Raw genomic sequence first — 57,671 nt, forward strand, 5'->3', positions numbered from 1 at the left:
AATCTTACCAAATCTTGCTAGTAATTATCTTCTTAATTACTCTAACTATTTCCCCCTATCTCAGCCCGTTGGCGTCGTTTGGGAGTGCAAAGATGCAAGGTTTATTTTTAACCACCAAATACTTTTACAAAGTTTTTTAAACTTTTTTTGCAAAAAAAAGTTTAAAAAACATAATTGCAATGAAAATCAAGTACTTATCGACAATAATAAATACTGATTTTTTCAAAAAAAATTAAATATTTCTTGAACCATTCAAGTAACACACAAAAATCAGAGTGCCTAAAAACAAAACGAGCACTAAATTTTGAATCTAGTGCTCGTTAATTTTACTCGAAATATGTCTTAGCCTACAATAATCAGGTGGTTTTTCTTTCCTTTTCCTACTAATAAGTATTTCCCGTTGAGTAAATCAAAGGTTGCTGGGTGGTTTGGGTCAGCAATCTTCGTTTTGTTAATACTTAGTGCATTTCCTTGGATAGCTCTTCTTGCTTCTCCTTTAGAAGGATAGATTTCAGCATTGGTTACTACAGATACTAGGTCTGTCACTGTAGCACTAGCTTCAAAAGCTGCTAACGTAATCACTGTTTGTGGAACTCCATCAAAAACTGCTAATATATCGGCATCGCTCATTCCTTGTAATACTTCTAGCGTTCCTTTTCCAAAAAGAATTTCAGACGCTTTTACTGCTATATCGTAATCTTTTTCAGAATGTACTCTTATCGTTACATCTTTTGCTAATGCTTTTTGCATGATACGAAGATGAGGTGCTTCTGCATGGTCAGCCTCTAGTTTTTCAATTTCTTCTTTTGAAAGTAAAGTGAATACTCTTAACAAGCGGCTACAATCAGCATCTGTGGCATTCAACCAAAACTGATAGAACTGGTATGGCGTTGTCATTGTTGGATCCAACCAAACGTTTCCAGATTCTGATTTTCCAAATTTTGTTCCGTCTGCTTTGGTTACTAATGGCGTTGTCAGCGCATAGGCTTTGTGTTCAATTTCATCGGCGCCACCTTCTTTACGTCTGATGATTTCTGTTCCAGTGGTGATATTTCCCCATTGGTCAGAACCTCCCATTTGTAAACGAACATTTTTATTTTTGTATAACCAGTAAAAATCGTAGCCTTGTAATAATTGGTAAGAGAATTCGGTAAATGAAATGCCTGTTTCTAAGCGTTTCTTTACAGAATCTTTCGACATCATATAATTGACAGAAAGATATTTTCCTGCTTCACGTAAAAAACCTAAAAAGCTAAATTCTTTGAACCAATCATAGTTATTAACAACCTCAGCTGAATTATCAATATCAGTAAAGTCTAAAAACTTTTCTAATTGCTTCTTGATACATTCTTGATTATGGCGAAGTGTATCTTCTGAAAGGAATTCACGTTCTGCTGCTTTTCCTGATGGGTCGCCAATCATTCCTGTGGCACCACCTACTAATGCAATAGGTTTATGTCCACACAATTGAAAGTGTTTTAACAACATAATCGTTGCTAAATTTCCGATATGTAAAGATGAAGCGGTAGGGTCAAAGCCGATATAAGCGGCTGTCATTTCTTTTTGTAATTGTTCTTCTGTGCCAGGCATCATGTCCTGAAGCATTCCACGCCAACGCAGTTCCTCTATAAAATTGCTTTTCATTTCAAATTAATGATAAATATGCTCTCTGTTTAACTTTTCACAAAGTTAGAGATTGTCTATTGATATTTTACTTGCCTGAATGGTATTCTTGAAATGTGGAGCAATAATCTCTTAGCAAATTCCATTTCGTACTGCCCATGCTACTAAACCTGCTACGTTTTTTGTACCTGTTTTTTCCATAATGCGATTCCGATGTCCTTCTACGGTTCTGGCACTTAGGCATAACATTTCGGCAATGTTTTGGGTAGTTGTACCCTGACAAATATGTTCAAGTACTTCTAATTCTCTATCTGAAATTCCAATTTGAATACTTAATTGATTTTCCGTTTTTTTCTCTGGCTTATTAATCATCCGATTGTGCATGACTTTTACCAAAAATGGTCCATAATAATAGTCTTCTTTGAAAACTGTATAAATGGCATTTTCTACTTCGTCGGGATGAGCATCTTTTAGTAAGTAGCCATTTGCCCCTAAAGACATCAAATGTGTCACAAATTTGTCTTCATCGTGCATCGAAATCACGATTATCTTTACTTTGGGAAATTGCTTCTTGATTCGTTCTGTAGCTCTGATACCGTCTAATATAGGCATATTCAAATCCATCAAAACAATATTGGGATGTGTTTCAGCGATATTGTCTATCAATTCTTGTCCATTAGATGCTTCAAGCACTACTTCAAAATCATCATTGAGACTTAATAATGAAACAAGTCCACGACGAAAAAGGGCGTGATCGTCGGTAACGGCGATTCTAATCTTAGTTAGGTTACTCATTAATGGTTAGTTTTCAGAGAAAATTGTTTATAGCACAATGCTATTTTACAATACTTAGGATTCAGAAAGAGCTACCGTAATGATAAAAGTAGAGCCTCTTCCTATTTCAACATCAAATTTAAGTTGTCCTTTGATAAGACTCATACGACTTTCGATATTTTTTATTCCGATGCCTCTACTTGGTTGATTTACTCCTTCTAAATCAAAGCCTTTCCCATTGTCTGAAACTTCTAGTCTAAGTGTATTTTTGATTTCTGTTAAAGTGATTTTGATTTCCTTTGCCTCCGCATGTTTTAAGGCATTGTTGACTAATTCTTGCGTAGAGCGATAAAGTGCTAATTCTATTTTAGCATCATATCTTGCATTGGCATCACAAATAAAATGAATTGGGAGATTGGTATGGAGTGTCATTTTCTGAGAGAAATCTTTCAAAGCTTCTATCAAACCAAATTCATCTAAAGTACTTGGCATTAAATCTTTGGAAATTCTCCTGACATTATGAAGGGCTTCATTTAACAATTCCTCAGTTCTACCGAGCAGTATTGTTCTTTTAGATTCGTTTTCTGAATACTTATTTAATTGTGAGAGGCTCATTCTTGTAGCAGAAAGTAATGCCCCGATTTCATCGTGCAAATCTCCACCAATTTGTCGGCGAACTACTTCTTGAGAGCCAACACTTGCCTCGAGCATGGCTTGATGAAGTGCTTCTTCGTGAGCCGCTCTTTGTAATCTTTGACGACGATAATATACAATCACAAAAAGTATAATTGCCGAAACTGGCAAAAGCATTGCAATGGTGCCTAGAATAACGATTTTGACCTCATTCATTCAATTAAATCATTTATAGGCTCCAAATTTCTGCTTTATTAGTCTTCCGTGCAAAATATACACTAAAAGAATAATAGATGTTGCAAAAGTAATCATCATGATAGTACCTAATTCGATGATGACTTTAATTGTAGAGGCGTCTTGCTGAACCATAATCCTATTGCTAAAAAGATTCTAAAGATGAATGATAATACATAGTAAATATTCCATAACTCCAAATACAAGTCCATATTCTTATTAAAAAGAATCAATTCCCCATAAAGAAACAAAAACAAAGTTCCAGAAAAGTATAACAAACATGCTACGCTTATCCAAAACATCGGTAGTATTGACAATTTCTTTACTTGAAGAGTTTGTAGAAGCTGATAAAAATAGATAAAAACCCAAGTGATAACAAGTAAACAAGAAATTGCACTTATCACACCATTATATCTTTCAAAACTCAATCGCTCTGTAAAAACAATAACAGAAAATACTGCATAGATGCCTATAGTGGCATAGGTCAGTTTTTTTATTTTTCTCCCCCTAAAAACTTGGTTGTACATAAACCCAATCATAATACATTCAAAAACAGTAAATGTATTTATCATAAAATGATTGGGTCTGTGTAGTACTATAGACCAATAATTTCCCAAAGCTTCATAAATAATTGCACCTATTATATAAAGAAAAAGTATTCTAAACTCGATAGTTAAGTACTTATTCCTATAAATAGCAATTATCAAAGGAAGTAATACTACGGTAGAGGATATATATGAAAGTATTAGGTCTATCACTTCTGAAAGGTTTAAACGAATTTAGGCTTACATCTAGGTGGGCAAGGAGGAGGTCCAACAATACAAGAAGTTGAAACAATTTCACAATCATTATTAACTCCGCTAATAATTAATTGGTGTACCTTATCTTCGTCATAAGTATGTTCAATTTTAAAACCTACGATTTCTGGATTTTCTTCTAGCATTGCTACTAATAAAGATGCACTTACATAATGAGAATGTACTTCATGCTTTTTCTTGTAATCTTCTAATCCTTTAGATTCTTTTTCTGATTCTCTCTTAATAAGCTTACCTGCCATATTTGTTGAATGATTGGGGTGGTTAATAATATTCAAAACTACTAAAATGTATATAATTACAAAGTATTCAATTAAAAATAGCGTAGAAATACAGATAAAACAGGTATTTATACGCTATCGCACTTTACAACGTAATCATCTTTTTGATGTATTTTCCTACAATGTCAAATTCTAGGTTTACAATGTCACCGATTTTTAAGGTATGAAAAACGGTGTGTTCGTAAGTATAAGGAATAATGGCTACTCTGAAAGTATTTATGCCTGAATTAAATACAGTAAGACTTGTGCCATTGATACAGATTGAGCCTTTTTCAACGGTAACGTTTTGTCCGTCGTTACTATATTCAAAATCATAAAGCCAAGAGCCATCTTGTTCGATAACATTGGTAACTACTCCTGTTTGGTCAACGTGTCCTTGTACAATGTGTCCGTCGAAACGTCCATTTGCTGGCATACATCTTTCAAGATTCACTTTCGAACCTACCGTTAAAGCTCCTAAATTGGTTTTTTTAAGGGTTTCGTCGATGGCTGTTACCGAATATTCTTCTCCTTTAATATCAATTACTGTTAAACACACGCCATTGTGGGCAAGACTTTGGTCTATTTTTAATTCGTTGGTAAAAGGACAAGTAAGTGTAAATGTAATGTTTGTTCCTTCTTTGCTAAGATTGCTTACTTTGCCTAATGCTTCGATGATTCCTGTGAACATTTTGTTATCTGTTATCTGTTATCTGTTATCTGTTATCTGTTATCTGTTATCTGTTATCTGTTATCTGTTATCTGTTATCTGTTATCTGTTATCTGTTATCTGTTATCTGTTATCTGTTATCTGTTAAAAGAGTGTTGTTTTTGAAAGGTAGTTCCAATAATCTTGATTTTATTTAATAAAACCGTGTCAGATTGTTAACGATTAACAGACTCATAACTGATAACTGATAACGATTAACTGATAACCGTTAACTATATAATTTATAACAACTATCGCTTTCGCAAGTTAATTTACTAATTTTGCTTATCTATCAAGAACAGGTATGTTCCTTTTAAAATTCCTCAGAAAATGTTCAAAAATAAATTCTTCCTTGTTTTTATCAGTGTTATTATTGTTACTATCATCATTTACTCTTTTGTGGGTTCTCAAGAAAAACCTGTTACTCAGGCTCTTTCAAATGATTATGCTAAAACGATTCTAGCTTCAAGACAAGCCAAAGATGAGGCATTGAAAACCGAAAAAGATTCGCCTATTGAGGATAAAACAAACTTCAAAGGCTTACATTATTTTGAAGTAAACCCTGTTTATAAAGTAGTTGCTACTTTAGATAAATTAACAAGTGGACAAAGTATAAAAATTGCTATGACTGGCGGTGAAACTGAGGAATATGAAGCTTTTGCAAACCTAAAATTTGAAATTGATGGGAAGAAATGTGCATTAAAAGTATTTAAAACTCCAGAAGGAAACCTATTTTTACCTTTCCGTGACTTAACAAGTAATAAAGAAACTTATGGTGCTGGTCGTTATCTTGATTTAAAAATGGAAGATATTAAAGACCAAAGCATTGAGATTGATTTTAATCTTTGTTATCAGCCTTATTGTGCCTACAATCCTAGTTTTACTTGCCCAGTGCCACCAGCAGAGAATTTTTTAAATGTTGCTTTGAAGGTTGGGGAGAAAATGTAGTTTTTAACTAAATTAATTAACCAAAGAGGAGTTATTTCCTCTTTGCATTGCCTATTCTATCCAGTCGAACAAGTATTTTTCATCAAATTCGACTTCAAATTTTTTCAAGAAATTATAATACTCCTCTTTAAAAGTCCGCTTTTGATGATGTTCTTCTTGATTCAAGATATAATTATACACATCAGCAATATGTGAATGAGAATAAGAAAATGCTCCATAACCTTCTTGCCAAGAGAATCTCCCTTTTACCAATTTTCGGTCATTAATATAATTGGAAGAATTATTTTTAATGTCACGTACTAAATCTGCGATAGCAACCGAAGGCTTTAATCCAATAAAAATATGGATGTGGTCGGGCATTCCATTAATAATAATAGGCTTTTGGTTTTTGCCTTTGATAATACCGGAAATGTATTTATACAATTCATCTTTCCAAGTTTTGTTAATCAAATTCTCCCTACCTTTTACAGCAAACACAATTTGAACATATAGTTGTGAGAACGTTCCAGCCATTTTTTCAAGCATTTATATTTGAAATTAAATTTAATCATTTTCAAATAAAATCACGAAGGGATGATGGGATTATAGAGAAACAAATTTTTCACGTTCAAAATAAATTTTCATATCATTGAAATGCGTTTGTGTCACCCTTTCAGGGTTTTGTAAGCATCGTTCTTATTATTGGCTACAATCCTGACATCCCTTCGGGATTGTTAAATGAAAATACAAATCCCGAAGGGATGATAGGATTATAGAGAAACAATTTCAGCAAAAACAAAACCCCATAGGGGTGATACAATAATGATTTATGAATTCTTTAGCCAAATTTTTTCTCGTGCAAAATCAATTTTTATAGCATCAGAAAGCATTTGTGTCACCCTTTCAGGGTTTTGTAAACATTGTTCTTATTATTGCTACAATCCTATCATCCTTTCTGGATTGTTACTTTATTTTTGCTTTAATATAATTACTTTTTGCTTTTAAACACCTATAGATTGTTTTAATGTAATTATATTATGCTTTGATAAACTTGATTGTTGCTTTAACAAAATTAATCATTGATTACCAACACCTTAACGTTGTTTTTATGTTATTATTCATTGCCTAATTACACTTATCAATTGTTTATGTATAATTATATATTGTTTTATCTGACCTTATTAATACTTAACTGTAATTAAGTATTGCTTAAATATACCTTATTATTGTTTACTTAAAATTAAGCTTTGTTTTACTGTACCATATCATAGATTTTCTATAATTAATTATTGTTAAGCTGTAGTTTGTCTTTGTTTTGATGATAAGACCAATTGCTTCATTAGAAGAAGGCATAAAAAAATCCCCACTTAAATAAGCAGGGATATGCGTTTGTTTTGATGTATGTGTAATTTAATATTATTGAAAAACAATATGCTTTTCCGAATCGACAGTTAGTAAAGTAGTATCTGTTAATCGGGTTGCTAAAGCATAATTTTTGATTAATTCATAATGGTAAAAGAATTTCATCGTGTGAATTTTAGATTCATAAAATGATGATTCACTTTCTTCAAGATTTTGGGTAATTAATGCTTGCTTAGCTACAATTGCTTGTTTAAGCCATATCCATGCTACGCTAGTAATCCCAAAAAACTCCATGTAAAGGTTCGCATCTGCTAAAAAAGCCTCATTATCTCCTTTGGCAGCAATACTTAATAAGTGCATCGTTACTTTTTGTAAACGTCCTAGCTCCTTTTCAAGCTTTTCTGCATAAGGTTTTAGTTCATCAAAAGTATTTGCCAGCTCAATACTCTTCATTATTTCATTGAAAAGTAACTGTGGTGCTTTGCCATTGTTCAATGTTACTCCCCTACCTAACAAATTCAAAGAATGGATGCCTGTTGTACCTTCGTAGATAGACATAATTCTAACATCACGTGCCATTTGTTCTAATGGGAAGTCTTCTGTGTAGCCATAACCGCCAAAAACTTGCAAACCTTCATTTACTGCTTTGATACCCATTTCGGCTGGGTAAGTTTTAGCAACGGTTGTCATCAAATCAAGCATTAATTGGTAAGGTTTAGCCTCCTCTGAAGCTTTCCCAAGCCCATGAATCATGTCTTGCCAGTGATAACATTCTAATAAAAGTCCCAAAGAGCCTTCAACAACGGCTTTTTGAAACAATAACATCCTTTTTACGTCGGGATGGTTAATGATGTACGTCTGTTCTTCTTCTAAATTTTTATTGTTAAGCTTCCTTCCTTGCGGACGTTCCTTCGCATACTCTAATGAAGCATAATATGCGGCAGAAGCAATGTAAGTTCCGCCCATGCCAACGCCTAAACGTGCTTCGTTCATCATCTGAAACATGTAGCTAAGTCCTTTGTTGGCTTCTCCAACTAAATATCCAACTGAATTATCTTTATCACCAAAGGTTAAGTGCATAGCGGGCGTAGCTTTTTGCCCCATTTTATGATAGATTCCCGTAGAAATCACGTCATTATCCACATTAAATTCAGTGCCATCAGCATTTGCTCTGAATTTAGGAACAACAAATAAAGAAATACCTTTAGTACCCAATGGCGCACCTTCAATTCTTGCCAGTACTAAGTGAATTATGTTATCGGCAATGTCATGATCGCCAGCAGAAATGAATACTTTCTGACCTTTAATCTTAAAAGTACCATCACTTTGTGGAAAAGCAGTCGTGATAACATCTGAAAGCGAGCTACCAGCTTGCGGTTCAGTTAAACACATCGAGCCAGTCCATTCCCCAGTGACTAATCTTTGGGCATATTTTTCTTTTAATTCATCCGAACCAAAAGAAAAAATCAAATTTGCAGAACCTGCTGTTAAGCCAGTAAACATTACGAAAGCATTATTGGCAGAACCTCTAATCATTTCACTTGCAGCGTTGACTACAGTTGGTAATTGTTGTCCACCATTTTCATAAGCGAAAGTTGCAGCAATCATTCCTGCATCGCCCATGGCTTTTACATAATCTTTTACAGCAGAATGTACCTTTACTTGACCATTAATTAATTGAGGTTGGTTTCTGTCAGACGAGACATAAGCATTTCTGAGGATTTTATCGGCAATTTCTTCAGTAGTATCCAAAACCATGTCGAACATATCAGGTGTATAATCCTGAAAGTATGAAAACTTAGTAAGTTCTGCCACTTGCAGTACTTCTTTCAACATAAAATCAAGATTGCGACGAGAATATTGCTTATTCATGGTTAATGGCTTTGTTTCTTGTTATGCTTGCATACAATAAAGCGTAAAAGTAATAACATTAATATTATTCTGCAAGCATACGTTTTAAAATAAAGACATAAAAAAAGTTGTCATTTAGCCTGACAACTTAAAATTTTGCAAAAAAAGCTCATTACTTAGCGTTTTTCGTATTTATAGGATTTTTTCTACCAGAAAATTATTATTTAAAATTTTACTCTTTAGGAAAATAATACTCATATATTCTGAAAGAAATAATGGTTACTACAAACAAAATACTTGTACCCCAACTAAATTGATTGAGCAATACATCTATTTCCCTATCATTGAAATAAAGACCAACAGCAATCCTTAATAAAACACAGATTGCATATCCGCTGAGTACAAAATATATTTTCTTGTTCATGTTTGCAGCAAATTTTAGCATTGCAGTAAGAGGCTAAAAGAATATTACTTTTTTACAGATTTCAAAAAGTACTTACCAATAAAGAAAAGGAAAAGACCTAATAAAATTACATTAAAGAGTTGCCATAAAATTAGGCTTAGGTTTGAAGTTAAAATATTGTTTATCATGATTTTAAGTATTTTTTTATTTATAAACTATTATTCAATAAAATTAAGATAAATCATTGACAAATAAAACTTTTAATAAATTCCACTTGTACGATTATAACCCGCAAAAATGCCAAAGCCCCCTTTTATGTTCGAATAGATTTTAATGGGTTCAGCAAAAGGATTATCTTGAGTAAAAGCATTCTCAGCTAAATCTTTATGATAACGATAATAATGAATATCGGTATTCAATACTTGTATTTCATTGAAACTGTAACCTCCATAATATTCATCTCGACGTTTTTGTAGATAAAAGCTTTTAGTAGAACTAAGTCTTTTACCATCATTGTTTAGGTCGGTAATTGAGTGTTCAGAATATTCAGAACCTACATAAACATAGAATTCTCCTCCTACACCTGGACTGTAAGTTTTATCAAGTACATAAATACTGTAGTAGTTTTCTTCATTTGGAATATCATCCCAGTTAATAATATACTTTTTACCTCCTAATTCACCAATCCCTATTTCTTGCACAGTTACCTTTTTTAGATCAACACTGTTCAATGGAATTGTACAAGTAGCTTCAGCTTGTTGCCCATCATAATTAATTACTTTTAGCGTATAAGTCTTTCCTGCTTCTATCTTAAAGAATTTTACATTGAGTGTAAAAGTGCTACTTACATTTCCTTCTGGTTTATCAAAAGTAGCGGTTTTAGTTCCATCTGTAATCGTTACAATAGCTTTACTTACATTGGCAAGCCATACCTGATAAATACTTGTTCCGACAATTGGTCTTGTATAATTCAGTTTTACTTTAATAAGAGTGTCTTGCGGACAAATAAATGCCTCAATAGTAGGTGCTGTACTTGAAGGAATATTATTTACATTTTCTTCGACAGAAAGAAAATCATCTTCGCAACTTGTGAACAAAAGTAAAGTAACAACAAAGATTAAATATGGTATTTTCATGATTTAGAATTTAAAGCTGTAGCTGACAGATGGAACAATTGGGAATAAACCTTTTCTATAAAGTTTATTTTCATAAGCCCCAGTAGTAGTGTTATATGCTTGAGCACTCTCATAATAAAAAGGGTTTATGCGATTATAAGCATTATAAAGACTTATTTCCCAGGTTCGCTCACCTCTTTTCTTCTGTTTATGAAATTGAATCCCTAAATCTAAGCGATGATATGCGGCCGCTTGAAAGGAATTTCTTTCATCGTAATAATTTACTTTTGTATCAACAGGGTTACTTATGTTTGTGTGACCTCCCAAACGAGAACTAGCAATTGGAATCGTTAGACGATTTCCAGTACCATACACCCAAGTAGCCGAAAGTGTAATTTTGGGTTTGAGTTGATAAGTACCTACAATTGATAAATCATGGCGACGGTCGTAACGTGGAGCGAATTCCTTACCATCGTTTATTTCAGCAAATTGATGTTTTATCCACGAGAGCGTATAACCAACCCAGCCTTTTAATCGACCTACTTTTCTTTGTAAGAGTATTTCCATTCCATAGGCTTTCCCTTTGCCAGAAGTAACATTTTCTTGCCAATCAACTTCGCTTGTTTTTTGGGCATCAGGACCAAATTCTAACAATAAAAAACTTGCTCCTTCTTTGTAACCGATGATATTATCCATTTTTTTATAATAAGTCTCGACAGTTAAAGACAGGTTTTTATCAGGAAAATCTTTGGCTAAACCTAAAGCAATTTGCTGAGAAGTTTGCGGGGGAATTTTATCAGTCGCAGACACCCACAAATCTGTGGGTAAACCCAAACCAGAATTTGATAGTAAGTGAATATATTGATTCATTCGGGCATAAGAAGCTTTGATAGCCAAATGATTTGGCAAGCGGTATGCTCCTGAAAAACGAGGTTCAAAATTGAAGTATTTCTTTGAATTAACATTAAAATTACTGAGGCGAAGTCCTGCATTAACTGTAATTTTTTCATTAACGTGCCAAACATCCTCTGCATATAAAGCCGTTTCTACAGCGTCAGTGGCATTTTTTTTGATACCCGATGTATCCGTTCTAGCATCTACTAATATTAACGCACTTGGTGTAAAACGATGGGCAGTAAGTAATATTCCTGTTCGGATGGCATGTTGTGAAGAAGGCAAAAAATCAATGTCAGATTTCAGCGTAAAATCTCTGATACCAGACGAGTAAGCTAAAGAATAAAAACCTTTGTCGGTGGTTTCTTCATTATAAACTTTGAAATTATAATTAGTAAAAATAAGCGAAGTATTACTGAATAGTTTTTGGTTGAAAAGATGATTCCAGCGTAAAGTAGTAGTAGCGTTTCCCCAATTAAAACCATTACTTTCTTGAGAATCACGTGTTTGGCTATTTTCCTGAAAATCAAAAACATCACGCCCAAAGTAACCACTTAAATAAAGTTTATTTTTCTGACCAAAATCATAATTTACTTTCATGTTTAAATCATAAAAGTACATCGTCGGAAAGTCGTTACCAGCAATTGGTTTTAAGATTGCATCGGCATAAGAACGACGAGCAGAGAATAAAAACGAAGAAACATTCTTTTTCAAAGGACCTTCTAAAGTTAGTCTGCTAGACAATAAACCGATACCCGCTTCACCGTGAATTTTTTCTTTATTTCCTTCCTTCATCTGCATTTCTATCACAGATGAAAGTCGCCCACCAAAACGAGCAGGAAAACCACCTTTAGTCATTTCGACACTTTTAAGTGCATCGCCATTAAACACCGAAAAAAAGCCAAACAAGTGATTGGCATTATAGACAACGGCATCGTCGAGAATCAATAAATTTTGGTCGGGACCACCACCACGCACATACAATCCCGCCGAACCTTCACGCCCTTTCTGAACGCCAGGCATGAGTTGAAGTACTTTTAATACATCTTTTTCACCCAATAAAGCAGGAATATCTTTAATCTGTTTGATAGGTACAGAAACTACACTCATTTGCTCGCTTTCACTCACAAAATTTTGGCGTTCGGCATTGACGATTACTTCTTTTAAATCAGTTGATTTAATCTTTAGTTCTATATCAATTTGCTGACTAGCATTCGTCGTAATATTTCTTTTTTCAGACTGATAACCTAGCATTGAGAATACCAATTCAAGGGTTTCAGCATTAGAAATCGTTAGAGAGTAAAAACCGTAATTATTGGTTTGCGTTCCAATTTTTAGGTTGGGAATTGCTACAGCAACGTTGGCTAAAGATTCTTTACTTCCTTGCTCACGGACATAACCACTAATCGTGATTTTCTGAGCATTAGCAGTATAGGTAAAGATGATGAAGTAAGTAAAAAGTATTAATTGTTTCATTCGCTATTTTTTAAGACGTAGTTCGATGGTATTTCCTTGATAAGTTGGACTAGAAGCTCGTGGCCCTTTTAGCGTCATTGAATTACCAGATTGGCTTATTCTGTATGAACCTAATAAACTAATTTTAGGGATTTCCTCATCCATAATAGCAATAAATGTAGTGTTTTCATCAGGAACAGCATTGTAAACTATTTTAATATTTTGAGTTCCCGTGAGGTCATAAAAACCTGAACAAGAACGAATACTTCCTGTTAGCTCACATTGATCTAACTGAAAAATACTGTTTGGATATTTTACTACAGAATCAGGAGCAGTTTGTCCAGTTTTTGAATAGATGATTTCATCGACTTTCCAAGTACCCGATAAATCGTTGATTAATTCTTGGGTTTCATCTTTGCATGAGCATAAGAACAAGGTGATTGATAAAATGAATAACTTTTTCATAATATTGGTATTTGAGGGTGATGTTAGATTTCTTGAAAAGATAATATAGGTTTGTAATAGCTATTTCTCTACGTTTGAGTTTTATGTTTTATTTCCCTAATAAAAATAATGCTAAAGTATTAATAATCGCTATTCCCATAAAATTTATTATGTGAAAGTACCTTAACATGATGTGAAACCACAGAAAATTAACGATTTACTGTTACTTTCATGTAGTCGCATTGATTAACCCCATTAGACTGCGAACAATTGTATTTACGTTTGATAATCAGTTGATTCCCACCAGACTCTAATATATCATAACCGTTACTCCATTTTTGTAATACTTGTTGATAAGCTGAAGTACTAGTAATACTAGAATTGCCTATTCCATTCAAATAAACTGTGTTTATAGCATCCTTATTTGCTTGAACTTGATAGACCAATTGAGTTCTTACTCCATTTTCTGTTATGAAAACATTACAGCCAGATGTTGTTGTGTTGTTCTTATCAGCATCACAAGCATCGAATTCTATGGAAAGATTACTTACTTTACCGTTGAATCTTTCTGAGTATAGCCACTAAACTGTAATTCAGAGACATTCCATTTACCAACCAAACTGTTGATAACTGGAGTTTCATCTTTTTGACAAGATGACATAAAAAAAAACAAAAACATAAGTGAATATGGAAAGTTTTTCATGATGTAAGCTTTTTTAAAAGTGTAAATAAAGAAATTTAAACGCAAGACACTATTAATCGGAAATTCCCCTATGATTGAATATTTTTTCGTTAAAATATCGAGGTAGAAAACTCTACCTCGAAGCTATCGATAATAAAAGGTGTAACCATTCTTAATAGAAAAAACTTCGCCAATCCATTTTTCCCTTGTTTAGTACAGCGTTTACTCCTTGATAATTATCTAACAAACTATCAGGATTCTCCTCTTTGAAGTTTTCTGAACCCAGTAATTGTGTTTTCTCAATCCAATACTCGTAAGCATTTTTATAGAAAAATTTACCCGATAATTCAAAAAGCTTCAAAAAACTCAACGCAATTCCAGATGTTCCATGTCTAATAAATGGATTTCGATTAACCTCCTCCACATTTTTCCGTTTGGCAATTACCTGCCCAACCGTATCTGCAATAAACTTATTGTGAACTTCCCCAAAAAACTCGTCAGCCTTGTAAAGAAGTAATAAAACTGGTAAATCTCCACGAGCCCAACAAAATTCATTTGTATAAATGCGTTCGCCCGTAACTAGATTCACTTGAATCGGGAAATGTGACTGATTAGATTGATATGAGAACTCTACTTCTTGAATACTACTAGTCAGTATTTTAATTTGTTCTTTGAATAAAGACTTCAGTTCATCCTTTTGTTTAATTTCATTCTCATCTTCAAGTTTTTTTAACAGGAAACCTGTTCTTCCTTCTGGCAAATAATATTGGTAAATCTGATCTGCTTGACTACATTCTTTAGTACGTATTTGATTTATTAATGACATAAAATTGCTATTTATCAGACCGATACCATTTAAAATCTTAGTTCTTGAGCTTTAACATTCAGTTAATCAGTAATTAATTGCCTTGATTTTGTAGATTTGAAAAAACATCTTCAAGCACACAAAAACATTACACCAACGAAAAGATTCTAAGGGTCAATTTTGGTTAAACACTGACGAATGAAAAATACAATCAATAAAAAAGAGATACAAGTACATGCTAAAGTTTGGCTAGTTTATTATATACTTACTGTTTTTTGGAATGCCAAAGAAGTAAGCTTTGTCGAGTTCTTCGACTTATTCTTAACTGTTATACTTTGGACAACTGTTTTTTATAGCTACCATTTAGTTTTATTCCCAAAACTTCTGGACAAACGAAAGTGGTTAACACTAATCCTAATTTCCATATTTTTCCTTCTCTTATTTTTAACGGTTTATACCTTTGAAGAAAATATAATCTTACTTCTCAGAAATAAGCCTTTTGCAATACCATCATCTCGTTTCTATAGATTTGCTTCATTTTGGTTTGCAAACTTTGTATTAATTGCTCTTGGCTATCGTTATTACGGAGAATCTATCAAACAAAAGCAGCAAAAACTTCTCATAGAAAGCAACCTCCAAAAAGTAGAAATTGAGCTAAAAAACTCTCAACTAGAAAACCTAAAAGCACAATTCAATCCACATTTTCTGTTTAATTCTTTGTGGTACATTTATACTTTGGTTCAAGGTGAAAATCAAAAAGCAACCAAAGCCGTTGAATTACTTTCGGATATGATGCGATACTCTATGCAAAATCATGAGGTCGGAGAACTCGTTCCGCTAGAAAATGAATTGAATTATGTGAATAATTATATCGAATTACAAAAACTGAGAAATCCAGCTATGAAACTAGATTTTCGGGTGGAAGGAGATGTTGAATCTATCAAAATTTTACCGCTAGTACTGATTTCTTTCGTAGAAAATGCTTTTAAACATGGTAAAATTGACGATATTGAGCATCCACTTACAATATATTTAAAAGTTGAAAAAAATCAATACATTCACTTTAAAGTAAATAACAAAATTTCCTTATTAGGAAAAGAGCGTTCTAGCGGAATTGGTCTTGAAAATGTAAAAAGACGTTTAAAAAGTACTTATGATAATCTTCATACTTTAAAGATTGAAAACGATAACCAATATTACCAAACAGAGTTATACATTCAAATGAAATAAGTTTTCCACAAAATAATACACAAACTCTATGATAACCTGCCTGATTGTTGATGATGAACCCTTTAGCGTTGAAGCCCTTAAAAGTTATGCCCTTCGCATTCCGTTTTTAGAAGTAGTTTTGGCTACCACTTCTGCCGTAGAAGCTGCAATTTTAATTCAAAAACAAAATATTGTTTTAGTATTTTCAGACATCCACATGCCTGAATTATCTGGCTTAGAACTGGTGAAGCTGATTCAAGGGAAAAGTAAAGTCATTTTTGCGACTGCCTATTCAGATTACGCCCTTGATGGTTATCAAAACGATGTGATAGATTACTTAATGAAACCAATTTCTTTCGAAAAATTCTTGAAAGCGGCACAAAAAGCAGAGAAATTAATTGAGTTAGAACGAAACCAAATCGGCAATAAAGTAACAGGAAAAAGTAGCAATACCAATAACGAAGATTTCATTTTCGTAAAAACAGAACACAAAGGGAAGTACATCAAAATAAAATTTGAAGATATTTTAATGATTGAAGGTTCGGGAAATTATGTTACGATTTATACACTTCAACAAGAAAAAATTATTGTTTTACTGACTTTCAAATACTTGGAAGACCACTTGCCCCAAACACAGTTTATCCGAACCCATAAATCATACATTGTAGCATTTAAAGCCATCTCGGGCTTAGATGGCAACACTGTAATCTTAGGCGACCTTTCTGTACCAATTGGCGTTACTTATCGAGAAAATATTCTGAATCATTTTTCTGGGAAGATGATATGAAGCATTCTTCAACCCTTAGTGTACAAATACGCCCACCAAATCAACAAAAACTGTAAAGGAATTCTCAACCATAAAATCCATTCTGAGATTTTGGTGAATTTTCCAGATGTAATCATAAAAATATTGGCTGGCAAAACTGCTACCAATAACAGCATTATTCCCCAAGCGGCATAAGTACGAGTTTGTGGAAAAAGTAAGCCTATTCCTAAAATCACTTCTGCCAGTCCGCTTAAAAAAACCATTAATCCATGTGCTGGAATATATGGAGGCATAATTGCCAAGTAAAATTTAGGTTTTATAAAATGATTTATACCTGCAATGGTATAAAGAAAAGCCATCAAGTAAAGTCCTATTTGCTGTATCATCGTTGTTTTTTGTTTAGTAATAATACTGATTATTCTGAAAAGCTTTGCTTTATGATAGAAACAATATTTTCAAACAAGATGTTATTTCGTAAGAGTATGGTAATTTTGTAAAATTATTAAGATAGAATTATTCCGACGGACAAGGTTGTCCGTACAACAACATAATGAGCGTAGTTCCTTACAAAGAGCAAAGTGCAAGCAAAAAAGAGCAAGTTGCTCAGATGTTTGATAATGTTTCACCGAAATATGATTTTCTAAATCATTTATTGAGCGGTGGTATTGATATTTTATGGCGTAAAAAGGCTGTGAAATTGTTGAAAAAAGCCCAACCAAAAACGATTTTGGATATTGCCACAGGAACGGGAGATTTTGCCATTGAAGCTTTGGCTTTGAAACCAGAAAAAATCGTTGGAGTAGATATTTCAGAAGGAATGCTGAGTGTTGGTCGTGAAAAAATCAAGAAATTGGGTCTTGATACTATCATAGAATTACAAAAAGGTGATTCTGAAAGATTGAACTTTGAAGACAATACTTTTGACGCTGTTATCGTTAGTTTTGGAGTACGAAACTTTGAGCATCTGGAAAAAGGATTAACCGATATGTGCCGTGTAATGAAAAAAGATGGCACTTGTATTGTCCTAGAATTCTCAAAGCCATCAGCATTTCCATTTAAACAGCTATATAATTTTTACTTTAAATATATCTTGCCCGTAGTTGGTAAAATCATTTCAAAAGATACTTCTGCTTATACATATTTACATGATTCTGTACAAGCATTTCCAGATGGGAACGATTTTATCCAAGTATTCGAACGTGCAGGTTTTAACAGAACCCAATGCTTACCACTCACTTTCGGAATAAGTACTATTTACATCGGCAGAAAGTAATTCTTTCTTGTTTATTTTTTGGCATTTGTTCTGTCGGAACTTCGATAGATGCCAATGCTCAAAACTATGATTACAAGCGAATTTATGATGAGTATTATGATGATAAGCCAGTTCATTTTGGCTTTTTGTTTGGTTTTGGTTCATCAAGATTCAATGTTTATCATAGCAGTAGTTTCCAAGCACCAGGCGATACTGCCATTACGATTGTTTCGCCCGGCAATTTTTCATTTCAAGTTGGAGGTTTGGTCAATCTTAAATTAAACGACCGTTTTGACTTAAAATCAGGAATAAATATTGCCTTATATGGTCGTCAGTTGAATTATCGTTTTACGAATTCACCTGATTTTCCACCTGAACTTCGTGAATCTACTTGGCTTGAAATACCCATTTTATTGAAGTATAAATCAATGAGAAGAGGGAATTCAAGAATGTATGTAGATGCTGGTGTTAAAATTGGATTAGAAACCAATGTACGTAAAAATGCCAATAATACCCGAAAATTAGATACCAGAACAAGTGATCTTTCTTTAGAATACGGAATTGGTTTTGAGCAATTCTTTAAGTATTTTAAATTCACGCCTGAACTTAGATTTTCGCATGGATTAACGAATTTGTTCATTGCCCCAAGTGTGAATAACTACGCTAGGGATATACAAAGATTGAATGCACACAGCGTTACGTTGTATTTGATGTTTGAATAATAGCATTGAGGTTTCAGCCTTGAGCTATCAGCTTTTTAATCCTGAGTTATGATTTCATTTCATCACTCAGGATTTTTCATTTTACTTCCTTCTCAACACCATCAATTTATCGTTATTTCTGGCGATAATTATTAGGGTTTCTTTGCCTACTTTAATATTTTTAATGCGTTTTACTTGCCCTTTAATATTAATTCCGTTCAATTTCGTTACTTCAAACTGACATTTACCTTTGTTTATCAGTACTGTTCCGTAATCGGCATCGTATCTCCCCATTTGAATATTGCAGTCATAGAAATTCCCCAACATCAATACATCTGGTAATTTATCTCCATTGGCATCAATGATTTGAGCAGTGTAGAATGGCGATAATTGTGCTTTTGCTGGAAGCGATTGTAATGAGAAATTACCCTTGCCGTCGTTTACTAAAATGGCATTGTCAAAGTAATTTGCTTCAAAAATATTGGCATTTGCTAACTCGTTTTCTCCCACGATGTCCACTATACGTGCATTGGCAAAATCCTTCGCCAAAAGGAATTTCTTTTTAGTAAATGGAAACTGTTTTTGGGTTTCTGCTTTATTGGCAAACATTACTTCTGTTCCTCCCAAATAATAACTCAATACTTGGTCGGTTGTGCCGTTCTTATCAAAATCACTCACATACATTTTTACAGGTTCGTTTTCAGAAGCCTTGATTCGGCTATTTTGTCCAAGATTTCCTGCCAAAATATCTAAATCACCATCGCCATCAAAATCATGAGGCATCGTAAAATTCCACCAACCTTTTTCTTTCGTTAGCATTTTTTTGACAAATTTTCCTCCTTGATTTTCCATCTCACAAATTCCATCCCATTCCAAAGCTAAGAGTAAATCTTGGTCGCCATCTTTGTCTAAATCTTGTAAAATAGCATTTTTCACCAAACCAATATTTTTCAAATCTTTGGCATACTTATCGGTTACGTCAGTAAATTTTCCCGTTCCATCATTTTGTAAAAGGTATGAATTAGGAATTTTTCCGTAAGAATAAGGTACAGAACGGCTCGTAATGAACAAATCCATTCTTCCATCTTTGTTAAAATCAATCGGTTCAACAGCCGACGCTGATATGAATATATTTTGAAAGGCATTTTCTTTGACAGACAAATTTCCTTTACCATCGTTCAAATAAATTCTTGGCGTAAGATAATTCGATTTACCAAAATACTCATTTCCACCTTCGGCTACAACCAAATCAAGATGAGTATCATTGTTTACATCAATCCATTTTGCGTCAATTTCTTCATAAATACTATCTTTTGGGAAAACCGCTTGTTTACTTTCTCTAAATTTCCCGTTTGCATTTTGTAAAAATAAATGTGGCATTGAAGTTTTGGAAGAACCTAAAAACACATCTTCTAATCCATCATGATTTATATCAGCAACTGCTAAAGCTGGACCTTCAGACGACATTTTATGAGGAATCAATGCTTCTCTTTCAAATTCGTTAAAGTCATTTTCTTGATGTAAAACCGCTAAATTAAGCGATTCTGCAACATCTGTGAATTGGTGAAATGGTTTACTTCTGTGTTTAAATTGTTCATAATCAAATAGAGGTAAATGCTGCTGGTAAGCAATAAAAAGAGAATCTTTATCCGTTTTTAGTTTTATTTTTTGAAATGTTCTATCTGACCAAATCAAATAAATGGAATCTACTTCGGCTTTATTTCCTAAACCAATTGTCAACGGAATTTCCATACTTGCTTGAAAAGCTTTTACTGGAAATTTTTCATAAGAAATCGTTTCTCCGCCTTTCTTGAAAACCAATACTTTTGCTCCGATGGCATTCAAATTTTTCTCAGAACCTTTCAAATACAAACGAATATGAGCATTTTCGGGAGCGTACACATTGGCTTTGTTTTCATAAATAAATGCCTTTTGATTGATATTATTCGTAACAATATCCAAATCACCATCGTTATCTAAATCTGCATAAACTGCTCCATTTGAATACGAATCTTGATTATTTGCAATACTTTTCTCTTTGTCTTCAAAACGCAGCTCTGATTTATTTTGAAAGAATTTATTGGGAATTTTTATTTCTGGCAATTTATCCACCAATGAAATATCACTTTCATCCATTTCCTTTCTTTCCAATTTCATCTGAATATCTTCCGAAGAAACAAAACTGATATAATCAATATCGTTCATTCGTTTCGGAATTCCATTTGAAATGAATAAATCTTTGCGACCGTCATTTTCAAAATCAAAAAACAAAGGCGACCACGACCAATCTGTTGCATGTACGCCCGCAAACATCGCCATTTCCGAGAAAGTACCGTCGCCATTATTTAACTGCAAATTGTTTCTAGCAAATTGGTAATTGTAACCGTAGCTTAATTTATATTGAAAAATATTATAAGAATCTTCGCCTTCCGAACGCTTCAAAATCTCACGGTCAAACGGCAACATATCCAACGAAATAATTTCTGGATATATATCATTATTGATATCAGCAACGTCAATTCCCATCGAGAACTGGCTGGTGTGCATCATCGAACTTTCGATACTTTCCAAGAAAGTACCGTTCTTTTGATTAATATACAAATAGTCATTTTCGTGAAAATCGTTACCAATATACATATCTGGATAACCATCAAAATTGACATCGCCGACGCCAACACCCAAACCATAGCCTAAAGCATCTCTTTTAATACCTGTTTGTTCGGCTACTTCAATGAATTTTCCATCGTCATTTCTAAAAAGTTTATCCCCTGCCAAAGGATGAAAAGTACCTTGAAAAGTACTTCTTACACCAAAAGTACCATTTTGATGCACGGAATGATTGAGTTGAAACATATCCAAATCGCCATCCAAATCATAATCAAAAAAAGTCGCTTGTGTGCCAAAACCCACTAAATCTAAGCCGTACTCTTTCGATTTTTCTTCATAAACAGGAATGCCTTCTTTGGTAATTTCTTTACAAACGAAGAGTAAATTATGTCCCTTTAAACTTTCAAACCCACCTACCTGGCTGACGTAAATATCTAATTTTCCATCTTGATTAATATCCACTACCGAAACGCCATTCGACCAGCCTTTTTCTCCTTTGAAATTTGCTTTTTCAGTGATGTCCTCAAACTTCATTCCTCCACGGTTGAGGTAGATTTTATTATCTTTCAGATTAGCAGTAAAACATAAATCAACCAGTCCATCATTGTTAAAATCACCAACACCAACACCTCCGCCATTGTAGAAGTACATATAAGTAAAGATGTTTAAATCTTTGGTTGGCGTTAGGTCGTTTGAAAATTCAATGCCAGTTTTTTCAGCATCTAATAATTCAAAAGTGTATGGTTCTTTGTTTTTGCAGGAAACAAAGAACAGGAAAATGAAAATTACATACCTCACCCCCAACCCCCTCTCCTGTTGAGAGGCTATTAGAGTATTCAAAGCTCCCCCTCTCAACAGGGGCGGGGTGAGGTTAATTCGATTATTATTTTTTTTCATCATTTCTATTTTTTTGACCAGCATAGCAACTATTTGAATTGAAACAATTTAGGCACTTCGTTATTCAACAAAGTCAGGAAGTTTACTTTACCTTGAATCTTAATTGGGCTGATTTGCTTTACTTCTCCATTCGTTACAAAACCGCTTGCTTGATTGGTCAGTACTTTGAATTTTGCTTTTCCTTTATTCACCAAAACATTTCCTCTGCTGGCATCAATCATGCCCAATTGTGGAATAAAACCTGTATAATTTCCTCCCAAAATAATATCTTTCAAACCGTCCTGATTGATGTCAAAGCATTCAATGGCATTGATGCACGAAAGTTGAATTACTTCTGGCAAATCCATCAAAGTGAAATTTCCCTTTCCATCGTTAATAGCCACTGAAGATTTACAAGTCTTCACTGTTTTTACCAAAGTGCCTTCCAAAACATTACTGGGGAATAAATCTTCAATTGTTTTATCAGCGTATTCAGCATGTCTTAGAATTTGTTTCTTTAATGCTGGAAATTGTTCTGCCATTTCTCTTTTCAAGAAAACAGGTTTGTCTTTTCCTTCAATACTTTTGGTCATGATTTTATCAATTGAACCATTGTTATCAAAATCTTTCACCCAAATTTTCAACGGAGCGTCCATTGAAGCTTTAAGCGTAAAGTTTTCGCCCATATTTCCTAAAATCAAATCATTGTCGCCATCGTTATCAATGTCGGTTACTTTCAATGCTCCCCAGAAACCTGTAAATTCTTCTAAACCAGTTTTTAGTTTTTCTATTTTTTTTCCTTTTAAAGTAAAAATCACAGGCGACATCCAATCTCCAACAACGATTAATTCTTTCTTTTTATCGCCATTTACATCTTCCCAATAAGCATCACGAATCATTCCTAATTCGGTCAGTTCTGGATTTACTTCTTTAGCAACGTCTTTAAATTCTCCTTTCCCATTATTTTCATAGAAATAACTTGGCGGATTCTTTCCGTACTCCATCGCATAACTTCTACTTCCTACAAACAAATCAAGGTCACCATCATTATCAAAATCATAAGGAGCAATCACAGCAGTATTGGTAGCATTTCTGGGAATGGCTTTCGAATTAAAGGTAAAATTGCCTTTCCCATCATTCAAGTATAATTTGTCAATCAATTCTATTTCTCCAAAATGTACTTCATTTCCGCCACTTCCAACGTACAAATCCAAGTCTCCATCTTTGTCGGCATCAAACAAGAGTACTGCTGTTTCTTCAAAATAAGTAAAATCATTAAATACTTTTTGAATTGATTTTTTAAAACCAGCAGTCGTTTGCAAGTACAATTGTCCAGCTTGGTCTTTCGCTCCTGCGATATAAACATCTTCCAAACCATCGCCATTTACATCGCCAATAGCCGCTTTTGGACCCTCTTTTGACAACAAAGCTGGAAGGTTTTTTTCTTGATAAAAATCAACATACTCATCTTCTTGATGTTTATCAAAATTGGTATTAACTGCTTCAAAATAACTTTTTGAAAAAATACTTTTTGCTTTAGTTTTTACCACTTGTGCATCTTTGATTGAACAAGTAAGCAATTGATCAGCCTTGGGATTTTTGATAGTACTTTCTCGTAAATCAGCCCAAGTGATTTTGATAGAATCAATTTTTGAAACTTTTCCTAAACCAAAAGTTAAATTATATTCTGTACTCGACTGAAAACCTCTTGACGGAATTACTGAACGAGTTTGTATTTCACCATTGGCATAAAGGTCGGCTTTTGCTCCTACGGCAAATAAGTTTTTACCTTCTCCTTTCAAACTCAATTTGATAAAATGGTTTTTCTCTTCTTTTTTGTCAGCATTATTTTTATAGACAAAACATGGCATATTTACATTATTTACAATCAAGTCTAAGTCCCCGTCATTATCCAAGTCAGCATACATTGCACCATTTGAAAACGAAGGAGTTGCCAAACCAAATTCTTCTCCTTTCTCTTCAAACTTTAAGGTTTTGATATTATGGAAAAAATTATTGGAAATTGGGACAGAAGGCATTTTCTGGATAATATTATTGATATTTTCTTTCACACCACTCGCTTGCATTCCTTGAATCAATTCATTGGCGAAGAAATCAATAAAATCTTGGTCGATTACATCATTGTAAATGCCGTTGCAAACATAAATATCGTTGTAGCCGTCATTATCGGCATCAAACATCAATGCACCCCAACTCCAATCACTTCCCGCCACGCCCGAATAATTAGCAATTTCACTAAAAGTACCATCTTGATTATTGAGTTGAAGGCTGTTTTGTTGAAACTGATTATAAAAACCACGGTCTTTTTTCAGTTTGAAAACATAATGATTATCGAAGGACGAAGTAGTTTTTAATCGGTACTCATCACGAGGAAGCATATCGGTTGTGATGATTTCTTGGAAACCGTCGTTATTCACATCAGCCATATCTGCACCCATCGAAGCCAAGCTGATGTGTTTCATTCTTTGCTCAATTTCTTCTTTGAAAGTACCGTTTTTCTGATTGATATAAAGGTAATCTTTCTCATAGAAATCGTTTGAAACATAAATATCTGGATAACTATCGTTGTTGGCATCCCCAATGGTAACACCCAAACCAAAGCCAATTAAACTACTATAAATACCAGTATCTTTGGAAACATCATGGAAATGTCCGTCGTCATTTCGCATCAATTTATCACCGCCACCTTTCAAGAAATCTTTCACTGGCCAATCTTCCGCACGCATATCACGGTTGTTGGCATAGTTCAAAGTATTGACAGGTATGAAGCTATTATTAAGAATGTAGCAATCCAAATCACCATCTAAATCATAGTCAAAAAAAGCTGCGTGCGTTGTGTAACCGCCTTCGTCCAAGCCATACTTTGCCGCCGATTCGGTAAAAGTAAGATTTCCATTATTGATAAAAAGTGCATTTTTTTGCTTTTTCGTAAATTTGCGAAGACCAGCATTACACACATAAATATCCAATAAACCATCGTTATTGATGTCCACCATCACAACCCCAGTATTCCATTTGTCAGCTTCTTGAATACCTGCTTTAACAGAAATATCTTCAAATTTGAAATTACCTTTATTCAAATAAAGTTTGTTACTTCCCATGTTTGAAGTAAAAAACACATCAGGCAAACCATCGTTGTTAATGTCGCCCACGGCAACTCCACCGCCATTATAAAAGTTTCGGTAATTGAAAATATTGAACTCTTCAGTATTTTCAATTTTATTATTGAACGAAATCCTCGTATCTTCTTCCTTCATCAATTCAAACAAAGGATTTTTTCCTTTGTCAGAACAGCCAAAACACAATGCTACGGCAGCGAAGAAAGCTATATTCTTTAATATTTTCATTGATTAAAATATTTGAAAAAGTCTTTTTTAGAAAGAACTTAAAAACTATAATTTGAACAAACTAATGGCAAAACCACCACCTTTAGCTAAATTAATCGTCAGTTTTGAATTACTGTTTATCGTTACTTTCTCAATTGTATATACTTCTGGATTTTTCTCCCAATCAGCATTGTCGGCATCACGATAAATGAGGGCTTGATATTTTACTCCTTGCTCAAGAAAATCAAAATGGATGGTTGATTTACGTGCATTTTCGTCAGAAATCGCTCCTACAAACCAATTATCTTTCCCTTTTTGTTTACGGGCAGTCGTGATATAATCGCCCGGTTCAGCTTCCAAAATCTTGGTATCATCCCAATCTACGGGAACATCTTTAATAAATTGTAAAGCATCTGGATGAGCGTTTAGGTTTTCAGGTAAATCTCCCACCATTTGTAAAGGACTGTACATTGTAACGTACAAAGCCAATTGTTTAGCCAAAGTAGTTCTTACTCTTGTTTTTCGTTCAGGCACAAATTGATTTAAGTGCATTCTGAAAAAACCTGGCGTATAATCCATCGGACCACCCATCAATCTGGTAAATGGCAAAATGGTTTCATGTTCTGGAACTAAACCTAAAGTTGGGGCATTGTTGAATTCATTACCACGAGCAGCTTCATTGGCGAGCCAGTTTGGATAAGTACGATGCAAGCCCGTCGGGCGAGAAGACTCGTGTGCTTCTAACATAATTTTATACTCCACCGCCTTATCAGCCACACGATTATAATGATTCACCATCCATTGACTATCGTGGTGTTCTCCTCTTGGAATGATTCTTCCAACATAACCCGTTTTTACCGTATTGATTCCTTTTTCGTTCAAAAACTGATACGCTTTGTCGATTCTACGTTCATAATTAATGGCAGAACCAGAGGTTTCGTGGTGCATGATAATTTTCACGCCTCTTTGCTTAGCATAAGCCAATAATTCATCAAGGTTATAATCCGAATAAGGCGTTACAAAATCAAAAACATCTTCTTTCCAATTACCAAACCAATCTTCCCAACCTTCATTCCAGCCTTCCACCAATACGCCATCAAAGCCATTATCGGCAGCGAAATCAATGTATTTTTTCACATTTTCCGTGTTTGCTCCGTGTTTTCCACTGTCTTTCTCCCAAGTAGCTTTGCCTACGTGCATTTCCCACCACATCCCGATAAATTTCTGAGGTTTTATCCAAGAAGTATTTTCAATTTTGGAAGGTTCGTTCAAATTCAAAATGGTTTTTGAAGCCAAAATATCAGTTGCTTTATCGCTAATGATAATCGTTCTCCACGGCGTTTTGGCTGGTGTTTGTAAATAGGCTTTATTACCAACGGCATCGGGAGTAAGGTGCGAAAGGAGTTTAAAATTTTGTCTATCCGCTTGCAAGTGCATCACAGGATAATTCACCAAAGCCGCTTCGTGAATGTTCATATAAACACCTTCAGGCGTTTTCATCATTAAAGGCGTTTGAACGAAATTATCGCCAATAACAGACTTCAACGCAATATCTTTTTCTTTATTTGAAGCTGGCAGAGCGTGAATTTCACTAAATTTTGTGGTATTGTACAAATACTCATTGGTATCGTAATCACCCGGAATCCAGAAAGTTTTGTTGTTTCCTGCCAAATTAAACTGCGTTAGTTCATCTGCAACAATAAAGTGTTTGAAATTAGCTTGTTCTGGAAATTCATAACGAAAACCAACGCCATCGTTAAATACCCTGAAAACTACCTGTATCAACACGTTAGAAGGAGTAGCTTTCAAGTTTAATTTTACTTCTTTGTAATGATTCGCAATGGTTTTCACTTCACCCCAAACAGGATTCCAAGTATCAAAATGTGTGGAAGTATCTGCCGAAACCAGACTGAAATGATTGAGCATTAAAGCCGGTTTACTCAATTTGAAACCGAGCGAAGAAGGCTTGATAATTGTGGTATTTTTGAGATGAATATTATAAAATACTTCTCCTTTTTGAGAAAGAGAAACATCCAATTTGAGGCGATTGTCAGGTGATTTTACCTCGATTAATGTTTGTGCAAAGCCTACAAAAGAGGCATAAAACATCATCAGAAATGTTCCTAAATACTTCATTGAATTAAATTTTTGATTGATAAAAATGGTTAATACAAATGTATTTTATAAAATAGACTTTCCATCAACAAAGTTCTGAATTAATAATTTAGGTTTTTTATAGATGATGGTACCTTTAAATTCTTTCCATTTGCTACTATCCTGCTGTTCATGGTATTTAGCAATAGTTCCTCTAAGACTTATTATACACTTTTCTTTGTTCAAATCTGTCACAGTAATTTCTCCACCAGTCATCAAATAACCTATCCCCAATCTTAATTTTTTATCTTTAATTTTGCCTATCATTACACTAGATACAATCGGATTTTCTGCGAAAACTTGTTTAACAATGGGCATATCTTTCGTCCATTTTTCTGTAATAAAAGAAACCACTAAGTTTCCTTCATATTGATCAGTAACATTCAGCCGAAACGATGTTGGATATATTTCTATATCACCAGTAAAAATACTTTCAGATTGATAAAATAAAGTATCCTGAATAGTTATAAGAGCTTTGGCATGACCATCTTCCAACTTACTTAATATCATTTCTGTATCCTCAGAAGAGTTTGAACAAGAACTTAGCAGCCAGATGCTAAAACTAAATGCTAAAAAAAGAGATGTAGTATAAAAATTCTTCAAATTCATAATTGTCAATATTTTAGTTTTGTCATAAATCAAAAATGCTCGAAAATTCGAGCATTTTTGATTTATGACAAAACTTATTGATTAATATCCTGTATTTTGTTTCAAGTTCGGATTTGATACGATTGCAGAAGAAGGAATCGGGAACAAAACAAGATTTGCATCTTTTTTATCTGCTCCATTTCCAGTTAAGAATTTACCAAAACGAACTTCATAAGTTCTTGCTCCACCTTCCCAATAAGTTTCACGACCGATTTCGTCAAACAAAGATTGATCTGTTAATGAAGCAATAGCACTTGCACCACGAGCAACTCTTAATTGATTAATAAGTAATAAAGCACCAGCAGCATTTCCACTTCTATAAAGGGCTTCTGCTTTCGCTAAAAATACCTCTGCATAACGCATCAAAATATATTTACCTGCATCAGATGGGTGGTATTTAATAACACGAATTCCTTTGTCAGTTGCTGCACCTGCTAAAGGTACATCTCTTGTAAATGAAAGTACCTTTTGTGTTCTAGTATCAATCAAAGGTTTTCCATTGTCATCAATTTGAGTACCAATCAAGAAACCACGACCAATACCTGAGAATTCTTTACCATTACCTTTTGCAGGCTCACCAATACGTTGGTCATTTTTATCAAATTTATCATAAAAATCAGCTAAAGTAGTAAAGCCATTCCAACCAGATGGATTTTGACCATAATGAAGTGTCATAAACCATCGGTTTTGTGGAGTACCCTCTAAACTCACAAAAATAACTTCAGTAGAAGCAGCAGTAGAAAAGTTTTTGAAATAACTACTCTCAAGAGAAAAACCAGAAGCTGTTACAGCATCACTGTATTTTACTACCAAATCCATATCTGCTTTATCAAAAGTATAAGGACCTTCAGGTTTTGCAGACTTATAAACCGCTTTGTTCAAGAATAATTTTGCCAAAAGAGCGTTCGCTGAAGCTTTTGATGCTACTCCATTAGTAGCCGAAGGTTTAATTTCAGCTAAGGCAGGTAGAGCTTCTTGTAAATCTTTGACAATAAAGTCAAAAGCTTCAGAACGAGTCATTACTTTTGGATTATCATCAACACCTTGGGTTACTTCACGAAAAGGTACTTGACCAAACAAGTCCATTACATGAAACATATTAAATGCACGTAAAAACTTAGCTTGAGCCATTTGTGAAGCAGATGGATTTGAAGCAATAATCTCAGTAGCTTTATAAACACGTTGATTCAAATTATTCCAAGCATCTCTCACATAAGTATGAGAAGCATCCCAAGTATGAGCATCCAATGTACGCCAAACACCATTATCACCCCAGTCAACACCACGAGTTGGAGGAATCATCTCAGCTGATGTATGCTGACCTAATGCGTAAATTCCAGCTTGATCAGTGTAAGTTCCTAAATCTTTATAAGCAGATGCCAACATTTCTGTTGGATCACCTGGCGTAAAAACACTTCCACCTGTTGAAACACGGACTATTGAATCCTTTTCTGTAACAACTAAGTCAGTACATGACGAAAGTGAGATAATACTCGCCCCTGTCATTAATATTTTGAATATATGATTTCTTTTCATCTTTGAATACTAGATTATTTTTTGAAATTAGAATGAAATATTTGCACCGATTGTCCAAGTTCTAGCTCTTGGATAAGCTGTGTAATCAATCCCGAATGATGGAATACCATTCAATGATTTATTTGTACTAACTTCTGGATCTTGTCCACTGTAATTCGTAAAAGTTAACAAGTTTTGTCCAGTTACGAAAATTCTCAAATTTGAAATAACTTTACTTTCAGTTTTAACTTTGTAGCCTAAACTAAGGTTTTGTAAACGAACAAAGTCACCTTTTTCTAAGAAACGAGTTGAAACGTCAGGAGCATTTAAAGCACCTTCGCCATTACCAATTACGTTCTTAACAACATTACGACCATTGGCAAAAGAACCCTGAGTAAAGAAAGCATTAGCAGTATTCGAATAAATATAATTTCCAAAAACACCATTGAAGAATACACTCAAATCAAAGTTTTTATATTTGAAATTGTTTGTCAAACCTCCAGTTACTTTAGGAAGTGGACTCTTTCCATCTAAGAACTTTTGAACATCACCATCAGGATAGATTGAATTTCCAGCTGCATCAAATCCACCAAACTGACGAAGGAAGAACGCAAATAAAGGTTGTCCTTCTGCAATACGTTGAGCAAATGCTCCAGATAAACCTTGTCCGTTGATTTCACCTGTATCGTAAGTACCTTTTAAGTTTTTCACTAGGTTGTTATTGTAAGCAACATTGAATAAAACTTCCCAACTGAAATCTTTTGCATCAACTGCAGTTCCGTTTAAGGCTAACTCAATACCTTGATTTTGAATATCAGTATCTAAATTTTTCCAAACAAATGGAGTTGGTGCTGGCTGAGCAGATACCACATTAAATAACAAATCCTTTGTGTTTTTTTGATATACATCTATACTACCAGATAGTCTGCTTTTCAAAATAGCGAAGTCTAAACCAATATTTACAGAAGTAGTTGTTTCCCATTTCAAGTTAGGGTTGTTAAATGCTACAGCATTTAGACCACCACCTTCTATATTAGTAGCACTCTGGTTAATAGACCATCCGTCGTATCTATCTCTACGATCATAAAGATTATGAGGAATTTCTTGGTTACCAGTTACACCATAGCCTACTCTGAGAGCTAAATCAGAAAACACTTCTCTTGGAACAAACGATTCTTCAAACAACTTCCACTTGAAAGCAAATGAAGGGAAATATCCATACTTATTGTTCCCTCCAAATTTAGAAGAACCATCAACACGAAGTGTTCCAGTAAATAAATACTTGTTAGCAAATGCTAAGTTTACACGTCCAAAATATGATTGTAACTCATCTTTAGCAGAATTTGAGTTTTGAATTAAAGACCCTTTTCCAGCAGAGTTATCTGCAGAACCTAGGTTATTAATCATCAAATCTAAATCAGATGTACGGAAATTACTTGCTGTAATTTGCTTGCTATATCTATCAAAACTCTGATAAGAATAACCTAGTAAACCTGTAAATGAAAGATTTTTAAATTCTTTCTCATACGTGAAGTAGTTTTCCCATAGTTTATTATCTGTTTCAATATCTCTTACATAAGCACGACCTAAACCACCTACACCTTCAATTATTAAGTCTTTAGAATAAGCAGATTTTCTACTAGAAAATGACTTATCAAAACCTAAAACCGTTTTAAATTTCAACCCTTTAAATAGTTGTAATTCAGCATTGATGTTACCTAAAGCACGTAAAGTATTAGTATTATCTTTTGATAAATTCAAAAAAGCTACAGGGTTGGGTTCAGTGATACCTGGTTGATTATATTTGCCATCTGCACCATATACTGCTAAAGTAGGGTTTGATTTCAAAACACCTGCTAACAAATCTCCTGTAAAACCTGAGTTTTCAGAAACTGGTACACCAACATCTTGAGTGCTTGCAAAGTTTAAGTTTGAACCAATTGTCAATTTATCGTTGATAAACTTCTTTGCTCCATTAAAACCTACACTGTATCTATCCATTTTAGATTTCTGAATGATACCTTCTTGGCTCATATATCCTAAAGAAAAACGATAACTTCCAGATTGATCACCACCTCCATAAGAAAAATTGTGTTGGTCAGTCTTAGCCGTTCTAAAAATTTCATTTTGCCAATCAGTAGTTCCTTTTTGATTTTGTCCACCAGCAGCAATATATTCAGAAGCACTTAAAAGGTCGTATCTTTTAGTGATTTTACTGATACCATGAGAGTAACTATAATCTAAAGTTCCTTTTCCTTTTCCTTTTTTGGTAGTAATCAACACAACACCATTAGCTCCACGAGATCCATAAATTGCTGTAGCAGAAGCATCTTTAAGAATGTCTATGCTGGCAATATCATCTGGATTCATAAAATTAAGAGGGTTTTTGGCTGGTTGACGACCAACACCACTTGATTCTCCATCACCTGAAGTATTATCTCCACTAAGAGGTACACCATCAATTACAAATAAAGGATTGTTTCCACCACGAACGGAAGATGTACCTCTGATACGTACATTTATACCACCGCCAGGTTCACCACTAGCTTGAGTAATTTGAACACCTGCCACACGACCTTGCATTAACTGCTCTGGAGAAGACACAACACCTTTGTTGAAATCTTTAGCACCAATTGCACTTACTGAACCAGTAACATCTTTCTTTTTGACAGTACCATAACCTACAACAACTACCTCATCAAGTGCTTTTGTTTCAGAAATCAACGCAACGTTGATAACTGAGCGACTACCTACTGAAACCTCTTGTTTGGCAAAGCCAATAAAAGTAAAGATTAATGTAGAGTTTTCTGGCACACTAATTTTATAAGTACCGTTAACATCAGTTTGAGTACCTCTGTTAGTACCCTTTACTGCAACTGATACACCTGGTAATCCTGAAGCATCGCCTGATTCAGTTACTTTACCCGTAACAGTTCTATCTTGAGCATTCATGCTCATAGATACAAACATTGTAACAGCCATCATAACTACTTTAACTAGCGAGTTCGATGCTGCACCTTGTCGCATAGAGCGACAGAACCATCTGTAAAAATGATTATTCATAAGGTTTTGTTAAGATTTGAAAATGGTTAATGAAATCAAGAGAAACTTTGCAAAATTTTATGCGAAAGAAAGGAAATCACCGACTTTAAAGTTTCAAAGGGAAAGGATGTAAAGTATGAAACTTTGGTATTTTCGCAATAAAAAATGTAAAATTGCTCTAATAAATCAATGCAAAGTAGAGGAAAAAGTTTCTATAATTCAATTTTTTTAGGGAAAAATTTAATTCTGCTTTCCAATACTTGTTACTAAAAAATTGTACTTCTACTTATTTTAAAAACTTAAAATAAAGCATTGCTTAACGCAGAACCATTCAAATAATGTCCTCAAAGCATTTTTTGTTAAAAAATGTTAAATTTGCCAGCAACATTATGCCTATGTATTTTTGTACTTTTTCAATACAAATCCCTTAATAAAATATTTTTATAAGCTTCAAATTGATTTTATTGGTAAATTTGAAGTCTGAAATAAGAACTTAGAAAAACTATATTATTCTTTGTAGAATCCAAAAATGACCAATCCAACGATACTTTCTCAGCTTGCCAGTCAATTAGAGGGTGAACTCCATTATGATACCGTTATGCGAACGCTATACGCCACTGATGCCTCTGCATACAGAGAAATGCCTCAGGCTGTAGCCCTTCCGAAGACCATAGAGGATATTAGAAAATTAATAAATTTTGCTCGTGAAAATAAGACTTCTATCATCCCTCGAACTGCTGGTACTTCTCTTGCGGGTCAGGTAGTTGGCAATGGTATTGTAGTGGATGTTTCTAAAAACTTCACGAAAATTCTTGAAGTAAATAAAGAAGAGCATTGGGTAAGAGTACAACCGGGCGTAGTGCGTGATGTATTAAATATTGAACTCAAAAAACATGGGTTATTTTTTGGACCAGAAACTTCTACTGCCAACCGTGCGATGATTGGAGGAATGGTTGGTAATAATTCTTGTGGTTCAAACTCGGTGGTTTATGGTTCTACTCGTGACCACTTGATGGAAGTAAAAGCCATTTTAGCAGACGGAACAGATGTAGTTTTCAAAAATGATGATTTGAATACTTTTAAAAATCTTGTTCAGTCAGCACAACGTAAAAATGGTTCAGCTACTTTGTTGGATAAAATTTATTTAAAAACCAATGAAGTATTATCAAATGAAACAAATCAGGTTGAAATCAAAAATGAATTTCCGAAACCAAGTATTGAAAGAAGAAATACAGGTTATGCTTTGGATATGCTTTTGAATTGTGAGCCTTATACCGAAGGAGGAAAACCTTTCAATTTTTGTGAATTAATTGCAGGTTCAGAAGGAACACTTTGTTTCTTGACAGAAATTAAATTGCACGTAAATGATTTACCTCCCAAAGAGATTGGTTTGGTTTGCATCCACTTCAATGATGTTCAAGAATCACTCAAGGCAAACTTAATTGCTTTAAAATATAAACCTTCGGCTTCTGAATTAATTGATCATTACATCTTAGAATGTACTAAAGCCAGTGTTGAACATAGCCAAAACAGATTCTTTGTAGAAGGTGACCCAGGTGCTTTATTGGTTGTTGAGTTACGTTCGGATAATAAAGAAGACATTGAAAAACAAGCCAAAGCGATGGAAGCCGAAATGCGTGCGGCTGATTTGGGTTATCATTTTCCTGTGGTATTTGGGGAAGACACCAAAAAAGTTTGGAATCTGAGAAAAGCAGGTTTAGGTTTACTTTCAAACCTTCCAGGCGATGAAAAAGCAGTAGCGGTAATTGAAGATACTGCCGTTGATGTAAACGATTTACCAGATTTTATTCGTGAATTCAATGAGATTCTTTCGGCAAATAATATGTACTCAGTACATTATGCTCATGCTGGTTCTGGAGAAATTCACTTGCGTCCAATTATCAACTTAAAGACAGTTGAAGGAAATAAACAATTCCGTTTGATTGCCGAACAGATTGCTACTTTGGTAAAAAAATACAAAGGTTCGCTTTCGGGAGAACATGGCGACGGACGTTTGCGTGGTGAATTCATCAAACAAATGGTAGGCGACCACAACTACGAATTGATGAAAGAAGTAAAACGTACTTGGGACCCTTACAATCTATTCAATCCGAACAAAATTGTAGATACTCCGCCAATGGATACGTTTTTGCGTTATACTCCAGGACAACAAACGCCTGAATTTAAAACGACTTTCCGTTTCCACGATCAAGATATTTTACAGCACGCAGAACAATGTAATGGCTCAGGCGATTGTAGAAAAACGCCTGCTTCGGGCGGAACGATGTGTCCGTCTTATATGGCAACTCGCAACGAAAAAGAAACGACACGTGCAAGAGCCAATATTCTTCGTGAATTTTTAACGCATTCTGATAAAGCAAATCGTTTCAACCATGAGGAAATCAAAGAAGTATTTGATTTATGTTTGGCTTGTAAAGGCTGTAAAGGAGAATGTCCGTCAAACGTAGATGTGGCGAAATTGAAAATGGAGTTTTTACACCAATACTACAAAGAAAATGGTGTCCCATTGCGTAGCAGAATGGTTGGGAATTTTTCTTCACTTTCAAAAGTAGCTTCTTATGTGCCATGGGCTTATAACTTTATTTTTGAAACGCCTGCTTTACGTAAAATTGCTAATACTGTTGTAGGTTTTCACCCAGACAGAACAATGCCTTTGTTGAGTAATACTACTTTTAAAAAGTGGTTTGACAAGAATCAAGTAACATTAAAACCTGCTGAAACTAAAAAACAAGTATTCTTATTCATCGACGAATTTACGAATTATAACGATGTAGAAATTGGTATCACAACCGTGAAATTATTGAATCGTTTGGGTTATGAAGTACTTATTCCAAATCATGCAGAATCTGGTCGTCCGCAATTATCAAAAGGACTTTTGGATGATGCTAAGAAATTGGCGAATCAAAATGTTACTCTTTTAAAGGATGTTATTAACTCAGAAACGCCATTAATTGGAATTGAACCTTCGGCAATTCTTACTTTCCGTGACGAATATCCAGATTTAGTAAATGATGATTTGGTAGATGCAGCGAAAGCTTTAGCCAAAAATACTTTCATGGTAGAAGAATTTTTAGCCAAAGAAATTGATGCAAAACGCATTTCTAAAAAAGTATTCACTACCGAAAAACGCTTAGTAAAATTACATGGACATTGCCAGCAAAAAGCTTTATCAAGTTTAGTGCCTGCCAAAAAAACACTTTCATTGCCCGAAAACTACGAAGTACAAATTATTCCTTCTGGATGTTGTGGCATGGCAGGTTCTTTTGGTTATGAAAAAGAACATTTTGAATTATCGAATCAAGTTGGTGAATTGGTACTTTTCCCAACCATTCGTAAACAAGGCGAAGATGTAATCATTGCAGCTTCAGGAACAAGTTGCCGTCACCAAATTCATGACGGAACAGGTCGCACAGCTAAACACGCTGTTGAGATTTTGTATGAAGCGTTAGTTTAGATATGAGATATGAATTATGAATTGGTTGAAATAGCAATTCATATCAATAAAAAAGATGTAGCGGTAACCTTCACGGTTACCGTTTTCATTTTATAGCATTCGATTTTTCGGCAACCGCAAGGGATTGCCGCTACATCTATTGTTATTTTGTTAGTTATCACATTTCCTTAACAAAGCAATAATATACCAGTACAGTTTAATCCTCCTCACTACTTTATCTTTGCGTCCATATCAACTTACTAATTATTTGAATCGGTTTTGTGAATTTGTTCCGATTAGCGACGACCGAATTCTGATAACTAATTACAAAATCAACACATGGAATCAAGGAGAGAGTTTATCAAAAAAGCGCCTGTATTAGCCTCTGGGGCTGGTTTTCTGGGAATGTTACCTGCTTCAATTCAAAAAGCAATGGCAATTAATCCTGCCAAAGGAAGTACTTTCTGGGATGCCGAACACATTGTCATTTTGATGCAAGAAAACCGCTCTTTCGACCATTGTTTTGGTACTTTGCAAGGGGTGCGTGGCTTCAACGACCCTCGTGCAATTACACTTCCGAGTAGAAATAAAGTGTGGTTGCAACAAAATGAAAAAGGACAAACCTTTGCTCCTTTTCGCCTAAATCTACGTGACTCAAACGCTACTTGGATGAGTTCTTTGCCACATTCTTGGGAAAACCAAGTGGATGCTTTGAACGGCGGAAAAAATGATAAATGGCTTCATGTAAAACAATCTGGACATAAAGAGTACAAAGATATGCCCTTAACTTTGGGCTATTATAACCGTGAAGATATTCCTTTTTACTACGCCTTAGCAGATGCTTTTACCGTTTGTGACCAAAATTTTTGTTCGTCTTTAACGGGAACAACTCCCAACCGTTTATACTTATGGACGGGGACAATTCGTGAAAAGCAAGGTTTTGATTCAAAGGCGAATGTGAAAAACGAAGACGTTGACTATGGCAAATGGGCAAAATGGAAAACCTTTCCAGAACGTTTAGAAGAAAACGGTATTTCTTGGAAAATCTACCAAAATGAAATCAGTTTGCCTACTGGTTTAGAAGGCGAAGGCGATGCTTGGTTGGCGAATTTCACCGACAACCCGATTGAATGGTTTGAGCAATATCAAGTAAAATTCTCGCCAGAGTATTATCGCTATATTCAAGAAGTTGTAAAATTTTTACCGAAAGAAATTGAGAAGCTTTCGGCAGAAATCCCAACAATGGAAGCAGGAAGTGAAGCCTTGAAAAAAGCAGAAAGAGCTTTGGCACAAAAGAAAAGCTATTTAAAAATCGCTCAGGAAGACCTTGTGAATTACACGCCTAAAAACTTTGAAAAGCTTTCTACTTTCCAGAAAAATATTCATCAAAAAGCCTTTACCAACAACCGCAACGACCCACATTTCCATGAACTTACTTCATTGGAATACACTGATAACGGAACCGCCCGAAAATTAGAAGTACCCAAAGGTGACGTTTTGCATCAATTCCGCCAAGATGTTGCTAATAATCAGTTACCTGCGGTTACTTGGTTGGTTGCCCCCGAAAACTTTTCAGACCACCCCGGCGCACCGTGGTATGGGGCTTGGTATTTATCAGAAACGATGGATATTCTTACGCAAAATCCAGAGATTTGGAAGAAGACCATTTTTATTTTGGCTTATGATGAAAACGACGGTTACTTCGACCACATCCCTCCTTTCCTTCCGCCACATCACCAAAAACCTGATACTGGAAAAGTTTCTGCGGGCATTGATGTGTCGGTAGAACAAGTAAATTTGGCTCACGAAAAGAAAAGAGATTATTACAAAAACCCAGAAAAAGATACTCGTGACGGAGCGATTGGTTTGGGTTTTAGAGTACCTCTTTTGATTGCTTCGCCGTGGAGCAGAGGTGGAAATGTTTGTTCTGAGATTTTTGACCATACTTCTATTTTGCAGTTTTTAGAGAAATTCCTCAGCCACAAAACGAAGAAAAATATTAAAGAAGAAAACATTTCGGAGTGGAGAAGAACCGTTTGTGGTGATTTGACTTCGGTGTTTAAACCTTATAATGGTGAAAAAATCGTTCTTCCGACTTTTGTAGCAAAAGAGCCATTTTTAGAAAGTGTCCATAAAGCAAAATTCAAAAATGTACCTTCTAATTTCAAGGCTCTGACTGCCGAAGAAATCAAAGAAGCCAATACTTTGGGTAATGCCTCAGCTTTGATGCCTAAGCAAGAAAAAGGCATTCGCAAAGCCTGTGCTTTGCCTTATGAATTGTACGCAGAAGCTGATTTTAGTAACGATAAAAAAACGTTTGAACTTACACTTTCGGCTGGAAATAAGGTATTTGGCACAAAATCAGCAGGAGCGGCATTTGTGGTTTATACTCGTTATACACAAAATGGTTTAGACGAAATCAGCACCAGAAACTATGCCGTAAAGGCAGGTGATACCTTGAAAGATACTTGGTCATTAGCAGAATTGGCAGACAAAAATGCCCAAATAGAAGTGTATGGGCCGAATGGTTTCTTTAGGTCTTTCAAACTGAACAATGCACAAATAAATGTTGAAACGGCTTTGACTTACCAAAATAATCAGCTTACTAAAAATACTTTCACAGGTAATGGTCTGTTGATTTTGAAAAATAATGAAGCCCAAAACCTACGTTTTATTATTGAAGATTTGAGTTATAAAACAGGCAAAAAAATAGTAGCATTAGCCAAAGGTAAAAGCCTAACAGTAGCTTTAGATTTCAGTAAAAGTCACGCTTGGTACGATTTTGCCGTAAAAATAGAAGGTAATAATACTTTTGAACAACGCTACGCAGGACACATCGAAACAGGCAAAGAAAGCTTCACCGACCCTGCAATGGGACAAATAATATAAGTAACACAGGTTTCCAACCTGTCCAAGACTCATAATAAAACGGTAACCCATGCGGTTACCGTTTGCTGTTTAAAACAAAACCTTTTCATTCGGCAACCGCAAGGGATTGCCGACAATTCCAAATAAACCCTATTATACTTTGCGGTTTTCTTCGGTTTTCAATCCTCAAACCTATCAAAAAGATAGAAAAAGCTATCTCCGAGATAGGACAACCTATCTTTTTCACGCAATTTCCCGCAAAAAAGACAAATTACCCCATCTAATTCACGCAAAATACCGCAAAAGAGATAGAACGACGATTCTTTTTGATAGCTTGTCCTGTCTTTTTGATGGGTTGGGTCGTGATTTTGATGGGATTGAGACAATCTAGTTAAGGTAGCTAATTTGGAATATCAAACCACTTTTTGTAGATTTATTAAATACGTGTGACACTTATCTATTACTCAATTAAATGAAAAAGAAATTAGTTGCAATTTGGGTTGAAAACTACATGCAAATTCAAAAGCAAGGCTTTAATTTTGGCAGTAACAACACATTTAATTTTTCTTTTAATGAAGAAAAACGCTCTCTTACTATCACTACAGAAAAAGTAGAAAACTACTTTGATTTATTCAAAAATGATTCCTTTATTACTAATATAACTGGAATTGTTGGAATTAATGGCTCTGGAAAAACTTCGCTTTTGAAGTTACTAAATAACCTATCAGCAGGTAAATATTCTAGTCATCAACCAAGTGTTGTATTAATCTTTGAAGAAAATACATCCTATAACTTCTATATTCCTTCAAAAAAAGTCACTTTATCTTTAGATTTTATAAACGTAATTTGGGGAGGTATTAAATATGAGAATCCATTTAAGTATTTTGATTTAATATTTTACAGTTCTACGCTCTCAAGCCAAAATGATAAATACTTAGATAATGAAGATAAGCCAAATATGCTTAATCGTTCAGCATCATATCAATTCATGCAGTCACTGAATATACATAAACTTGAAAACTATATAAGAAGTCACAAGAAACAATATAATGAAAACCGTATAATTTCTTACAAGGTTTTTAACCCTTTAAAACTATATGAAAAAGACAAGCTTGAAAGACAAATTAAATTTTTAAATTGGGCAAATATATTAACAAAAAACAATTTATACTCTATTATCGGGGATATTACCATACCTTCTCAAATTACAATTTGGTTTGAAGAAGACGAGCAGTCATTAGATATGATTTTGAATTCTATCACAGATAACAAGAATGACTTAATCAAATCATATTCTGATTGTATTCAAAAAAATCATAAAATACTCGATTTAAAAAAAAGGCTTTTAGATAGAATTTTTTTCTATTTAGATATGGTAAGTTATAACCATCCGAAAGCTAAAGAAAGAAAAAGTTTATTAGATTTCTTTAATGCTTATCTGAACAACACTGATAGAGGTGATTTCTCAACTTTTGACGGAAAAAAGGAAAGGCTAAAGAGTTTAATTACACCTATACAAATAACGCAAAATAAGACTTCTGACCAGCAAACAATTAACATAACTATCAATTATAATGCTTGGGCTTTTTTATCTTTCCTCTTTGATATTTTTCGATACATACCTCTTGAACTAAACTATTCACTTAATCCCAAAAGTACAGGAGAAGAAGCCTTTATTACTCAGTTTTCTGAATTTTATACAGCAATTACCCATCTTATTAAAAGCCCAAATAAATCAAATGTAATTATATCAATTGATGAAGGAGAATCCTATTTCCATCCTGAATGGCAAAGAAAATATATTCATCATCTTTATACTTTCTTTGATTTAATTAGTAAAGAACTACGTTTAAATAAATCTTTCCAATTAATAATTACTTCTCATTCTCCATTTATTGTTTCAGATATACCTCATTATAATATTATTAAATTAAATAAAGATGAAAAAGGAAACTGTGAGGTAGTCCAATCTAAGAAAGCAACATTAGGAGGAAATATTTTTGAGCTATTCGAAGATGATTTCTACGTAAATGAGTTTATAAGTGCTTTTGCATTTGAAAAGATAAAACAAGCTATCCTTTTCCTACAAGGAAAAGAATCAAGCTTTACAATTGAAGATGTCAAAGCATTTATACCAAATATTGGAGAGTCTCTTATTCGTAATCAATTAGAAAAAATGTTGGAAAGGTATGAAAATAATAGTCGTGATTTTGAAACAGTTGAATTAGGTTAAAATTTATTAGACATGGTATCAATAGCATATTCTGATTATAGAGGAAAAACACAACTTTGTGATACACATACTGCTACGATTGTAAATTATTGTAAAGCAAGAGGGAAAAAGTACAATATTTTAGAGCTTGAAAAAGAGATTAAAAAATACTTTTCAAGTGTTGGTATATATACCCTTGAAAGTCTTGTCAAAGCCTCCCCTCAAAAACTACGAGAACTTAAAAACCATTATGATAACTTAACTGCTCAAGAAAAAGAAACAATAGTTGGAAAATCTACGAATATTAAAAAGAAGAAAGTACGTGTACGTGGGAAACTTAACTTAATAACCCTGTACAATTATTTCATAAAAAAAGATGACACCCTAAATAGCAACTATAACTCTGATGTTTTAGCGAAAGAGAGTGACATTTTTACTTGCCCTTACTGTAATGAAAATTATACTTATCATTATCAAAATAGTAAAGGAAAGCTTTCAAGAACTTTTGATTGGGATCATGTTTATCCTAAAGAAAAATATCCTTTCCTTGCTATCTCTTTCTTTAATTTAGTACCATCTTGCAAAGTGTGCAATTCCTTAAAGTCTAATAATAATAGTCATTTTTTTAATCCTCACATTGATATTAATGTAGATGATGTTTATGAATACCATATCAACATTGATAGTCCTGATTTCATTACAAATATAAGGTCTATTCAATTTTTGTTATTGTTTAGTAGAAATAATAACAAAAGACAAGAGTTTCAAGATACATTTAAAGCAATACATCTAAGAGAAAGAATTACTCAACACAAAAATATCATAAGGGATATTTTAAGGAAAAAACGAATATATAATGACCTTTTTTTGACATCATTAGATAAACAGTTCAATGGCTTAGATTTTCATGAATTTAATAATGAAGAAATCAAGTCATTATTATGGGGTGTTGAATTTAATCACGAGCAATATTATAAAAAACCTTTTTCAAAACTAACAAGTGACATACTAAAAGACATTTAGAATAAAGTATAAATAACCCTACTCAAAGTTTTTGTAGAATTAAAATATCTTTTAAAGTAAAGAGGCTTCTATTTACCATTTGCGGTTTTCTTCGGTTTTCAATCCTCAAATCTATCAAAAAGATAGAAAAAGCTATCTCGAAGATAGGAAAACCTACCTTTTTCACGCAATTTCCCGCAAAAAAGATACATCATCCCATCTAATTCACGCAAAATACCGCAAAAGAGATAGAACGACTACTCTTTTAGATAGCTTGTCCTGTCTTTTTGATGGGTTGGGTCGTGATTTTGATGGGATTTGGTTTCTACTTGAGACCAATTTTACATTTCCAATTTAGTTACAGTCCTAAATCTTTAATGAGCTTTAGCTCTTTAGATAATCTATTTTTTTGCTAATTTAGCTAAAGTAAATCCAGATGCTTTTGAAAGTAATAACTGATAAAATTAAGCCTGTAATTACACTTATCAATGATTCCAAAACTACATTTAAAGGAAATTGCTCTTAAAAAATTAGATGCTTCTAAATTACTTTGCGAATCAGCAAAGTATGATGCGTCCTTGTATTTGATAGGTTATTCAATAGAGTTGGCACTCAAATACAAAATCTGTAAAATTTTTCAATTTGAAGAAGGATTTCCAGAAACTAAAAATGAATTTGAAATGTATATTTCAGTGAGTGATAGCACCTTAGGCAAGGAAATTGTCAATATTAAAGAAATCAGAAATCATAACCTTCAAAAATTACTTTTTTATTCTGGACAAGATTACATCGTTAAGTTAGAACTCTTAGAAGAGTGGACAAATATATCTTATTGGAGCCCTGAACTAAGATATAAACTAAATCTTGGAGATAAAGAATTCAATGAAACAATTATCATATCAGTTGAAAAAATTCTAAATTTAATTTTTAAATAGATACTGCAATGGCAAAAAGAAATCAACATGTTGTACCATTAGGAAATGGATGGGCTGTTAAAGGTGAAGGAAATAATAGATTTACCGCAATCACTGAAACTAAAAGAGATGCTACGACTATTGCTCGTGATATTGCGAAAAATAATAAGTCGGAACTGATTATTCATGGAAAGGATGGCAAAATTCAAGCTAAAGATAGTTATGGGAATGACCCATTTCCTCCGAGAGATAGTGTAAATTAACAGTATAAGATAATAATTATCCTTGCTATTTTACACATCTCCACAGGCAGCCTCAGTGAAATCTCATTCCACCAATTCATAAAAAAAGTACTCGAAATGCTGAAAAGACATTCTTGACGATTAATTTTAAGGTATAATCCTTGTTTCCTATCGTCATGAAAATTATCAAAATCCTAAAAATTAGTTCGCTGGTCTATTTATTGATTCCAAACTACCTGTTTTTACTTACTTGGTTGAGGGCTGAAATTGGAATAAGTGCCTGCATGATTATTAGTATTTTTGTATTTAACTATCTGAAAAATAGTCAGGCTGACGATGTTCTTCGCTTAAAAACTCCTCTCTCTTGGCTTACGGTTTTCTTAGTTTTTTTCTTGGCTTTAGTACTAAATCTACTAGTTGGTATCGGTGAATTCCGAGAGCAAACTGTTGATTTTATGGCGAATAACCTAAAGTATCGTGACCTTGTCCAAAATAAATGGCCACTGTATTATCCTGATTTCAAGGTCTATATGTGCTATTATTTGGGTTATTATCTTCCCACTGCTGCACTCGGCAAAGTCATTGGTATTGAATATTGTCGCTATATTTCTTTGGCTTGGAGTACCACAGGTGCATTCTTGGTTTTCCTTTGGGCTATTACTTTTCTTGATAAACATCGCCTATCTGTCATTGGCGTAATCATCTTATTTTCAAATGCTTGGCTTGTGTACAAAGTGATGCTTTGGCTAGACTTCCAAACTTATATTTATCCACCTTATCATGTAAAATTGAATGATTTTTGGTTGATGAGACCACCTTTTTGGGAAGGCTTCGCCCTTGCTCCGCAACATGTTTTGCCTGCTTGCTTTGGTGCTTGTTTTATGTTAGAAGCAAACTTTCTGAAAAAAATAAATTTGGATGAAATGTTACTGATGTTATTGGCAACGATGTATTGGAGTCCATTGGCAAGTATCGGGATTTTCCCTTTTGTACTGTATTATTATCTCAACAATTGGTCGAATTTATTTACTTTGAAAAGTATTGTTGAAAAAATAGCCTTGGTCATTGGTTTTACTCCACTGATTATTTATTTCCTAAGTACACAAGGCGTCAACAGCGATAATACTCAGTTTATGTGGCAAGCTGGCGTAGAAAAATGGTATTGGACTTATCTGTTTTACATTGTTTTCAACTTCCTGATTTGGTATTTTTTCCTCAAACAGTTCAAACATCCCTTCACGAAAATGGTAAACGTTGCTTTACTTTTTCTGACGATTGTACCTTTATATCAAATCGGCATTGCTAATGATTTAAACATTAGGGCTTCTGTTCCTGCTATGTTTATTTTGACTGTTGCCATTGCTTATGTTTTTGTAGAGGCTCCCCAAAAAAAGCTTTACTATTGGATTGGATTAGCATTTTTCTTGATAAATACTCTACCAACTTTACATCAAGTTTATAAAAGTATTTTACCTTCAAAACCCCAAACTACCATCGTGAAAGCGGACTATAAGCAATTTCATAATATGCTTTCTTTCCAACAAGTAATGTATGGCGACAGCTCTGCCGTCTTAGAATACTCTTTGAAAAATGATTCTTTCTTTGAGAAACATTTGTTGAAGAAATGAAATAAAGAAACAAAAAACACATAGCGGAACTCTTGCAGTTACCGTTCTCATTTCCAATAAATCACCCCGTCGGCAACCATAAAGGATTGCCGCTACTCTTCTAATTTTAACTTTACACAATAAAAAACTCCCGCCCATTGAGCGAGAGTTTTAGAAACCTAACCACTAAATATTTAATCTTTGATTTCTTTTAGAATTTGAAAGCCGTAATCTCATTATCTTTTGAACGATAATACATCAATCCACCAATTTCATCTAAATCATAAACTGGTTTTTTATCTCCTAAAATCACGACTGCTTCTACTTTCCCATTGTCTTTATTTACTTTCACTAAGCCGACTCCTTTTTGTGAACCATCATTAGCATCATCCGTTAAAATAGCTTGATAATTTTCTGTTTGTGCCGAAGCTTTGAAACGTTTGTTCATCATGGCAAAACCCGCAGAAGCTACTGCAGACCACATTTGCTGTGCTTGCTCTTGTTGACGAATATAGCTATCAACCTCATAAGTTCTACCTCCACCAGCCGTTGCTCCTTTGGCATAACCTGCATTTGCAGCAGCAGCAACCGCTAACATAGTTCCACCAACGGCCATGATACCACCGAAAATCTTTCCAGCAGTGCTGGCCGTTGGGGAGTGAAAATATTGGCTGTACATCACATTTCCTGCAAAACCAAACTTCACTAAATTCTGACTAGAGGTCAATAAAATACCATCGTTACGTACTTGGAATCCTGAAGGAGCTTCTTTTTCATTCAGTTTTACTTTATCAGCAACAAATTCTTTCATACTTGCACTTTGAAGATTTACTTCAAAAAGTTTCTTGTCAGAATAAATCCATTGTAAATAATCTTTCTGGCAAGCCACATTTCCTTCTTTCAACTTCAGCGATTTATCCCATAAATCTTTGCCTGTTTCCAAACTTTGGAAGTTTACTTCTTCTGTAGTGCGATAAAAAATACCTTTGGGTGTTAGTTGTAAATCAACAATTTGTCCATCCACTTTATTGGGTTTATCAAATACGTGTTGACCCGTTTTTAAATCTAAAATACTGAGCGAGTTTTTCCCTCTTGAACTTTCCATCGAAATTAAAAGCCCCTTATCACAGTAATTATAAAATGACATTGTACCTTTTAAATTCGGTCCTTTTCCCCATAAACGAGTACCATTCTGATAATCTAACATAATGATTTCAGGGTCGTCGGTGGCAACAATAAATCCGCCATTGTCATAAATCGTTTCAACAATTTCTCCCCCAACTTTTACAGGATCAGCCCAAAGGGCTTTTCCTGTAGCAAAGTCAAAACTGTTAACATACTTTTTACTGGTATAGAAAAAGCTATTTTTGTCTCTACCGGGGCGAATTTGTGTAAAGTAACGATACTTAGGATTTAAAGAATTTGACATACTTGCACCCAAGCCAGCATTTTTATCTACGATGACTTCAGCATTTGGACTTTTTTGTTCAATCTCCCAAACCTTTTCACCAGTTTGTCCATTGAAACGAAAGATTGCTTTATTACTTACCACTAAAATATCTCCTTCCATCACAAAAGGGCGACCTGCAAACATCTCTGTTCCGCCAAAATCTTTCAATTCTTGTGTAAATTTTGCATGACCGTCACCAGCATCTACTAAAGTCATGATTTTCTTTCCGTATTTATTCAACCCTAGAAAAAGCACTCCTCCCAATGGCGGTAATTCTGTACGCATTTCTACAGTTCTAAAACCCATTTCTCCTGTATTGCACAACACTTTTCCAGAAACTACATCCAAAAGAACATGATCCATCGACATCAAGCCTCTCTTGTCAATCAAAGCAACTAAAGGCGTATTTTCAATTGGGTCATAACGCTCTTCTTTCAGTTTTTTCAGGAATTCATGTTGCCATAATTTTTGTCCATTTTCAGGATTCAAACCATACAAAGCATCATCGGTTGACACCACCAAAATACCAACGTCAGTCATTCGTTGCCAGTTAATACCACGTGGGAAACTGGTCTTCCAGAAAGACGGCGTTTCGGCTTTTGTCAGAAGAGTAGCATTAGTCTGATGAATACCAAAGCTTAAAATCATTAAGCATAGACCAATGAAAAGTACTAGTTTTTTCATAAGAAGATAAATTTAGGAAAAGCAATTTTCTGATTTGGGCTTTCAGTAAAATCGCTATTTAGATTTTGATTTAACTGTGGCAAATGTAGAAATAGGGTACAGAAACTAAAAAATAAAGGAGTCCAGACTTATAAATCTGCACTTATTCGAGTGAATGAGTGAATGAGTGAATGAGTGAATGAGTGAATGAGTGAATGAGTGAATGAGTGAATGAGTGAATGAGTGAATGAGTGAATGAGTGAATGAGTGAATGAGTGAATGAGTGAATGGAAGTGCGGTTTTGCGATGGTTAGTTCCCTAAAATCAATATTTCTTACTTTTTATTTTTTTGAGTGAGTTTGTTTATCAAACTGCTAAAAGTACTTCTTTGCGATATTCGGCTGGGGTTTGATTTACGTATTTTTTAAAGACTGCGTAAAAAGAGGATTTTGAATTAAAGCCACATTCGTAGCCGATTCCTTCTAAAGTAAGGTGTTCGTATTCGCTGGCAACTAATTTTAGCTTTGCTTCTTCTACTCGATAAGTATTCACAAAATCAAAAAAGTTCTTCTGAAAATGTTGATTCAGGATTTTTGACAATTGATAACTCGGAATTCCTAAATCATCAGAAAGCATTTTAATCGTAAGTTCAGCATTCAGATAAGGCTTATTTTCTTGCATAAAATGAAGTAAAGTATTGGCAAAATTATCATCCAAAGCAGGTAATGATACAAGCACTTTTTGCTCGTCTAACTTACGGTTTTCTTTATCCGTCATTTCTTCCGAAAATGTTTCCAAAGTATTAAACAATTCAGGCTGACTGTAGGCTTTCCAAGCTACGAAGCTCAAAATAGGCAATTGCATCAAAGGCACATAAGGAAAGAATTTTATCGTTAATAATCCATAACCAAGCGGTAAAACAAAATGGAAAATCACCAAGAAAAGTAAAATATTAAAGAGCCAAACTAATCTTAGTTTTTCGATATTCGAGAAATAAGTCGTTAAAGCCAAGCGGTATTTTAGCAATTCGACCAAACTAGCAATCAAGTAAGCAACATTTGAAAGATATAAAAGGATATGGTATGGTCTGTTAATAGGATGTTTATCCGCTTTAATTAAATCAACATAATTTTGAATTTCGGACATAGGAATAAAAAACAATTTTCCGTAAAAGAAAATTGTAGCAACAATGGCAGGAATAAAATGTAAGAGCGTTTTACCTTGATATTTTATTGTTTTGCCTGTAAAGGTTTGGACAAAAAAATACAATAAAACACCCCAAAGAAACCGAAAACCAGCGCTTAAATGGATGAGATATGGAAAATGATTGATAAAATCTGAAAGACGAAAAATAAAGAAATGAAAATTGCTGAGTGCTTGAAGTAAAAAAAGTAAGCCTAAATATAGATTACTTCCTGCATTATTATGCCGATTTTTGAGAAAGAAAATAGCTAAACCAAGCAAAAAGAAAACACTCCCAAAGCCAATCCAATTAAAAATCATCTCCAAATATCAGTTAAATCACAAATTCTAATGAAGCCCAAAATCAAATTTACAAAAATTCTTTATTTAATTATTCTTTTCAAGAAAATGAGATTTATCACAAAAACTGAAAGAAGAAAATGAATACTTAATGCTGAAAAACACGATAAATTACCCAATTTTTAATCCGAAAAAAGCTAAATTGAATTAAGCAGGCGTTATTTATTGAATGTTTGAAAAAACAAAAAGAGTTTCTTGGGCAATCTGACGAGAGCGTTCTTCATACTTTGCATCTTGCAAAGGTGTATTATCGAAAGCTTTAGGGTCGTCGTACGTAGTACCAATTCTCAATTCTACTCCAGGAATAAAAGGACAGTTTTCTTCTGCATCCGAGCAAGTCATGATAGCAGCAAAATGTTCTTTAGGATTCGCTTCGCTATTATACACTTTAGAAAAACACTTAGTACTTTCGTTTACACCAAACAGAACAGTGTAAACTGGATTAGTTTCTTTATCATCACTTTCGATAACAAAACCCATTCTTTTTAAAGCATTAATTGCATTGATATTAAAAGCCGTTGCCTCTGTACCACCAGAGTACGTTTTTACATTATCAATTCCATAATAAGATGCTGCAACTGCTGCCCAAACTTGTCCTAAATGACTTCTTCTTGAATTATGCGTACAAACATATACCAACGAAATCGGTAAATTTGCCTCTTTTTTTGATTGAATGTATTTACTAATTTTTAAAAGTAAAGATTTTCTTTGTTCTGGAATAGCATCAAATGAATTGATTAATTCATCGCATATTTGCTTGATTGAAGAATACATTTTAATAAGAATTAAGGTTAAAATTTTAGCAACAAGATTTAGTTTTTGGCGTATATCCATCGAAAAAAGCATTTAAAACATCTTGAAACTGCTTCCAAGTATTTTCGTCGATACAGTAGCAAATGGCGTTTCCTTCAATATCTCCTTTTATCAATCCAGCATTTTTCAACTCTTTTAAATGCTGAGAAACAGTTGGTTGTGCAAGTGGCAATTCATTTACAATATCACCACAAATACAAGAATCAACTTTAATTAAATAATCCAAAATAGCGATTCTAGCAGGATGTGCAATCGCTTTGGCAAGTATTGCCAACTGATTTTGGCGTTCGGTAAAATGGTCTGTTTTAGTTGCTCCCATTATGAATCATTTGTTTTAATCGCAATATTACGATTAAGATATTAAAAGAAAAAAAGAAATTATGAAAATTGCTTCAAGCAAGAATAATAAATACCTTGCTTACAAAAGGTAAATAGTAATAAAAGCAAATCAGTATATAACCCATTTATAAATTAAATAATGATTGTTAATAATAGTAAGGATTCAAGTATAATTACAAAAAACACTAATAATAGATTTCTTGAACTTGATGCATTGAGAGGCATCGCAGCACTCTCTGTTGTTCTATTTCACTTTACAATGGGACGAGAAGAGTCTAAATGGGGGTTCAAATTAGGTACAACTGGTGTTGATTTGTTTTTTATCATCAGCGGCTTTGTAATTTTCATGAGCTTGAACAGAGTTTCAAAAAGTAAAGATTTTATCATTAACAGAGTAAGTCGATTATATCCAACTTATTGGTGTGCTGTTACTTTTACTTTCTTGCTGATTCTCTGCAAAACCTTATTACTCAAACATGATTTCAGTCTCATCAAAGAATTTCTGAATTATGCAGGAAATCTTACAATGTTTCAATATTATTTAGGTATTCCAGACCTTGACGGGCCTTATTGGACAATGATTATTGAAATGATTTTTTATATTTCGATACTTATTTTATATCAATTCAACTTGCTGAAATTGCTTAATATTTTAGGGTTAATCACTTCAATATCAATCGTAATCCTCACTTCTTTCTGGGAAAATCATAGCATTGTAAAAGCAATCTTGTATTCGATTCCATTATTACCTTACATTCCTCTCTTTTTAGCTGGAACTGTATTTTATAAAATTTATACTAACAATCAACAGATGATTAGCAATTATGGCATCATAATATTATGCTTGATTGCTCAATTTCTACTTTTTGAGCATTCTGGCAGATCTCATCATTTCATCAATCATCAAGAATATGCTATAATGATTTGTCTTTACTTTACACTATTTATACTTTTCGTCAATCATAAATTAAATTTTATCGTTTCTAAATTGACTTTATTTTTGGGAAAAATATCCTTTGCTTTATACCTTACACATCAATACATTTCGTTACAATTTTTGTTACCAATATTAGTAAATAAACTTCATCTCAATTTTTGGCTTGCAGCCCTATTGATAACTTTACCAATTACGATACTCATAGCGACGCTCATTACAAACTATGTTGATATTCCATTAAGTAAGAAAATGAAAGAAAAGCTAAATTCTTTCAGCTGATTTTCAAATTATATTTAAGCTATAAACTATTCAATAAATTTCCCACAATTCATCAAAAATGAAAAAAACACTCCTTGCAGTTTGCTTACTCTTGAGTTCAGGCAATCTGTTTTCACAACAAAAATCAAATTACAGTCAATACGATTTATTCAATCCATTGTTCAATTATACGCTTTCTACTCCAACCAGAAGTGGAACAGGTTCTCCAGGAAGTACTTACTGGCAAAACTCAGCTGATTATAAAATCAACATCGCATTAGATGATGAAAAAAATACGGTAGAAGGCGATGTAGAAATTACTTATAAAAATGCTTCTCCTGACAAGCTGAATTTCTTGTGGTTACAATTAGACCAAAATCAATTCAATACAAAATCTCGTGGTGGACTCACTACTCCTATCAACGGCGGACGTTTCGGAAACACAAGTTTTGAAGGTGGTTATCAAATAAAATCAGTAACAATTGACGGAAAACCTGCTGATTTTTATGTGAATGATACTCGTATGCAAATCAAATTGGCTTCACCAATTATTGAACGTACAGGAATTACGAAAATAAAAATCTCATATTCTTTCAAAATTCCAAAATATGGTTCAGATAGAATGGGAACGCAAGAAGTAAATCAAGGTACGATTTATGAAATGGCACAGTGGTATCCAAGAATGTCAGTTTATGATGATATCGAAGGCTGGAATGTACTTCCATACTTGGGTGCTGGCGAGTTTTATTTAGAATATGGAAATTTTGAATATGCCATCACAGTTCCTGCTTCTCATATTGTTGTAGGTTCTGGTGAACTAACAAATCCGAATGAATGCTGGACATCAGAGCAAATTAAGCGTTTTGCAGAAGCCTCGAATAGTGATAAAACAGTTATTATTTTAGGGAAAGATGAAGTAGGAAACCCTAATTCTCGCCCTAAAAAAGAAGGAAAAATTACTTGGAAATTCCGTTGTAATAATGCTCGTGATGTAGCCTTTGCTAGTTCAAAGTCATTTATTATAGATGCCGCAAAAATTAATTTACCAAGTGGCAAAAAGTGTTTGGCGATGTCGGCATATCCCGCAGAATCAGCTGGAGATAAAGCTTGGTCTCGTTCAACTGAATATGTAAAAGGCTCTATTGAATATTACTCTAAATGGCTTTACGAATATACTTATCCAGTAGCAACAAATGTGGCAGGTTCAATTAGTGGAATGGAGTATCCTGGGATTATTTTCTGTGGAATGCGTGACCAAACCGAAAGTCTTTGGGGTGTAACAGATCATGAATTTGGACATAACTGGTTCCCAATGATAGTTGGCACTAACGAACGTAAATTTGCTTGGATGGATGAAGGTTTCAATACTTTTATCAACTTTTATTCTACCGATAATTTTAACAGCGGAGAATACAAAGGCAATAAAATGGACATGCACCAAATGTCGAAGCAACTTTTCAGAGAATCTGCCGAGCCAATCATGAATATCCCTGATGTAATCCAACCAAATGGCTTGGGTTATGAAGCTTATTATAAACCAGCTATTGGCTTAAAACTTTTACGTGAACAAGTACTTGGTCAAGACCGTTTTGATTACGCCTTCCGTGAATACATCAAACGCTGGGCTTTCAAACATCCAACACCTTACGATTTCTTTAAAACAATTGAAGATGCTGCTGGCGAAGATTTATCTTGGTTCTGGAGAGGTTGGTTTTATGAAACTTGGAAACTTGACCAATCTGTAAAAGATGTGCAGTACATAGAACAAGATCCTAAGAATGGTGCAATCATCATCATTGAAAATTTAGAAAAATTAGCCATGCCAGCCGTTGTAGAAATGGAAATGGTAGGCGGGACAAAAGAAAGAGTAACATTACCTGTAGAAATTTGGCAAAGAGGTGGCACTTGGACTTTCAAAACGTCAACTAACTTACCGTTAAAATCTGTAACGATAGATCCAGACCACGTTTTCCCAGACTTCAATTCAAAAAATAATACTTGGAAGCCTTTAAACTATAAAGCTCCTAAGCCGAATTAAAGATTAAAATCAATAAGGATTAGTCGATTGGCTAATCCTTATTGATTTTACACCTTCTTAAAATGTGTTATCATTTAAAATCTTGTAAATTGTAGCTTTCAACAAATCATCTTTACACCATGAAAAATGTAGGAGAAATCATACTTTACGAAACTGAGGATGGACAAACATCTTTGGACGTTCAATTAGAAAATGAAAACGTTTGGCTTACTCAAGCTCAAATGTCAGAACTCTTCAATAAAGAACGTTCTGTCGTTGCCAAACATATTAAGAATATTTTTTCAGAGAATGAACTTGATGAAAAAAGCAATGTGCAAAAAATGCACATTGCTTTTTCTGATAAACCAGTATCATTTTACAGCCTTGATGTAATAATATCAGTAGGTTATAGAGTAAAATCAAAACAAGGTACAGACTTTAGAATTTGGGCTAATAAAGTTTTAAAACAATACTTAGTTAAAGGCTATGCCATTAAGGATAAAATCAAAATTGAACAGTATGAGAATCTTCGGCATACGGTTAGTTTATTAGCAAATGTTTTACAAAACAAAGAATTATCTGCTGATGAAGCTACTGGCTTACTTAAAGTTATCACAGATTTTGCTTATGCTTTAGATATTCTTGATAAATACGACCATCAAATACTTACTGTTGAAAATATATCCACAGAACAACATTTTACAATTACCTATGAAGAAGCAATAATTGCCATCAGAAGTTTAGGAAGTAAGTTCGGAAGTAGTTCCTTGTTTGGCAATGAAAAAGACAATTCATTTAAAGGTTCAGTTGCTACCATTTATCAATCATTTGGTGGAATTGAGTTATACCCAAGCGTAGAAGAAAAAGCCGCAAATCTATTGTATTTTGTTGTAAAGAATCATTCATTTAGTGATGGAAATAAACGAATAGCAGCCTTTCTATTTGTTTGGTTTCTAGATAGGAATAAACTATTATATCATTCAAATGGTACTAAGCGTATTGCAGATAATGCTTTAGTAGCACTTACTTTGATGATTGCTGAAAGTAAACCAGAAGAAAAAGAAATGATGGTAAAAGTTGTAGTATGTTTAATTAATAGCAATAATTAAACAACGGCTTATTATCAAAAACAAATATTTATTTAAATAGCCTAAAACAAACCCTTACTCCCACATGCAAAACACAGAATGGCTAGCAATGGCAAAAAGAATTCAGGCAATTGCTCAGGCTGGATTATTTTATACCGAAAGTCCTTATGATAAAGACCGTTATCAGGAATTATCTGACCTTAGTGTTCAAATTCTAAGTAAACTCTCTGACGAACCTATTGAAAAAATTGGTGCTTTGTTCACTCAAGAAAGAGATGGCTACCAAACTCCCAAAGTGGATGTTCGTGTCGTTGTATTTAACGATCAGAATGAAATTCTAATGGTCAAGGAAAGAGTAGATGACCGTTGGTCCTTACCAGGTGGCTGGGCTGATGTTGGTTACACTCCTTCAGAAGTTGCTGTGAAAGAAGTAAAAGAAGAAACAGGAATTGATGTAAAAACGATTCGACTATTAGCAGTGATGGATAAGAAAAATCATCCACATCCAGCAGAAGCTTGGTATGTTTATAAACTCTTTATTCTTTGCGAGAAAATTGGCGGAGAGATTTCGCAAAACACCATGGAAACTTCTGACATCCAATACTTCCCATCAGACAAACTTCCTCCCTTGTCAGAACCAAGAAACCTTGAATCTCAAATTAAATTGATGTTTGAATACAAAGATAATCCTAACAAAGAAGTTTATTTTGATTAGCTGTAAGCTGTTAGCCTTGAGCTGTGAGCTTTTTTTGAAACTCAAGGCTCACAGTAAATCGCTAAAAACAAGGCTCGTAGCTCATTGCTTGAAACTCAAAGCTAATATTTCAACGTAATTGTTGTATCGTTTTTAAAATACCTTTTAACAGTTACATCAAAACTACCTTCTTTTTTGATTAAAGTATTTTTAGGCATGACAAAATCACCTAGATTCGCCTTGTCATTTCCCAAATCTATTGTTTGTACTTCTCCTTTGGCATCAATTAATTGAACAACATAGTGAATTTCATTATTGGGTGGAATAATATTCACCCATTTTTTGGCAACTTTCCCTTCCCAAGCCATCTCTTGGATATCAGAAACACCTTGATACACTCTTTTGGTATCATTTTTTGTTCTGACGTAATCAATTCCATATATAATCACGACAGCCGCAATGATTAATGGTGTTAACTTACCCGATAAAATATTCGAATCTTTACTTGAAGAATTTCCTGAACCACCGAGCATATTACCAATTAAAGGCATTTTTAATTTCGGGCGAGGTGGGCGACGACGTGGAGTTAATTGTTCCATTACTTGTTGTTGTTTTATATCAAAGGTTAAATATAGATAAAATCCTTTTTAAAACTATACTTTTAGTTAATATTTGCTACTCTTAAAAAAATTGAATAAAGCTCATTTTAGCATAATGAATTAGAAACAAAAGAGAAATCATCTAAACTCCTGATTATAAAGACATTATTTTTATTACAAATGTTTTTCCAACTTTATAAAGTAGCAATCTGCAATATTATTACAAGGAAATTGTTTTTAAAAGCATTGAATGAACTAAATTTGTAAGTATTCTATTTTTAGTTTGTAATACAAATGATTGATGAAATTAATTCAATCATTACTTCTAAATGATTAAAACCCAACACAATGATAAATTCAATCACTAAAGCAGTTACAAAGCTGTTTGGTACAAAATCAGAAAGAGACATCAAAGAACTGATGCCTTATGTGATTAAAACCAATGCTGAGTTTGCTTCACTTCGAAATCTTTCTGACGAACAACTTCGCCAGCAAACCGCTGACCTAAAGGCTATTATACAGAAAAACCTTGCTAAAATTGATGCTGACATTTCTGATTTAAAATTAGAAGTAGAAGCAAATCAAGAAATGTCTGTAGATGCGAAAGAAACGATTTTCAATCAAATTGACAAATTACAGCTCGATCGTGACAAACAATTGGAAGTAGTACTTCTTGAAATACTTCCTAGGGCTTTTGCCGTTGTGAAGGAAACTGCCCGAAGATTTACCGAAAATAAAAAATTAGAAGTACCGGCAACAGTTCATGATAAATTTATCGCTGCTAAAAAGAAAAACGTTGAAATCGTCGGTGAAACTGCCATCTGGCATAATAAATGGCTTGCAGCAGGTAATGAAATCGAGTGGAATATGATTCACTACGATGTTCAACTAATTGGTGGTGTTGTACTTCATCAAGGTAAAATTGCCGAAATGGCAACGGGTGAAGGTAAAACGTTGGTTTCGACTTTGCCATCTTATTTGAATGCTTTAGCAGGACAAGGCGTACACTTAGTAACCGTAAACGATTACTTAGCAAAACGTGACTCTGAATGGAATGCTCCTCTTTTTGAATTCCACGGTTTAATTGTTGACTGTATCGACAAGCACGAACCAAATACAGAAGAACGCCGTCAGGCTTACTTGGCAGATATTACTTACGGAACAAATAACGAATTTGGTTTCGATTATTTACGTGATAATATGTCACGTACACCAGAAGAACAAGTACAGCGTAAGCACCATTTTGCAATGGTCGATGAGGTCGATTCTGTGTTAATTGATGATGCTCGTACTCCGTTAATCATCAGTGGACCAATGGCTCGTGGCGACGAACAAGAATACGACGCTTTCAATCCTTTGGTTGCTAGAATGGTAGAACAACAAAAGAAATTGGTACAAGATTTTCTGGTAGAAGCTAAGAAATTAATTGCTGCAGGTAATAAAAAAGACGGTGGTTTAGCGCTTTTCCGTGCTTTTAGAGGTTTGCCAAAAGCAAGACCAGTAATTAAATACTTATCTGAAACGGGTATCAAACAGATTTTACAAGAAACGGAAAATATCTATTTGGCTGATAATCAAAAATTAATGCCAGAAGCAGATGCACCGTTGATGTTTACGATTGAAGAGAAAAACAACCAAGTAGAGATGACGGAAAAAGGTTTAACCTTTATGACTCGCATGGTTGAAAATCCTGATTTCTTCGTTATTCCTGACCTTTCTGTTGATTTAAATCAAATTGAAAATGCAGTTGGCATCACCGAACAAGAGCGTTTGATTAAGAAAGAAGCCTTAATCCGTGATTATTCTGCCAAAACCCAACGTATTCATACGGTTAGTCAGTTATTGAAAGCTTTTACTTTATTCGAGAAA

At 34.0% G+C, this 57,671-nt stretch carries 43 protein-coding genes (1 of these 43 running past the window's edge); 17 read left to right on the plus strand and 26 right to left on the minus strand.

Annotation, left to right across the window (positions count from 1 at the left end; all coding sequences use genetic code 11):
• Positions 1–342: 342 nt before the first annotated feature.
• The 5 genes from tyrS to VB776_RS21545 form a co-directional block, all read right to left on the minus strand.
• Positions 343–1,644, minus strand: a complete 1,302-nt coding sequence (gene tyrS / locus VB776_RS21525; protein ID WP_323698937.1) for a tyrosine--tRNA ligase — start codon at positions 1,642–1,644, stop codon at positions 343–345.
• A 111-nt stretch (positions 1,645–1,755) separates the two neighbouring features.
• Positions 1,756–2,418 carry a response regulator transcription factor gene (locus VB776_RS21530; protein ID WP_323698938.1) on the minus strand — a complete coding sequence of 221 codons (663 nt, stop codon included), beginning with the start codon at positions 2,416–2,418 and terminating at the stop codon, positions 1,756–1,758.
• A 54-nt stretch (positions 2,419–2,472) separates the two neighbouring features.
• Positions 2,473–3,246, minus strand: coding sequence for a sensor histidine kinase (locus tag VB776_RS21535; protein WP_323698939.1), 774 nt, complete (start codon positions 3,244–3,246; stop codon positions 2,473–2,475).
• Positions 3,247–4,033: 787 nt separating this feature from the next.
• Positions 4,034–4,321, minus strand: coding sequence for a hypothetical protein (locus tag VB776_RS21540; RefSeq protein ID WP_323698940.1), 288 nt, complete (start codon positions 4,319–4,321; stop codon positions 4,034–4,036).
• A gap of 124 nt (positions 4,322–4,445) precedes the next feature.
• Entirely contained in the window at positions 4,446–5,030 is a 585-nt protein-coding gene (locus VB776_RS21545; protein ID WP_323698941.1) for a riboflavin synthase, read from the minus strand.
• Between the two features lie 348 nt (positions 5,031–5,378).
• Here VB776_RS21545 and VB776_RS21550 point away from each other — a divergent pair, with 348 nt between their 5' ends.
• Positions 5,379–5,996, plus strand: coding sequence for a DUF1684 domain-containing protein (locus VB776_RS21550; RefSeq protein WP_323698942.1), 618 nt, complete (start codon positions 5,379–5,381; stop codon positions 5,994–5,996).
• Between the two features lie 51 nt (positions 5,997–6,047).
• Here VB776_RS21550 and tnpA read toward each other — a convergent pair whose 3' ends face one another.
• The 9 genes from tnpA to VB776_RS21595 form a co-directional block, all read right to left on the minus strand.
• Positions 6,048–6,509, minus strand: coding sequence for an IS200/IS605 family transposase (tnpA, locus tag VB776_RS21555; protein ID WP_323698977.1), 462 nt, complete (start codon positions 6,507–6,509; stop codon positions 6,048–6,050).
• 882 nt (positions 6,510–7,391) lie between these two features.
• Complete coding sequence (locus VB776_RS21560) at positions 7,392–9,209, minus strand: acyl-CoA dehydrogenase (RefSeq protein WP_323698943.1); 1,818 nt, start codon at positions 9,207–9,209, stop codon at positions 7,392–7,394.
• 211 nt (positions 9,210–9,420) lie between these two features.
• Entirely contained in the window at positions 9,421–9,612 is a 192-nt protein-coding gene (locus VB776_RS21565) for a hypothetical protein (protein ID WP_323698944.1), read from the minus strand.
• Positions 9,613–9,851: 239 nt separating this feature from the next.
• Positions 9,852–10,727 carry a DUF4249 domain-containing protein gene (locus tag VB776_RS21570; RefSeq protein WP_323698945.1) on the minus strand — a complete coding sequence of 292 codons (876 nt, stop codon included), beginning with the start codon at positions 10,725–10,727 and terminating at the stop codon, positions 9,852–9,854.
• 3 nt (positions 10,728–10,730) lie between these two features.
• Positions 10,731–13,076, minus strand: coding sequence for a TonB-dependent receptor (locus VB776_RS21575; protein WP_323698946.1), 2,346 nt, complete (start codon positions 13,074–13,076; stop codon positions 10,731–10,733).
• 3 nt (positions 13,077–13,079) lie between these two features.
• On the minus strand, positions 13,080–13,520 hold the full coding sequence (locus VB776_RS21580) for a hypothetical protein (RefSeq protein ID WP_323698947.1): 441 nt from the start codon (positions 13,518–13,520) through the stop codon (positions 13,080–13,082).
• 188 nt (positions 13,521–13,708) lie between these two features.
• On the minus strand, positions 13,709–13,897 hold the full coding sequence (locus VB776_RS21585; RefSeq protein WP_323698948.1) for a hypothetical protein: 189 nt from the start codon (positions 13,895–13,897) through the stop codon (positions 13,709–13,711).
• Between the two features lie 149 nt (positions 13,898–14,046).
• Positions 14,047–14,202 carry a hypothetical protein gene (locus VB776_RS21590; protein ID WP_323698949.1) on the minus strand — a complete coding sequence of 52 codons (156 nt, stop codon included), beginning with the start codon at positions 14,200–14,202 and terminating at the stop codon, positions 14,047–14,049.
• A 151-nt stretch (positions 14,203–14,353) separates the two neighbouring features.
• Complete coding sequence (locus VB776_RS21595) at positions 14,354–15,007, minus strand: glycoside hydrolase family protein (RefSeq protein WP_323698950.1); 654 nt, start codon at positions 15,005–15,007, stop codon at positions 14,354–14,356.
• Positions 15,008–15,184: 177 nt separating this feature from the next.
• On the opposite strand from VB776_RS21595, the gene VB776_RS21600 reads away from it, so the two are divergent.
• Positions 15,185–16,216: a sensor histidine kinase gene (locus VB776_RS21600; protein ID WP_323698951.1), complete on the plus strand. Its 1,032-nt coding sequence runs from the start codon at positions 15,185–15,187 to the stop codon at positions 16,214–16,216.
• A 28-nt stretch (positions 16,217–16,244) separates the two neighbouring features.
• Entirely contained in the window at positions 16,245–16,982 is a 738-nt protein-coding gene (locus VB776_RS21605; protein WP_323698952.1) for a LytR/AlgR family response regulator transcription factor, read from the plus strand.
• 8 nt (positions 16,983–16,990) lie between these two features.
• Here the strand turns inward: VB776_RS21605 and VB776_RS21610 are convergent, their stop codons facing one another.
• Positions 16,991–17,347, minus strand: coding sequence for a DoxX family protein (locus tag VB776_RS21610; RefSeq protein WP_407653864.1), 357 nt, complete (start codon positions 17,345–17,347; stop codon positions 16,991–16,993).
• 164 nt (positions 17,348–17,511) lie between these two features.
• Between VB776_RS21610 and ubiE the strand changes: the two genes are divergently transcribed.
• Positions 17,512–18,234: a bifunctional demethylmenaquinone methyltransferase/2-methoxy-6-polyprenyl-1,4-benzoquinol methylase UbiE gene (ubiE, locus tag VB776_RS21615; protein WP_323698953.1), complete on the plus strand. Its 723-nt coding sequence runs from the start codon at positions 17,512–17,514 to the stop codon at positions 18,232–18,234.
• Positions 18,183–18,935 carry a type IX secretion/gliding motility protein PorT/SprT gene (gene porT / locus VB776_RS21620; protein ID WP_323698954.1) on the plus strand — a complete coding sequence of 251 codons (753 nt, stop codon included), beginning with the start codon at positions 18,183–18,185 and terminating at the stop codon, positions 18,933–18,935. The genes ubiE and porT overlap by 52 nt, the downstream gene beginning before the upstream one ends.
• Before the next feature lie 81 nt (positions 18,936–19,016).
• On the opposite strand, the gene VB776_RS21625 is transcribed toward porT, so the two are convergent.
• The 6 genes from VB776_RS21625 to VB776_RS21650 all read right to left on the minus strand — a co-directional run bounded on the left by VB776_RS21625 (position 19,017) and on the right by VB776_RS21650 (position 33,124).
• Positions 19,017–22,319: a VCBS repeat-containing protein gene (locus VB776_RS21625; protein ID WP_323698979.1), complete on the minus strand. Its 3,303-nt coding sequence runs from the start codon at positions 22,317–22,319 to the stop codon at positions 19,017–19,019.
• 128 nt (positions 22,320–22,447) lie between these two features.
• The gene (locus tag VB776_RS21630) at positions 22,448–25,765 is read right to left on the minus strand and encodes a VCBS repeat-containing protein (RefSeq protein WP_323698955.1); all 3,318 of its coding nucleotides are present in this window, start codon (positions 25,763–25,765) and stop codon (positions 22,448–22,450) included.
• A 45-nt stretch (positions 25,766–25,810) separates the two neighbouring features.
• Positions 25,811–27,880 carry a glycoside hydrolase family 97 protein gene (locus VB776_RS21635; protein ID WP_323698956.1) on the minus strand — a complete coding sequence of 690 codons (2,070 nt, stop codon included), beginning with the start codon at positions 27,878–27,880 and terminating at the stop codon, positions 25,811–25,813.
• Between the two features lie 45 nt (positions 27,881–27,925).
• Positions 27,926–28,507: a hypothetical protein gene (locus tag VB776_RS21640; RefSeq protein WP_323698957.1), complete on the minus strand. Its 582-nt coding sequence runs from the start codon at positions 28,505–28,507 to the stop codon at positions 27,926–27,928.
• A gap of 81 nt (positions 28,508–28,588) precedes the next feature.
• On the minus strand, positions 28,589–30,082 hold the full coding sequence (locus tag VB776_RS21645) for a RagB/SusD family nutrient uptake outer membrane protein (protein ID WP_323698958.1): 1,494 nt from the start codon (positions 30,080–30,082) through the stop codon (positions 28,589–28,591).
• A 27-nt stretch (positions 30,083–30,109) separates the two neighbouring features.
• Positions 30,110–33,124 (minus strand): SusC/RagA family TonB-linked outer membrane protein, encoded by a 3,015-nt coding sequence (locus tag VB776_RS21650; RefSeq protein ID WP_323698959.1) that lies wholly within the window; start codon positions 33,122–33,124, stop codon positions 30,110–30,112.
• A gap of 508 nt (positions 33,125–33,632) precedes the next feature.
• Here VB776_RS21650 and VB776_RS21655 point away from each other — a divergent pair.
• From VB776_RS21655 to VB776_RS21685, 7 genes are all read left to right on the plus strand, one after another.
• Entirely contained in the window at positions 33,633–36,578 is a 2,946-nt protein-coding gene (locus VB776_RS21655) for an FAD-binding and (Fe-S)-binding domain-containing protein (RefSeq protein WP_323698960.1), read from the plus strand.
• Between the two features lie 318 nt (positions 36,579–36,896).
• On the plus strand, positions 36,897–39,446 hold the full coding sequence (locus VB776_RS21660) for a phosphocholine-specific phospholipase C (RefSeq protein ID WP_323698961.1): 2,550 nt from the start codon (positions 36,897–36,899) through the stop codon (positions 39,444–39,446).
• A 451-nt stretch (positions 39,447–39,897) separates the two neighbouring features.
• On the plus strand, positions 39,898–41,658 hold the full coding sequence (locus tag VB776_RS21665; protein ID WP_323698962.1) for an AAA family ATPase: 1,761 nt from the start codon (positions 39,898–39,900) through the stop codon (positions 41,656–41,658).
• A 12-nt stretch (positions 41,659–41,670) separates the two neighbouring features.
• Positions 41,671–42,660, plus strand: a complete 990-nt coding sequence (locus VB776_RS21670) for an HNH endonuclease (RefSeq protein WP_323698963.1) — start codon at positions 41,671–41,673, stop codon at positions 42,658–42,660.
• Positions 42,661–43,127: 467 nt separating this feature from the next.
• The gene (locus tag VB776_RS21675) at positions 43,128–43,574 is read left to right on the plus strand and encodes a HEPN domain-containing protein (protein ID WP_323698964.1); all 447 of its coding nucleotides are present in this window, start codon (positions 43,128–43,130) and stop codon (positions 43,572–43,574) included.
• Between the two features lie 8 nt (positions 43,575–43,582).
• Positions 43,583–43,816 carry a DUF2188 domain-containing protein gene (locus VB776_RS21680; protein ID WP_323698965.1) on the plus strand — a complete coding sequence of 78 codons (234 nt, stop codon included), beginning with the start codon at positions 43,583–43,585 and terminating at the stop codon, positions 43,814–43,816.
• A 155-nt stretch (positions 43,817–43,971) separates the two neighbouring features.
• Positions 43,972–45,423: a hypothetical protein gene (locus VB776_RS21685; RefSeq protein ID WP_323698966.1), complete on the plus strand. Its 1,452-nt coding sequence runs from the start codon at positions 43,972–43,974 to the stop codon at positions 45,421–45,423.
• Positions 45,424–45,613: 190 nt separating this feature from the next.
• Here VB776_RS21685 and VB776_RS21690 read toward each other — a convergent pair whose 3' ends face one another.
• From VB776_RS21690 to VB776_RS21705, 4 genes are all read right to left on the minus strand, one after another.
• The gene (locus VB776_RS21690; RefSeq protein ID WP_323698967.1) at positions 45,614–47,536 is read right to left on the minus strand and encodes an outer membrane protein assembly factor BamB family protein; all 1,923 of its coding nucleotides are present in this window, start codon (positions 47,534–47,536) and stop codon (positions 45,614–45,616) included.
• Positions 47,537–47,881: 345 nt separating this feature from the next.
• On the minus strand, positions 47,882–49,018 hold the full coding sequence (locus VB776_RS21695) for a helix-turn-helix domain-containing protein (RefSeq protein WP_323698968.1): 1,137 nt from the start codon (positions 49,016–49,018) through the stop codon (positions 47,882–47,884).
• Positions 49,019–49,219: 201 nt separating this feature from the next.
• The gene (locus tag VB776_RS21700; protein WP_323698969.1) at positions 49,220–49,831 is read right to left on the minus strand and encodes a low molecular weight phosphatase family protein; all 612 of its coding nucleotides are present in this window, start codon (positions 49,829–49,831) and stop codon (positions 49,220–49,222) included.
• A gap of 25 nt (positions 49,832–49,856) precedes the next feature.
• Entirely contained in the window at positions 49,857–50,189 is a 333-nt protein-coding gene (locus tag VB776_RS21705; RefSeq protein WP_323698970.1) for an ArsR/SmtB family transcription factor, read from the minus strand.
• A gap of 159 nt (positions 50,190–50,348) precedes the next feature.
• Here VB776_RS21705 and VB776_RS21710 point away from each other — a divergent pair, with 159 nt between their 5' ends.
• The 4 genes from VB776_RS21710 (at position 50,349) to VB776_RS21725 (ending at position 55,224) form a co-directional block, all read left to right on the plus strand.
• Positions 50,349–51,425, plus strand: coding sequence for an acyltransferase family protein (locus VB776_RS21710; protein WP_323698971.1), 1,077 nt, complete (start codon positions 50,349–50,351; stop codon positions 51,423–51,425).
• A gap of 58 nt (positions 51,426–51,483) precedes the next feature.
• Positions 51,484–53,442, plus strand: coding sequence for a M1 family metallopeptidase (locus tag VB776_RS21715; protein ID WP_323698972.1), 1,959 nt, complete (start codon positions 51,484–51,486; stop codon positions 53,440–53,442).
• A gap of 119 nt (positions 53,443–53,561) precedes the next feature.
• Entirely contained in the window at positions 53,562–54,530 is a 969-nt protein-coding gene (locus VB776_RS21720) for a virulence protein RhuM/Fic/DOC family protein (protein WP_323698973.1), read from the plus strand.
• 64 nt (positions 54,531–54,594) lie between these two features.
• A complete protein-coding gene (locus VB776_RS21725) occupies positions 54,595–55,224 on the plus strand; it encodes an NUDIX hydrolase (RefSeq protein WP_323698974.1) in 630 nt (209 codons plus the stop codon).
• Between the two features lie 101 nt (positions 55,225–55,325).
• Here the strand turns inward: VB776_RS21725 and VB776_RS21730 are convergent, their stop codons facing one another.
• Positions 55,326–55,802, minus strand: coding sequence for a hypothetical protein (locus tag VB776_RS21730; protein ID WP_323698975.1), 477 nt, complete (start codon positions 55,800–55,802; stop codon positions 55,326–55,328).
• 348 nt (positions 55,803–56,150) lie between these two features.
• Here VB776_RS21730 and secA point away from each other — a divergent pair, with 348 nt between their 5' ends.
• Positions 56,151–57,671, plus strand: partial view of a preprotein translocase subunit SecA gene (gene secA, locus VB776_RS21735; RefSeq protein WP_323698976.1) — the 5' portion only. The gene runs 1,854 nt beyond the window's last position; the window shows 1,521 of its 3,375 coding nt (coding positions 1–1,521); it begins with the start codon at positions 56,151–56,153; its stop codon lies off the right edge, out of view.

Source organism: Arcicella gelida (assembly GCF_034931025.1).
Lineage (GTDB): Bacteria > Bacteroidota > Bacteroidia > Cytophagales > Spirosomataceae > Arcicella > Arcicella gelida.

Coding starts and splice junctions, on each gene's coding strand:
- tyrS (WP_323698937.1), bottom strand. CDS start 1,644: ATGAAAAGCAATTTTATAGAGGAACTGCGTTGGCGTGGAATGCTTCAG.
- VB776_RS21530 (WP_323698938.1), bottom strand. CDS start 2,418: ATGAGTAACCTAACTAAGATTAGAATCGCCGTTACCGACGATCACGCC.
- VB776_RS21535 (WP_323698939.1), bottom strand. CDS start 3,246: ATGAATGAGGTCAAAATCGTTATTCTAGGCACCATTGCAATGCTTTTG.
- VB776_RS21540 (WP_323698940.1), bottom strand. CDS start 4,321: ATGGCAGGTAAGCTTATTAAGAGAGAATCAGAAAAAGAATCTAAAGGA.
- VB776_RS21545 (WP_323698941.1), bottom strand. CDS start 5,030: ATGTTCACAGGAATCATCGAAGCATTAGGCAAAGTAAGCAATCTTAGC.
- VB776_RS21550 (WP_323698942.1), top strand. CDS start 5,379: ATGTTCAAAAATAAATTCTTCCTTGTTTTTATCAGTGTTATTATTGTT.
- tnpA (WP_323698977.1), bottom strand. CDS start 6,509: ATGGCTGGAACGTTCTCACAACTATATGTTCAAATTGTGTTTGCTGTA.
- VB776_RS21560 (WP_323698943.1), bottom strand. CDS start 9,209: ATGAATAAGCAATATTCTCGTCGCAATCTTGATTTTATGTTGAAAGAA.
- VB776_RS21565 (WP_323698944.1), bottom strand. CDS start 9,612: ATGAACAAGAAAATATATTTTGTACTCAGCGGATATGCAATCTGTGTT.
- VB776_RS21570 (WP_323698945.1), bottom strand. CDS start 10,727: ATGAAAATACCATATTTAATCTTTGTTGTTACTTTACTTTTGTTCACA.
- VB776_RS21575 (WP_323698946.1), bottom strand. CDS start 13,076: ATGAAACAATTAATACTTTTTACTTACTTCATCATCTTTACCTATACT.
- VB776_RS21580 (WP_323698947.1), bottom strand. CDS start 13,520: ATGAAAAAGTTATTCATTTTATCAATCACCTTGTTCTTATGCTCATGC.
- VB776_RS21590 (WP_323698949.1), bottom strand. CDS start 14,202: ATGAAAAACTTTCCATATTCACTTATGTTTTTGTTTTTTTTTATGTCA.
- VB776_RS21595 (WP_323698950.1), bottom strand. CDS start 15,007: ATGTCATTAATAAATCAAATACGTACTAAAGAATGTAGTCAAGCAGAT.
- VB776_RS21600 (WP_323698951.1), top strand. CDS start 15,185: ATGAAAAATACAATCAATAAAAAAGAGATACAAGTACATGCTAAAGTT.
- VB776_RS21605 (WP_323698952.1), top strand. CDS start 16,245: ATGATAACCTGCCTGATTGTTGATGATGAACCCTTTAGCGTTGAAGCC.
- VB776_RS21610 (WP_407653864.1), bottom strand. CDS start 17,347: ATGATACAGCAAATAGGACTTTACTTGATGGCTTTTCTTTATACCATT.
- ubiE (WP_323698953.1), top strand. CDS start 17,512: ATGAGCGTAGTTCCTTACAAAGAGCAAAGTGCAAGCAAAAAAGAGCAA.
- porT (WP_323698954.1), top strand. CDS start 18,183: ATGCTTACCACTCACTTTCGGAATAAGTACTATTTACATCGGCAGAAA.
- VB776_RS21630 (WP_323698955.1), bottom strand. CDS start 25,765: ATGAAAATATTAAAGAATATAGCTTTCTTCGCTGCCGTAGCATTGTGT.
- VB776_RS21635 (WP_323698956.1), bottom strand. CDS start 27,880: ATGAAGTATTTAGGAACATTTCTGATGATGTTTTATGCCTCTTTTGTA.
- VB776_RS21640 (WP_323698957.1), bottom strand. CDS start 28,507: ATGAATTTGAAGAATTTTTATACTACATCTCTTTTTTTAGCATTTAGT.
- VB776_RS21645 (WP_323698958.1), bottom strand. CDS start 30,082: ATGAAAAGAAATCATATATTCAAAATATTAATGACAGGGGCGAGTATT.
- VB776_RS21650 (WP_323698959.1), bottom strand. CDS start 33,124: ATGAATAATCATTTTTACAGATGGTTCTGTCGCTCTATGCGACAAGGT.
- VB776_RS21655 (WP_323698960.1), top strand. CDS start 33,633: ATGACCAATCCAACGATACTTTCTCAGCTTGCCAGTCAATTAGAGGGT.
- VB776_RS21660 (WP_323698961.1), top strand. CDS start 36,897: ATGGAATCAAGGAGAGAGTTTATCAAAAAAGCGCCTGTATTAGCCTCT.
- VB776_RS21665 (WP_323698962.1), top strand. CDS start 39,898: ATGAAAAAGAAATTAGTTGCAATTTGGGTTGAAAACTACATGCAAATT.
- VB776_RS21670 (WP_323698963.1), top strand. CDS start 41,671: ATGGTATCAATAGCATATTCTGATTATAGAGGAAAAACACAACTTTGT.
- VB776_RS21675 (WP_323698964.1), top strand. CDS start 43,128: ATGATTCCAAAACTACATTTAAAGGAAATTGCTCTTAAAAAATTAGAT.
- VB776_RS21680 (WP_323698965.1), top strand. CDS start 43,583: ATGGCAAAAAGAAATCAACATGTTGTACCATTAGGAAATGGATGGGCT.
- VB776_RS21685 (WP_323698966.1), top strand. CDS start 43,972: ATGAAAATTATCAAAATCCTAAAAATTAGTTCGCTGGTCTATTTATTG.
- VB776_RS21690 (WP_323698967.1), bottom strand. CDS start 47,536: ATGAAAAAACTAGTACTTTTCATTGGTCTATGCTTAATGATTTTAAGC.
- VB776_RS21695 (WP_323698968.1), bottom strand. CDS start 49,018: ATGATTTTTAATTGGATTGGCTTTGGGAGTGTTTTCTTTTTGCTTGGT.
- VB776_RS21700 (WP_323698969.1), bottom strand. CDS start 49,831: ATGTATTCTTCAATCAAGCAAATATGCGATGAATTAATCAATTCATTT.
- VB776_RS21705 (WP_323698970.1), bottom strand. CDS start 50,189: ATGGGAGCAACTAAAACAGACCATTTTACCGAACGCCAAAATCAGTTG.
- VB776_RS21710 (WP_323698971.1), top strand. CDS start 50,349: ATGATTGTTAATAATAGTAAGGATTCAAGTATAATTACAAAAAACACT.
- VB776_RS21715 (WP_323698972.1), top strand. CDS start 51,484: ATGAAAAAAACACTCCTTGCAGTTTGCTTACTCTTGAGTTCAGGCAAT.
- VB776_RS21720 (WP_323698973.1), top strand. CDS start 53,562: ATGAAAAATGTAGGAGAAATCATACTTTACGAAACTGAGGATGGACAA.
- VB776_RS21725 (WP_323698974.1), top strand. CDS start 54,595: ATGCAAAACACAGAATGGCTAGCAATGGCAAAAAGAATTCAGGCAATT.
- VB776_RS21730 (WP_323698975.1), bottom strand. CDS start 55,802: ATGGAACAATTAACTCCACGTCGTCGCCCACCTCGCCCGAAATTAAAA.